Origin of the sequence: Xanthomonas sp. CFBP 7698 (genome assembly GCF_003600855.1) — a bacterium.
In the GTDB taxonomy this organism is placed as follows: Bacteria; Pseudomonadota; Gammaproteobacteria; order Xanthomonadales; family Xanthomonadaceae; genus Xanthomonas; species Xanthomonas cannabis.
On the sequence record NZ_PRDN01000001.1, the window covers coordinates 1,616,274 to 1,673,944 of the forward strand.

Sequence of the window (57,671 nt, forward strand, 5' to 3'; positions counted from 1 at the left end):
GTTAATCCGCCATGCAGACTTGAATGCCTTCCTGCATGCAAACGCACGCCCCGTCTCCGCTGCACCAACGGCGGCGGCCCCTGCGGCAGCGTCGGATGGGCATGCCTATTCCATAGTCTATCTGGACACCGCCGGATCGGCGGTCACCGGCGCAGGTGCCGATCTCAATCTATGGGCGCCAGCCTTACGCAGTGCCGATGAAACGCAGACCATCAGCCAGATATGGATCGCTGGAGAAAGCGCGAGCAAGCAGACGCAAACACTTGAAGTAGGCTGGGAAGCACAGCCAGCAGGCTGGGGTGACAAGCCGATCATCTTCATCTACTCCACGCAGGATGGGTACGTCAGAACCGGCTGCCACAATCTGGACTGCAGCGATTTCGTGCAGACCAGCACCAAACACGTGCTGGGCGCTCAGCCGGCAGCCGGATTCAGTACTGCGGGCGGCAAGCAGACCATGCTGAGCGTGGAATTCCAGCGCAACACGGACGGCAACTGGTGGCTGCGCCTGGACGGAGAATGGATCGGCTACTACAAGGCGGCCCTGTATTCGGGCGATTTTGCCAACGGACGTGTTGCGTATCTGAGTGCCGGCGGCGAAGTTTCGACCGACAGCGGCGCGGTCAGTCCGCGCATGGGCAGCGGCCAGTTCGCAAGCGCAGGCTACCGCCAGGCCGCGTTTCAGGCCAATCACTTCTATCGCGACGCGGCGATGGCAACCCATCCCGTGCAGCGCCTGTCCTCGCTGCGCGTGGAGCACCCTTCCTGCTACACGCTGGCGCTTGCCGGCTACACCTATCCGTACGCACTGGGCATTGGTGTGTCGCGCACCAGTTTGTCGCCAGAGATGCAGAATGGTGGCTTCTACTTCGGCGGACCGGGCTGCGCACCTTGAGTCGAGCCGAGCGCGCGCACTGTTACCGTGCGCGCGCTTTATTCGTGAAAACAACCACGCAGGCGACGCAACGCAGTGCCGCGTAGTGAGCGGCGGACAGCTTCAGTCGTACGCTCGATACCGCTGCAGCACCTGCGGCCTGGCAGCCGCGCAAGGCGGCATTCAATCCATCGCGTGTGCCGCCGGAATGCACAGACGGCTGCACCAGTACTTCGGATGTTTGACTGTCATGGCAAGCGCTGCGGCTTGCCGTGACTCAACGCGTGGTCGTCGCGGCGACGGCAGCCGGCATTACGGCAAATCCACCCCTGCACACACGGCCGGGCGCGCATCCTTGATGGGCTGCACGCCACGTGCATCGAACTGCAATGCTGCATGCTTGGGCGCAAACGCCGGCCAGGCAGGCAAGCCCTTGGCATTCGGGTTACCGCGCTGCACGAACGCAGCCCAGTAGCGCTGCAGCGACACCGGCGGCTGGCCGACCGGCAGATTCTTGAACAGGAACGGCAACTCGGCGCTGTGCGTGACCTGCGCGCCGGGTGCAGCCGTGTCGAACACGTAATGCCACACCGGCACCCCAAGAGAGGCCTGGTGCTGGGCCACCGTTACTGCCGGGCAACGGAAGGTGAGATCGGTGGACAGCTGCATCGCCGCATTGCCCTGACGTGCGGCACGCTGCTGCGCATGCGCGCGTTGCGCCTGCAGCACCGCATCGGCACGCTCGGGATAGTCGCGCCGCAGACGCGCCTGCGCGCCCTGCTCGCCACCGTAGGTGAGCTCCTGCACCACATAGCCGATCAGCAGCGGCACCTTGGCCTGTGCGCCACTTGCCAGCAGCTCGGCCGGTGCACGCGGCAGCACGCGGCCATCGACCACAGCCTGCAGCCAGATGTAGCCGTCGTCGTCCAGCGTCGGCACGTCCACGCCCTGCCCGGCCTTGAGCAACTGTTCCACCGGCAGCGCGCGCAGTTGATCCAGGCGCGTTGCCGGATCCTCGATGCCTGCGCGTTTGGCGATGGCAACGCCCACCGCGCGATTGTCTTCCAGGCTGCGTGCCGGCAAGCCGAACCCGGCGGTGCCGCTCTGTTCGATCGCCGCAGAAAACAGGCCGCGTGCCAGCGGGCTGAGCATCAGCAGGCCCACGTCCTGGCCACCGGCCGATTGCCCGGCGATGGTCACCCGCGCCGGGTCGCCGCCAAACTGCGCGATGTTGTCGCGCACCCAGCGCAGCGCGGCGATCTGATCGAGCAGGGCGTAATTGCCGGCGGCCTCGTTGTCGCCATCGCGCAATTCCGGCAGCGACAGGAAGCCCAGCGCGCCCAGCCGGTATTGCAGCGTCACCACCAGCATGTCTTGCGCGACGAGGTTGGTGGGCAGATGCCCATCGGCCCCGCCAGCCACGTTGGCGCCGCCGTGGATCCACACGAACACCGGCAAGGGCTTGGCCGGATGCAACGCAGGGGTCTGCACTTCCACGTACAGGCAGTCTTCGCTGCCGCGCCTGGCCATCGCGTCGTTCCAGCCGAGCGCCGGCTGCACGCACGGCGTGGCCGCCTGGGTGGCGTCGCGTACCTGTGTCCAGGCGGCCGCCGGTTGCGGCGGCCGCCAGCGCAATGCGCCCAGCGGCGGTGCGGCGAACGGGATCTTGCGGAACACCGCGCTGCCGTCGTCCTGCCACTGGCCGCGCACCACACCGTGATCGGTGCGCACGTCCGGTGGTGCGGCAGGCGTAGGCGCCGTGGCAGCAGCAGCGCTGCCGGTGATAACGCAGGTAGCAGCCAGTAGCCAGGCAGACACACGCATCAGAGATCTCCGGTGATCACACGGGCACGCCAGGCGGCCTGGAAGACGGCGGTGGCCGAGGCCACGTTGAGACTTTCGACCTTGCCGCTGCCGCCGATGGACAGCTGCAGATCGCAGTCGCGCGCGAACTGGCGGTCCATGCCCTCGCTTTCCGCTCCCATCACGTACACCAGGCGCTGCGGCAGGCTGGCAGCGAACACGTCCTGGCCACCATCAACGAGTGTGGCGGCCACCGCAAACCCGGCGTGCCGCAACTGGGTCAGCGCCTGCGCGGTGTCGGGCAACTGCACCAGCGGCACCGCTTCGGCACCGCCTTCGGCCACGCGTGCCGCAGCGCCGGACAACCCCAGCGTGGAACCGGCCGGCAGCAGCAAGCCGCCGACACCGAAATGCGCGGACGAGCGCAGGATCGCGCCGAAGTTGTGCGGGTTGCCCACGCCATCCAGCCACAGCGCCAGCACCGGGCCCTGCGGCAACGCGGCCAGCCACTCCTGCAGCGGTTGCGGCGCCACGCGCAGCACCTCGGCCACCACGCCTTCATGGTGCGCACTGGCGGCCAGCTTGCTGAGGTCGGCGTCTTCCACCACGCGATAGCCGATACGCTCGGCCACGCACCAGGCCAGCAAGGCCTTGAACTGCGGAATCCGCGCCTCGCTCAGATAGAGCTTGCGGATGGCCTGCGGGCGCGCCTTGAACACGGCCTGCACGGCGTTGATGCCGTATAGCCGCACCTCGCGCGCGCTGCCGCTTGCCGCAGCGGCAGGTGGCGCGGTGGCGGGCGTATGCTGAGCCGGCGCGCGGGGTGCGGGACTGCGCGGTGCAGATGTGCGCGGCGCGGCGCGGCCCCACGGGTTGTGCGAGGCGCCGGAGCCGCCATCGCGTGGCGGCCGTGGGCCGCGTCCATCGTGCTGTGTCATCGTCGTATCCAGAAGTTGGTGTTGCTTGCAGCGCGAAAAAGGTTTTTCGGCCCCTTCCGCAGTGTGGTGTTGGTCGTGCTGCAGCACCGGCAGGGCCGCAACCGCAGGAACAGTGACGACGATGGTAAGCCACCGACGCGATGGGGCGTATACGGTGGCCGGGCTGAGCCACTGCGGACGTCTTGCCGTCCTGTCGAGGAACGCTGCCGAGGAGACGAAACGCACGCAGCTTCTGCGTGCCCCTGGTGGAGCGGCTAATACACCTGGCGAGCAGTCGTCAGGTGGTGTGGACGGCGCGCAGCAACCGCAATCTACGCAGTGCAACATGCCGCACCAGCACCAGCCGCGCCCGCCTGGTGGCGAGCGCGGTCGCTTTTGGCAGCTGTACCGTATCTGCCTGCTGCAGACCGCAATCACGCGCGTGCAACGATGCCCGGCAAGACAATACGAACAGGCATTCAGGCTAAAGCGGGCGGGTTCACCCGTGCGAACACACGTAAGTCGTGTAGCCCGTCCGGCTTCATCAGCGCACAGCGGCTGACACCCTCTTCGACGAAGCCGTTACGCAACAACACCGTAGCCGATGCGGGATTGGTGTCGAGAACGGTGGCCTGCACGCGGTAGAGCGGCAGGGTCTGCATCGCCCAGGCGACATAGGTGCCCACGATGCGTGTCATCCAGCCGCGGCCCCAGTGCGTGCGACCGATCCAATAGCCCAACTCGGCCGAGAAGCGGCGCTCGCCCTGCCCTGGACGTACCCCAATCGTGCCGCAGGCCTGGCCGTCGATCTCGATGGCCAGCACCGGATGTTGCAGGTTGACTACCCGCCCAGCTAGAAAGGCGTCCCCATCGGCACGCGTATACGGGTGAGGGAATCGTTCGCTCAATCCGCGCGGTACCAGCGGGTCGTTGGCATGCCGCAGCAAGGCAGCCAGGTCGTCCTGACGCCAGCGGCGGAGCACGAAGCCATCTCCCTGCAGCGTCAGCAATTCATGCATCTGGTGGGTCCTGGCTTGCGCAGTATCGACACCGCCGATACTGCGCACACCAGACGCACGCCGCAACTCAGCGCTTGGCGGTCTGCGCCTGCTGGAGCGCGGCGCAGAGGCGGATGGTTTCGCCAGTCTGGGCCAGGCCGCGGTCGGCGCCGCTGAGGGTGGCCAGCCGCGGCTTGAAGAAGGCCTCCAGGCGGTCGGCTTCCTCGCTGCTGCAGCCGCCGCTGGCAGCCAGTGCCGGCAAGCCGCCGCCGTCGAACGAACCGCTGCGCTGCACGATACGGTCGAAGTTGGCGGTGAACCAGGGCCACATCGATGCATGCGAGGCCTGCTCGGCGTGGCCACGCCGCAGCAGGCTCTTCATCTCGCCGACCTTGATCGCATCGGTGAGCGCGAAATCCCGTACCTGCTTGAGCAGCGCCGGGTCCTGCACCGCGCCCAGCCCATCGATCATCGCGTTGCGCTGCGCCGGGTCGGCATGCGTGCGCAGCGCGGCGATCAAGGCATTCACCGCGGCCGCGCCACGTTCCTGCACAGTCACCGACAGTGCGCTGCCGAGCAGGTCGGGATTGGCCGCGGAGAACTCCAGCGCCCCGTTGCCGCCGCCCAGCACGGCGTCGCCCTGGGCGAGCAAGGCCTTGCGCACCTCCGGCGTCTGCAGGCGCAACCCGAACAGGCTGGTCAACGCGCTCCGCAACGCGACGTCGTCGACCGACTCACCACTGCGCCGCGTGTAACCCAACTGACGCAGACGCGGCAGGTAGGCCTGCTCGGCCACCTTGCGCAAGGCGCTGCGCTGCGCCTCGGTGCTGGCCTGGTACTGCCAGATCCACACCAAGCGGTCCACCAGCGCAGTGGACACATCGGCCGATGCGGACGGCGCCAGCTGCTTGATCGCTGCCAGCACTGCATCGCTGTCGGCATCGCCATGGCGGTACGCCGCGTCGATCGCATCGGCATAGGCAAGCTGCTCGCTGTCGTCGAGCTGGCCGATCTGCTTGCCCAGCGCGGCCAGCTGCTTCTTCGGCAGACTGAAACGGTAATAGCCGGCGCCACGCGCGTTCGGGAAGACCCAGGTGTTCTTGCCGGCGCCTTCCAGCACGATGCTGCCGCTGGCGCTGTCCAGCAGCTGGCAGGCAGTGCCGACCTGGTTCTTCTCCTTGCCGTACTTCACGCACACCGGTACGCCCCACTGCTGCGCGGTGGAGCCGGCCGAGCCCAGCGGCAGAAAGCGCTGCTGCTGCAGCTTCACCACGGTCTTGCCGCCCTCGCGGGCCAGCTGGGTTTGCAGGTACGGCACGCCCGGCTGATTGAGGAAACTGCGGAAGGCGGCCTTGAAATCGGCGCCCTTGCCGGCCGCTTCGGCGATCGCATCGACCAGATCGTCGGCGGTGGCGTTGGCAAACTTGTGCTTGGCGATATAGGCGCGCATGCCTTCGCGAAAGACGTCCTCGCCGACGAAGGCTTCGAACATCGCCAGCACTGCCGCACCCTTCTGGTAGGTGATGCCGTCGAAGGCGGTTTCGATATCGCCATTGCCGGTGATCGGCTGGCGGATCTTGCGCGCGCTGACCAGGCTGTCGTTGTTCATCGCATATTGCGCACCGCCGATCCGGTCCAGGTTGGCGTGGTATTCCGGATGCAGCTGCATGGTGATCTTCTGCTGCATCCAGGTGGCGAAGGCCTCGTTGAGCCACAGGTCGTCCCACCACGCCATGGTCACGGCATCGCCGGTCCATTGATGCGCCAGCTCATGTGCGTTGGTGTTGAAGGAACGCTGCACGTTCACCGCCGGCGAGTCCTTGTCCAACAGCAACAGCCAATCGCGGAAGGTGACAAACCCCGGGTTCTCCATCGCGCCGGCACTGAAATCCGGGGCGGCGACCAGATCGAGCTTGTCGAACGGATACCCAAACGCGTAATAGTCCTCCAGCGCAGCGATGATGGCCGGGGTCTGGTCCAGTGCGGGCGTGATGCGCGGGCCCTGCCCCTTGGCGGCGATACCGCGCAACGGCGTGGCCGTGGGGCGCTGCGGGGTGGCCGGCATGGCCGGCACATCCACCACATCCCAGGGACCGGCCGCGTAGGCCACCAGATAGGTGGGCAGCGGCACGGTGGGCGCAAAGGTCACCGTCTTCCAGCCCTTGCCGGCCGGCTTGGTCGAGGTGGCGATGGTGTTGGCCAGCGCCTGGTCGTCGCTGGGCACGGTCAGGCTCAGGTCGAACGGCGTCTTGAACGCCGGCTCGTCGAAGCCGGGGAACGCGTAGCGCGCACTGATCGGCTCCATCTGCGTCATCGCATAGGCGTTGCCCTGGTACTTCACCTGATACAGGCCCTGCAGCTGCTGATTGAGCGGCGCGCTATAGCTGATGTCCACGGTGAGCGTCTGCGGCTGCAGCGTGCGACCGAAGTCCAGGCGCACTACGCCGGTTTGTGCATCGGCCTGCACGTAGCGCGCGGTCAGCGGCTTGCCCTTGCCGGGCTTGACCGTGGCCTTGCTGACCACCAATTCCTTGCCATGCAGCCACAGGTGATCGGACGCCTGCTTGAGCTGCACGCGAATGGTGGTGCGGCCACTGAACTGCGTCTGCTCCGGATCGATCTTGAACGACAGGCTGTAGCGCTCTGGCACCGCCCAGGTCGGCAGGCGCCCATTGGGCACTGCCTCACCGGACGTTTGCGCCAGCGCACTACCGCAGCACAGCGCAAGAAGGGAAGGAGCGAGCAAACAGGCAAGACGACGCATTGGGCAATTCCGGTCAGGGTAACCGCCGAAGTCGATCACAGCCGGGCATGCGTGTCATGTGAACTTAGTCATTGGATGGGCGGGACGGCTGCTGCGGGTGGGCAGGCGCCGGCTGCCTGCCAGCAGTGGCAACGATGGCGGTCGCATCGTGCCGTGCGGCCGGCGGCATGTGCACCTGAAGATGCCGCTGCAACCGGTGCAGCACTGCACGCAACCAACGTACCGCCGCAAGAACGGCTCGTCTGCGCGGCCTTGACACCGTTGCGTGTCACGGCGTGATGCTGGCGCTGCGCACCAGCGCGCAGACCGGCATTCGCATGCAGGTGGCATGACCGCCCTGCACAACCGCACCCAACGTGCGGCCGTGCAGCGTGACAGGCACGCTACGCGTGCCCGCCCACCGATGGGGTGTCCGCTTCCAGGGTTTCCAGCTGGCGAGCCAGTGCTTCCGGCGACTTGGTGTACGGGGCGATCAGGCTGTAGAACGCCGGCACCACATACAGCGACAGCAGCGTGGACAGCGAGACGCCGAAGATCACCACCACACCGATGGTAGCGCGACTGGCCGAGCCGGGCCCGCCGGCCACCACCAGCGGGATGGCACCCACCACGGTGGCGATGGAGGTCATCAGGATCGGGCGCAGCCGCACCGAGGCGGATTCGACAATGGCCTGGTGCACGCTGCGGCCTTCGTCGCGCAACTGGTTGGCGAATTCCACGATCAGGATGCCGTTCTTCGCGGCCAGGCCGACCAGCATCACGATGCCGATCTGACTGAACAGATTGAGCGTGCCGCCGGTGACCCACAAGCCGACCAACGCACCCAGCACCGCCAGCGGCACGGTGAGCATGATCACCAGCGGATGCGCAAAACTTTCGAACTGCGCAGCCAGCACCAGGTACACCACCAGCAAGGCCATGCCAAAGGTCAGCAACACCGCACTGCCGGATTGCTGGTACTCGCGCGATTCGCCCTTCCAGTCCAGCTGCGCGTATTCCGGCAGTTCTTCCTGTGCGGCCTGTTGCGCCCAGGCGATGGCGTCGCCCAACGGGTAACCCGGCGCCAGACCGGCGGTGATGGTGATTGCACGCAGCCGGTTGAAGCGGTTCAAGGTGCCGGCCTCGGCCACTTCGCTGAGCGTGACCAGGTTGGACAACGGAATCAGTTCGCCGCGGCTGGAGCGTACGCGGATGGCGGTGAGGTCTTCCGGCGACATGCGGCCTTCGCGCCCGGCCTGCAGCATGACATCGTATTCCTCGCCGTTGTCGACGAAGGTGGTGACGCGCCGCGAGCCCATCATCGCTTCCAGCGCGCCACCAATGGCCGTCACCGGCACGCCCAGATCGGCCGCACGCAGGCGGTCGATATTCACGCGCATCTGCGGGCGGGTTTCCTTGTAATCCGAATCCGGCCCGACCAGGCCGGGATTGGCCTCCATGCGTTGCAGGATGCGATCGCGCCACTGCGCGATTTCCGCGTAATCCGGGCCACCGAGCACCAGCTGGAACGGCTGGCCGCGGCTGCGCACCAGCCCACCGCTGACCTGCGTGCGCGCACGCACGCCGCTGAGCACGTTGAGTTTTTGCTGCAGCTCATCGGCCACCTCGGTGGTCGGGCGGGTGCGTTTTTCCCAGTCCTGCAGGAACACGCTGACGCGGCCGGTGTGCATTTCCTCGCTGCTGCCAAAGCCGCCGGGCACGCGCGGGTTGGCACGCACGATGGGTTTGTCCGGGCCCAAGTAGGGGCGCAGGATGTCTTCGACCTGATGCATCTGCCCCACGGTGTAATCGAAACCGGCACCCTCGGGGCCATCGATCATGATCTGAAAGTTGCCGCGGTCTTCGGCCGGCGCCAGTTCGGAGGGAATGCGCCCCATCAACCATGCGCTTGCGCCCAGCGCCAGCAGCATCAGCAGCGCGAAGATCCAGGTGCGCTGCACGTGCCGCTCCAGCGAGCGCCCGTATGCGCCGGACACCGCCTGCATGCGCCCGTCGAACCAGTGATGGAAGCGATTGGGCTTGGCCACGCGATGCGAGCGCAGCAGCTTGGACGACATCATCGGCGTCAGCGTCAGCGCCACGAAAGCCGAGATCGCCACCGCCGCCGCCAGTGCCACCGCCAATTCACGGAACAGGCGCCCGGTGTTGCCTTCCAGAAAGCCGACCGGCAGGAATACCGCCACCAGCACCGCCGTGGTCGCAATCACCGCGAATGCCACCTGCCCGGTGCCGCGCTTGGCCGCCACCAGCGGCGGCTCGCCCAGGTCGATGCGGCGCTGGATGTTTTCCACCACCACGATGGCGTCGTCCACCACCAGCCCGATGCACAGCACCAGCGCCAGCAGGGTGAGCAGGTTGATAGAAAAATCGAACGCGTACAGCGCGATGAACGCGGCGATCAGACACACCGGCACCGTCACCGCCGGAATCAATGCCGCGCGTGCGCTACCCAGAAAGACCCAGATCACCACCAGCACCAGCACCACCGCTTCGACCAGCGTGTGGTACACGCGCTCCACGGCCGCATCGATGAAGGTGGTGGTGTCGAAGGCGACAAAGATGTTGGTGCCCTGCGGCAGCGATTTCTGCACTTCCTCCGCTTGCGCGCGCGCCTCGCGGGCGACGTCCAGCGCGTTGGCGGTGGAGTTGCGCACGATGCCCAGGCCCACGTTGGGCACACCGTTGCTCTGGAAATACGCGCGGCGTTCGGCCGAGGTCAGCTCGACCCTGGCCACGTCACCCAGCCGCACCACATAGCCGCCCTCGCCCTTGCTGAGCGGCAGCTTGGCAAAGTCTTCCGGCTTGAGATAACTGCGCTCCACCCGCAGGGTGAAATCGCGCTGCGCCGATTCGATGCTGCCGGCCGGCAGCTCGACGTTTTCGTTTTCCAGCGCGGCCTCGACATCGGCGAAAGTGAGCGCACGTGCGGCCAGCTGGTCGCGGTCGAGCCAGATGCGCATGGCATAGCGCTGGCGTCCGCCGATCCGCACCTGCGCCACGCCATCCAGGCTGGAGAAGCGGTCCACCACGTAGCGCTCGGCGTAGTCGGACAGCTGCAGCGTGTCCATCGTGCTGGAGCTCATGTTGAGCCACAGGATGGGGTCGGCGTCGGCTTCGACCTTGGAAATCTCCGGCGGGCGCGCCTGGTCGGGCATGCGGTCGGACACGCGGCTCACCGCATCGCGCACGTCGTTGGCAGCGGCTTCGACATCGCGCGATTGCACGAACTCGATGCTAATGTCGGAGGAGCCATTGCGGCTCCGCGCCTCGATGGTCTCGATGCCCTCGATGCCGGCTAGCGCGTCTTCCAGCACCTGGGTGATGCGGCTTTCCACCACCGCCGCCGAGGCGCCGGTGTATTCCACGTCCACCGACACGATGGGCGGGTCGATCGCCGGCAGCTCGCGCAAGGTGAGCCGAGTGAACGACATCACCCCCAGCACGATCAGCAGGAGGCTCATCACCACCGCCATCACCGGGCGGGTAATGGACAGGTCGGAGAGTTTCATTGTGCGGCGGCCTGCGGGCGCACCGAGGCGGGCGCGGCCTGGTCGACCACCTTCAGCCCGGGACGCAGCTTGCCGGTGCCATCCACCACGATGCGCTCGCCGGCCTTGACGCCCTCCAGGATCTCCACCTTGCCATCGCGGCGCTCGCCCAGGCGCACATCGGCGCGCTCCACGCTGCTGTCGGGCTTGACCCGGAACACGTACGACTCGCGCCCCACCTGCACCACCGCAATTTCCGGAATCACCACCGCCTGCCGCGCCGGCTGGAACAGCCGCACATCCAGCAGCATGCCCGGGCGCAGGCGCCGGTCGTCATTGGGAAAATCCGCACGCACCGTCACCGAGCGGGTGGTTTCGTCGATACGTGAATCGATCGCCGCCACCTCACCGTCGAAGCGCGCGCCCGGGTAAGCGGCCGCCGTGCCGTTCACCACGTTGCCGAGCTGCACCAGACCGAACTGCGATTCCGGCACCTGGAAGTCCACGTACATGCGCGCCACATCGTCCAGCATGGCGATCACCGTGCTGGAGGTGATCAACGACCCCGGACTGATCTGGCGGATGCCAAGCACGCCCGCGAACGGCGCGCGAACCTCGCGGTCGGTGATCTCCGCACGCATCTGCTGCACGCGCGCCTGCGCCGCATCGCGCAGCGCGCGTTGCGTATCGACGGTGGACTTGGCGACCAGCTGCTGGCCAACCAGGCTCAACTGACGCCTGTACAGCTGGTCGGTTTCTTCGAAGGTGGCCTGCGCGGCGGTCAACGCCGCCTGCTGCGAATTGCCGCGTAGCCGCAGCAGCAATTGCCCGGCCTTGACCTCATCGCCGCTCTCGAAATACACCTGCTCCACCACATCGCTCACTGCAGCAGTGAGCGCCACCGATTCGCGCGCACGCACGGTGGCGATCGATTGCACGGTGGAATTCCACGGCTGCACCGCAACCGGCTGCACCACCACCGGAATCGGCTTGGCCACCGCCGGCGCACTCGCCTGACGGGCGCAACCGGACAGCCACACGGCCAACAAGAGCGCGACGCAGTGGCGCGCGCTGGGCAGAACAAGCATCAGAACATCCTGGCGGGGTACCTCGAAAGTTTACCGACCTGGCCGCCATGCGTTGACAGAAAGGGCGCGCTTTGCACCATGACCAACGACCCTTGCCGTCGCCGCCACGATGCGCTGGCCAGCGCCGTCATCGATGCCGCGTGCGCCCCCCATGCGCGCCAGGCCGGCGCAGAACCGGGCGGCAACGTGCTGCCGGTTCCTGCCAATCCCGTGACGCGCCGGGGGCCGCTTGCAGCGCCCTGATGCCCGCGCTCAGCGCTCCAGCCCCAGAAACTCGAGCACGTGGCGCGCCAGCGCCTCTACATTCTCACCATCGGCGTGAAGATGGATCTCCGGCGTTTCGGGCGCCTCGTAGGGCGAGTCGATCCCGGTGAAATTGGGGATCTGCCCGGCACGGGCCTTGCGGTACAGCCCCTTCACGTCGCGCGCCTCGGCAACGGCCAGCGGCACGTCCACGAACACCTCGACGAACTCGCCCGCATCGAAGCGCTCGCGCGCCAGTTGCCGCTCGGCGCGGAATGGCGAGATGAAGCTCACCAGCACGATCAGCCCCGCGTCGGCCATCAGCCGCGCCACCTCGGCCACCCGGCGGATATTTTCCACGCGGTCTTCGTCGGTGAAACCCAGATCGCGGTTGAGCCCGTGGCGCACGTTGTCGCCGTCCAGGATGAAGGTGTGATAGCCCAGGGCGTGCAGGCGCTTGTCGACCAGATTGGCAACGGTGGATTTGCCCGCACCCGACAGGCCGGTGAACCACAGCACGCGCGGCGCCTGCCCCTTGATGCGCGCCCGTGCGCTGCGATCCACATCCAGATGCTGCCAATGCACGTTGCCGGCGCGGCGCAACGCAAATTCCAGCGTGCCGGCCGCCACCGTGGCATTGCTTTGCCGGTCGATCAGGATGAAGCCACCGAGCACCCGGTTGCGCGCATACGGCGAGAACGCGATGGGTTCGTCCAGCGCCAGGTTGCAGTAGCCCACTTCGTTGAGCTCCAGCCGCTTGGCGGCCAGCCGCTCTTGCGTATTCACATCGACCTTGTGCTTGATCTCGCTGATGCTCACCGTGACAGTGCGGGTGCCGATCTTGAGCCAGTACGGGCGGCCCGGCAGCAGCGCGGCATCGTCCATCCACAGCAGATGCGCAGCGAACTGGTCGGCCACTTCGGGCGGGTCGTCGATGGCGGCGATGATGTCGCCGCGGCTGATGTCGATCTCGTCGCGCAGGGTCAACGTCACCGCCTGCCCGGCGCGTGCGCTGTCCACCTCCCCGTTGGCATCGAGCACGCTCGCCACCTGCGTGCGGCGCCCGGACGGCACCACCACCACCGCATCGCCCACACGCACCTGACCGGCAGCAATCGTGCCCGCATAGCCGCGGAACTGCGAGTTGGCGCGATTGACCCACTGCACCGGCAGCCGCAGGCCGCTGCCGGCTTCCGGCGGCTCCAGCTGCACGGTTTCAAGATGCTGCAACAGCGGCGGGCCCTGGTACCACGGCATCCGCGTCGAGGCGCTGGACAGATTTTCGCCAGCCAGCGCCGATAGCGGGATGCACTGCACATCGGCGATGCCCAGCTGCGCGGCCAGCGCGCGATAGCCTTCGGCAATGCCAGCAAACACCTGCGCGTCGTAGTCCACCAGATCCATCTTGTTGACCGCCAGCACCACGTGCCGGATGCCCAGCAACGACACGATATAGCTGTGGCGGCGCGTCTGCGCCAGCAGGCCCTTGCGCGCATCCACCAGCACCACCGCCACATCGGCGGTGGATGCGCCGGTGGCCATATTGCGCGTGTACTGCTCATGGCCGGGGCAATCGGCCACGATGAACTTGCGCCGGTCGGTATCGAAATAGCGGTACGCCACATCGATGGTGATGCCCTGTTCGCGCTCGGCCGCCAGCCCGTCCATCAGCAGCGCGTAATCGATACCCTCGCCCTGCGTGCCATGCCGCCGGCTGTCGCTTTCCAGCGCCGCCAGCTGATCGTCGAACAAACGCTTGCTGTCGTACAGCAACCGCCCGATCAGCGTGCTCTTGCCGTCATCCACGCTGCCGCAGGTGATGAAGCGCAGCAGCGGCTTGGATTCGTGCTGCTGGAGGTAGGCAGCGATGCTGCCGGGAATCGGGAGTCGGGAATCGGGAATCGCAAAGGCGTCCTCTTCCATGGTGACGTTTGCCGGCAACCGCTGTTGCGATTCCCCATTCCCGATTCCCCATTCACTGCCCATCAAAAATACCCCTCAAGCTTCTTCTGTTCCATCGATGCACCCGGTGCGTGGTCGATCATGCGGCCCTGGCGCTCGGAGCTGGTGCTGACCAGCATTTCGGCGATCACCGCTTCCAGGGTGTCGGCGCTGGACTCGATCGCACCGGTGAGCGGGTAGCAGCCCAGCGTGCGAAAGCGCACCGAACGCAGCTGCGGGGTTTCGCCCGGGTGCAACGGCAGGCGCGCGTCGTCGACCAGGATCAGCGCGCCGTCGCGCTCCACCACCGGGCGCGGCGCGGCGAAATACAGCGGCACCACCGGGATCTTTTCGCGGTAGATGTAGAGCCAGATATCCAGCTCGGTCCAGTTGGACAGCGGAAACACGCGCACACTCTCACCGGGCCTGGTGCGCGCGTTGTACAGATTCCATAGCTCGGGGCGCTGGTTCTTCGGGTCCCAGCGATGGCGCGCATTGCGGAACGAGAACACCCGCTCCTTGGCCCGCGATTTCTCCTCATCGCGCCGCGCCCCGCCGATCGCCGCATCGAAGCCGCCCTGCTCCAGCGCCTGCTTCAGGCCCTGGGTCTTCATGATGTCGGTGTGTACCGCCGCGCCATGGCTGATCGGGCCGATGTCCTGGGCGATGCCGTCGGGGTTGATGTGCACGCGCAGGTCCACACCGGTTTCGGCGGCGCGGCGGTCGCGGAAGGCGATCATCTCGCGGAACTTCCAGCGCGTGTCCACGTGCAGCAGCGGGATCGGCGGCGGCGACGGCGCGAACGCCTTGAGCAGCAGATGCAGCAGCACCGAGCTGTCCTTGCCGACCGAATACAGCATCACAGGGACCCGGAATTCGGCGGCGACTTCGCGCAGGATGTGGATGCTTTCGGCTTCGAGCCGGTCGAGATGGGACAGCGGCAGCAGGGTCATCGGGGTGTCGTCGGGATCGGCAGGCTCGCCAATCGATGGTAGGCCAAGGCGCCGCAGTGTGTCCCGGCCTTATGCCAGCCCGAAATAAGCGGCTGGCATAACACGATAACGGCTGCTCCTTTCTGGTCCCCGCAACGCTTCTCTAACATCGTCGGTCTCATCAAAGCCCCCGGACCCGAATGACTGCCGCCAGCTCCGCGCTACCGCCCAGCCCCTTGCCCGACGAGCGCAAGGCGCTGCTGGACCGGTTGGTCGACGGCCTGGATGCCGCGGCACTGTGGTGGTTGTCCGGCTATGCCGCCGGGCTGGCGCAGGGCCACCCGCCGCGTTCGCTGGCGGTGCTGCCGGGCGGGCAAGCCCAAGCAATCGCCCAGGAAGGCCAACGCCTGACCGTGATCTACGGCAGCCAGACCGGCAACGCCCGCCGCCAGGCCGAGCAACTGGCCGCCGACGCCGAGGCCGCCGGGCTCAGCGTGCGCCTGCTGCGCGCAGACGCCTACCCCACCCGCGAGCTGGCCAACGAGCGCCTGCTGTATGTGGTGATCAGCACCCAGGGCGAAGGCGACCCGCCGGACGATGCGATCGGCCTGGTGGAGTTTGTGACCAGCCGCCGCGCGCCGAAGCTGCCCGAGCTGAAATACGCCGTGCTGGGCCTGGGCGATTCCAGCTATGCAGACTTCTGCGGCATTGCGCGGCGCATCGATGAGCGCCTGGCCGAGCTCGGCGCCAGCCGCGTGCAGCCGCGTGGCGAGGCCGACCTGGACATCGACAGCATTGCCGCCCCCTGGCGCGTGCAGGCGCTCAAGCATGCACGCGAGCAGCTCAAGAGCGCCCCGCACACGGCCACGATCACCCCGCTGCGCAGCAGCCCCGCTGCCCCGGCGTGGTCGCACCAGCATCCGTTTGCCGCCGAGGTACTGGCCAACCAGATCATCAGCGGGCGCGACTTCAAGGGCCCGGGCTTTCGCGTCTATGCGCAGCCCGGCAAGCGCGTGCGGCATCTGGAGTTCTCGCTGGACGGCAGCGGCCTGAGTTACGAGCCCGGCGATGCCCTGGGCATCGTCCACCGCAATCCGCCGGCGCTGGTGGATGCGCTACTGCACAGCCTGCAGCTGGACGGTGGTGCCGCCGTCACCGTCGGCGACGAGACGCTGTCCTTGCACGAGTGGCTGACCACCCGACGCGAACTGACCAAGCTGTCGCGGCCATTCCTCACTGCCCACGCCGAGCGCGCCGCTGCAGCCGATCTGCAGGCGCTGCTGGCCCCCACCCAGACTGCCGGCCTGGCGTCGTTGCTCTCCGATCATCAAGTGATCGACGTGCTGCGGCGCTGGCCGGCGGATTGGGACCACGCCGGCCTGCTGGCCGCGTTGCGTCCACTCGCCCCGCGCCTGTATTCCATCGCATCCAGCCGCAAGCGCGTGGGCGATGAAGTGCATCTGGCCGTGGACGAACTCAACTACCAGGCCCATGGGCATGCGCATCTGGGATCGGCCAGCGGCTTTCTCGCCGCGCTCGCCGAGGGTGAGACCGCGCCGGTCTACATCGAACCCAACGAACGCTTCCGCGTGCCGGCCGACACCGATCGCGACATCCTGATGATCGGCCCGGGCACCGGCGTGGCGCCCTTCCGCGCCTTTGTGCAGGAACGCGCCGAAACCGGCGCCCGGGGCCGTAACTGGTTGTTCTTCGGCGCCCAGCATTTCAATACCGATTTCCTGTATCAGGCCGAGTGGCAGCAGGCGCTGCAACGCGGTGAGCTGCACGCCCTGGACCTGGCGTTCTCGCGCGACCAAGCCGAAAAGGTCTATGTGCAGCACCGCCTGCGCGCGCGCGGCGCCGAGGTCTATGCCTGGCTGCAAGGCGGCGCACATCTGTATGTCTGCGGCGCCATCGGCATGGGCAAGGACGTCCACGCCACGCTGCTGGACATCGTCACCACCCACGGCGCACGCAGCGCCGAGGACGCCGCCGCGTACCTCACGCAACTACAGGTGGAGGGGCGCTATGCGCGCGATGTCTATTAATGCCGGGAATCGGGATTGCGGAATCGGGATTCGGTACTGCCCGCAACTGAGTTCTCCTGGCAGACCGACCCGCTTTCTACGATTCCCCATTCCCGACTCCCGATTCCCGATTCCCATGACTCACTCCGTCGAAGACATCAAATCCGAAAGCCGTCGCCTGCGTGGGTCGCTGGAGCAGAGCCTGGCCGATGCGGTGACCGGGGCGTTGCGTGAGGACGATCAGACCCTGATCAAGTATCACGGCAGCTACCAGCAGGACGACCGCGATATCCGTGACGAGCGACGTCGGCAGAAGCTCGAGCCGGCGTATCAGTTCATGATCCGCACCCGCACGCCGGGCGGGGTGATTTCGCCCACGCAGTGGCTGGCACTGGACGGCATCGCCACCCGGTATGCCAATCATTCGCTGCGCATCACCACGCGCCAGGCGTTCCAGTTCCATGGCGTGATCAAGCGCGAGCTCAAGGCCACCATGCAGGCCATCAATGCCACCTTGATCGATACGCTGGCGGCTTGCGGCGATGTCAATCGCAATGTGCAGGTGGCGGCCAACCCGCTGCTCTCAAAGGCGCACGCCACGCTGTACGCAGATGCCGCGCGCGTATCCGAGCATCTGTTGCCCAATACACGGGCGTATTACGAAATCTGGCTGGACGAAGAGCGCGTGTCCGGGTCGGGCAGTGAGGACGAGCCGATCTATGGCGACCGTTACCTGCCGCGCAAATTCAAGATCGGCTTCGCCGCGCCGCCGCTCAACGATGTGGACGTGTTCGCCAACGATCTGGGCTTTATCGCCATCCTGCGCGATGGGCAGTTGCTAGGCTATAACGTGAGCATCGGCGGCGGCATGGGCGCCTCGCACGGCGATACCGAGACCTGGCCGCGCGTGGCTAACGTGATTGGCTTTGTGACCCGCGATCAATTGCTCGATATCGCCACCGCAGTGGTCACCACACAACGGGACCTCGGCAACCGCGCAGTGCGCAAGCGCGCACGCTTCAAGTACACCATCGACGATCATGGCCTGGACACCATCGTGGCCGAGATCGAACGCCGCGCCGGCTTTGCACTGCAGCCGGCGCAGCCGTTCGCGTTCGACCACAACGGCGACCGCTATGGATGGGTCGAGGGCGAAGACGGGCTGTGGCACCTGACCCTGTCGCTGCCGGCCGGCCGCATTGCCGATACCGACACGGCAGCGCATCTGAGCGGGCTGCGTGCGATTGCGCAATTGAACGTTGGCGAGTTCCGCATGACGCCCAACCAGAACCTGGTGATCGCCGGCGTGCTGGCGAGCGAGCGCGCACGCGTCGATGCGCTGGTGGCGCAGTACGCGCTGGATGCCGGCAACCAGGCCGCCAGCGCCCTGGCGCGCGGCGCGATGGCCTGCGTGGCGCTGCCCACCTGTGGCCTGGCGATGGCCGAGGCCGAGCGCTATCTGCCCGATTTCAGCGCTGCATTGCTGCCGCTGCTGCAACAACACGGACTGACCCAGACACCGATCGTGTTGCGTCTCTCCGGTTGCCCCAACGGCTGCTCGCGCCCGTATCTGGCCGAGATCGCGCTGGTGGGCAAGGCACCCGGCCGCTACAACCTGATGCTGGGTGGCGACCGCCGCGGCCAGCGCCTCAACACCTTGTACCGCGAAAACATCACCGAAGCAGACATCCTGACCGCCTTGGACCCGTTGCTGGCGCGCTACGCCGCCGAACGCGACCAACCCAACGATGAAGGCTTCGGCGATTTCCTGCACCGCAGCGGCCTGATCGCGCTGCCGCCCTACCCCACGCACCGTCACCTCGACCTGGAATTGCTCGCATGACTGCGCTGCCTGCCGCATCGAACACGTCTTCCGCGTTGGACGACCTGGACACGCTCAACGTGCAACTGGAAGGCCTGCATGCCGACGAGCGCGTGGCCTGGGCGCTGCAGCACGGCCCGCAGGAGGCGGCGCTGTCGTCGAGCTTTGGCGCGCAGTCGGCGGTCACGCTGCATCTGCTGACCCAGCAGCGCCCGGACATCCCGGTAATCCTGATCGATACCGGTTACCTGTTCCCGGAGACCTACCGTTTTGCCGATGCCCTGACCGACCGGCTCAAGCTCAACCTCAAGGTATATCGCCCGCTGGTCAGCCGCGCCTGGATGGAAGCCCGTCATGGCCGGCTGTGGGAACAGGGCATGGTCGGCATCGACCAATACAACAATCTGCGCAAGGTCGAACCGATGCGCCGCGCCTTGGACGAACTCAACGTGGGCACCTGGTTCACCGGCCTGCGCCGCAGCCAGTCTGGCGGCCGCGCGCAGACGCCGATCGTGCAGAAGCGCGGCGAGCGCTACAAGGTCAGCCCGATCGCCGACTGGACCGACCGCGACGTGTGGCAATACCTGCAGGCGCACGACCTGCCGTATCACCCTTTGTGGGAACAGGGTTACGTGTCGATCGGCGACTTCCACACTACCCGGCGCTGGGAACCGGGCATGCGCGAGGAAGACACCCGCTTCTTCGGACTCAAGCGCGAGTGCGGCATCCACGAGGATATCTGAGCTCCGCGCAATCACGCCTCGTTCTGCAGGGTGCAGGCGCTACGCCGCCTGCACTCTTTCGGTGGACACGTCATGGAGTGCGTTTGCGCGTGAGCCAATACGCAGCACCATGACAGTGGCGCGGGATTCCTCATGGCGCCGTAAACCGTGTGTGATCGCGCTGCCTCCAGTAACGGTCGAACAGCCACATCAACAGCAACGATAGCCCGACCAACGGGAAGATCAGCCCGCACACCACCAGCAGCACCATCAAGCCGCGCAGTGTGCGGGGATCGGCCGGCAACGGTGGCACGCCCAACCCGCCGCTCGGGCGACGCTTCCACCACATCACCGCCGCGCTGACGCATAACAACACGATCGCGATGCAGGCAGCCAACAGGATCAGCTGGTTGGCAGTGCCGTACTGGTGCCCCAGGTGCACATTGATGCCCCATTCCAGCAGCTTGGCCAACGGCCCGTAGTTGCGATAGCGCATGTCCAGCAGTACCGCACCGCTGTACTGATCCAGGTGAATTACCCGCTGCCGCTGCAGATCAGCCGGATATACCGAGGCGGTGTACACGCCGGTGGCACCCCGCGGAGGCGCCACGCTGTAACCCGGCGCGATGCCGCGTGCGTCGAAGCGCGCCATTGCCGCGTCCAACCCGATCGCCCTGTGCCCGGGCGCAGCCACACTGCCCGCGCCGCCGTGAGCTGCGTGCTCGCTATCAGCCGAGTGCGCGTGTTGCACCCCCTTGTCCAGTCCGGCGGAGCGTTGCTCGGGCAACACCGATTCCGGCACACGCGCCTGCCGCAGCGACCACGCAGTGTCGCCACTGTCGGTGAGCCGCTGCTGCGACATCGGTTGCTGCACGCGCAGCCCGGCCGGATAGCCGAAATCATGCCCATTGGCCCAGCGATTGACCTGCGCGCCCCATAGCCACGACCACGGCATGCCGGTCAGCGCCAGAAACAACAGCACTGCGCCAACGCCCGCACCGGTCACCGCATGCAGGTCGCGCCAGAACAGCCGTTGCCTGGGCTTGCCACGCACACTGATCACGCCACCGCGGCGCCCACGCGGCCACCACAGATAGACGCCGGTGAGCACCAGCACGATCGCCCAACCGGCGGCCATTTCGATCAACCCACGCGCAAACGGCCCGACCAACGCAAGGCTGTGCAACCGGCGGATCGTCCAACTCAGCGTGCCATGCTCGGGCAGCATGCCCAACACCCGTGCACGATACGGATCGACATACACCACCTGCCGCACGCCGCGCGCATCCACCAAGCCGACCTCGGCACTGCCATCCGCCCGCCTGGGCGTGGTGTACACGAACAACCTGCCGCCGTAGCGGTCTTGTGCAGCAGCAACCAACTGCCGTGCAGGCATGCGCGCAGCGCCCACCGCAACCACCTTCAGATCATGGTGCACGCTGCGATCGATCGCCTCCTGATACAAAAACGCAGCGCCAGTCAGCGCCAGCCAGATGATGAAGGGCAGCACCAGCAGTCCGGCATAGAAATGCCAGCGCCACACCGCGCGATAGAAGCGCCAGCGGCGGTCCTTGCGCGCCTCGATCACGTCGCCACCAGCCGTGGGTGCATGCATCAGAAGCTCCAGTCCCATGACAGCGACAGCACACGACCATCGCCCGGCGAATAGCCGGAGCTGCCGCTGTCGTACCACGCATACACATACGCGCGATCGGTGGCATTGCGCAGCTGCAGACTGAGCGCATTGCGCGCATCCACGGTCCAGCGCGCGCCCAGATTGAGCAAGGCGTAGCCACCGGTGCGGCCCAGGGTATTGCTGCGCTCCAGGTAGTAGTCGCCCTGCGCGTTGCCCCAGGCGCTCAACTGCACAGCCGCACTGACCTGCCACTCTAGTCCAGCAGTGGCCAACCAGTGCGGCACGTTCTCAATCTCCTTGCCGCGCGTGGCAGGCGCGCTCGGATCGGGCGTGGCGATGCTGGCCTTCTGGCGCGAATACGACACCCACGCGCGCCAGTGTTCGGCCGGCTGCAGGTTGAGCTGGGCATCCCAACCGCGCCGCAGCGTGCGACCGACATTGGCCACATCGCCGACACCCGCCACGCCATTCACACCCAGAATGGTCGCAACCTCACCGGAGGCGCGCTGCTCCCAATAGGCCAGGCGCCCGTCCAGGATCGCCGACGGTGCGAACTTGAAGCCAGTCTCCCAGCCGTCGTTGATCGACGGTCCCAGATTGCCGGGCTGGCGACGGTAAGCGCCATCGCCACTGCCGATCTGGAAGGTGCGCCCCCAGTTCGCATACACACTGCTCCGCTCGCCCACGCGGTAACTCGCACTGAACTTGGGTTGCTTGATGGTGCCGTAGTCGTAGGTGGGCGCGACGACTCCGGCAAGCACGTCGTGCAACTGGCCATCGACGCGATCGATGCGATACCCCGGCACCAGCTGCAAGCGCGCCACCGGCGTCAGCACCGCCTGCACATACGCACCATGTGTGCGCAGGTCGTAATCCCAGTTGCGCAACTGCGCGCCGCGTACGCGGGCCACGGTGCGATACCGCTGCGACTGATTGTCCTGCCACTGCGCGTCCGCCCCGGCTTCCAGTGCCGCGTTCCACACGCCTCCCTCAGGCTGCCAGTTGCCCCGCAGCAGCAGGCCGCGATGGGTTTCATCGGTATCGCGCTCCTGTTGCAGACCGGCAGCAGAAAACCGCACCCAGCGCTGGTTGCGGTAGTCGTTCTGGTAGGCCTTGGCGCTCCACTGCGCCTGCGCGCCGAGCTCACCGTCGGCGTGCAACGCGGTCTGACGAACGCGACGCTCGCTACGGTCGTCCTGCGCATAGCCCGGCGAACTGCGCGGCGCCGCACGTGCGGTGGCGGCGTCCAGGTAGCCGGCTTCCAGCGCCTGGTTGTCGTAGTAGCGCGTGGTGAGCCCGGCACGGAATGCGCCGTCCGGGTCGGTGTAGAACCACTTGCCGGCCACGCTGCGTTTGCGCGCATCGGCATGATCGCGATACCCGTCGGAGTCGCGCCAGGCCAGCACGTAGTTCTGGCTCCAGGCACCACGCTCGATGCCTTTGCCCAGCTGGACCTCACGCGCACCGAAGCCGCCGCCGGTGATGCTCAGACGGCCATCGTTGCCACCGGTGCGGGTCAGCACGTCCACGCTGCCGGCAATCGCGTTCAACCCGTAGCGCGCGTCGTTGGTGCCGCGCACGATCTCGATGGCGCTGATGTCCTGCGGAAACACTGCATCCAGATACGGCATGCCACCGGCGTTGTCGTTGCTGGGAATGCCGTCGATCAGCAGCTTGACCGCATTGATCCGCCCTTCGCCATTGAAGCCCCGGAACGAAAACCGCCCCGCATCGGTGCCCATGCGGAACTGGGTGACCTGCACACCGGGCGCGCGCATCAGCAGCTCCCAGCTGTAATCCACGTGTTGATCGTGCAGCAGCTCACCGCCGATCACATCCACCGAACTCAGCACGCGCGCCGTACCCGGGGTGCGCTGGGCGTGTTCGCGCACCTGCACCTGGCCCAGCGTCAACGCCGCATCCTGCGCTTGCGCATCGCAGGCAGGCGCCCACACCAGCGCCAATGACGGCACATACCAGAACGTCTTCAACAATCGCAATTGCATGACCAACCCTTCGCCGTGACACCACGGCACTGCAGCCGCGCGCCGCCGCAAGGCGGCGGGCACCGGCTTCATTCAATGAGGACGCGTGCTCCGTTGGGTGCGCGTGGGCGCACAACGCTGCCTGCAAGACACAGCACAACGAAGACCCGCAATGGGTGGGGAGCAACCCGACGACACGCCTGCGTTTGATGCTGGCTGGCGCGCGAACCGGACACGCCTCGAGCGGGCAACCCGGCATCGTTGACGCACTCGACGCCTAGACCTGACGGTGACCCGTTAGGCGGCGTCAGTTGCTCCCGGGCTCATGCGGACAGCGGCGGCCCGCGTGCCCCGAGCGCTGTCCAGCGCCATGCCGACCATGCCGACAGGCGGGTGTGCCCCGGCGTGGGCGATGGCAGAACCCGCAGCAGGCAGAGCACCAGCAGCGCCAGCCAGGGCAGCAGGCGTGCCGCCAGCACGCAGTAATCGCAGGCTTCGCCATGCAGGCTGGCATCCTGGTCTCCCACCCGATGGCTGGCTGCAGAGCCGTGCTGTGAGTGGCCGGCATGCTGGGCCGGCAGGTGGCCGGCATGCTGCGCGGCGACAGTATCGAGCGCCGGTCCGCTGGTGCACATCGGCTCGGAGGTGCGCACCTGGTTCCAGCGGCTGACCAGCGGAGCCACCAGCATCAGTGCCACCGCCAGGCAGGCAAGCAGGTGCAACAGGCGATGGCGACGGACGGTATGCAGCATCGCCGCAGTGTAAGCCGCCCTCTCTCCGGGAGCGATGGTGGCGGCCGGTGCGCGACCGGATGTCGCACCCCTTGTTGTGGCGGTGCCGCCAGGACATGCATCGCGCGATCCTGGGCCCCAGCCGCTGCACGGACCCGCAGGGGGCACGTCGGAAACCAGCACGCGAATGCCGGCCCAGCCGGCGCGGCCCTCACCCAATGCTCACACGCGCCGCCTTGTCCAGGCCGGCAGTCACAGTTTTGCTGGTACAACGCGCCGGCGATGCGTGCTGCGCACGGCCATGCCCTATGCTTGCGTGTCATCCCATTCATCCTGCGCGCGCATGAGTACCGTCCTGTCCGAACCAGCGGCTGAGCCACTCCCCTGCGCGCCCAAGCCGCCGAGCGAAGCGCTTCGGCTCCAGGCGCTACGCAGCTACGGCATTCTCGATACGCCACGCGAAGCGGCTTTCGAGGACATCACCCGGCTGGCGTCGATCATCTGCCAGACCCCGATCGCGCTGATCAGTCTGGTCGACGCCGACCGCCAGTGGTTCAAGAGCGAGCTTGGCATGGGCGAGCGCGAGACCCCCTTGTTCAAGTCGATGTGCGCGCATGCGCTGCTCGACAACGACGTGCTGGTGGTGCCCGACACGCGTCAGGACACGCGCTTTGCACGCAACCCGCTGGTTACCGGCGACGCCCCGCTGTACTTCTATGCGGGCGCCTTGTTGAAGACGCCCGATGGCCTGCCGCTGGGCACGGTCTGCGTGCTCGACCGGCAACCGCGCGAGCTCACCGACGAACAGGTCGAAGCGCTGCGTGCGCTCGCGCGTCAGACCATGGCGCAGCTGGAACTGCGCCGTGCGCTGCTGATCGCCGAAGAATCCGACCGCTACCGCAGCCGGCTGATGGCCATTGCCGGGCACGATCTGAAAACCCCGCTGCGCACCGCCGCCTACGCCATCGACAAGATGCGCCGGCACGCCAACGTCGATTCCATCCCCACCCTGGTGACCGCGCGCGATGCGATCAGCCTGGTCGGGCGCAGCCTGGACGAACTGGCCACGCTGGCCGCCGCCAGCAAGGCGGCAATGCCGGATCTGCAAGCGCTGCAGCTGGAAGACGTGCTGCACTCGGTACTGGGCGTGTGGCGCCAGCAGGCCAGCGACAAGTGCCTGGCGCTGCGTCACGTGCCGACCTCGCTGCGCGTGCGCAGCCACCCGACCCTGCTGACCACCCTGATCGGCAACCTGGTCGGCAATGCCATCAAGTACACCGAACGCGGACGCGTGCTGGTCGGCGCCCGTCGCCGCCCCGGTTACGCGGTGGTGGAAATCATCGACAGCGGCATCGGCCTGAATCTGGAGCAGCCAGAGCAGGTGTTTCAGGCGTTCCGCCAGGCCGACCCGCGTAGCGACGGTCTGGGCATCGGGCTGTGGATCGTGCATCGCACCGCCGAGACGCTGGGCTGCGAGGTGACGGTGCGCCCGCGCTCGGAAGGCGGCACCTGTTTCTCGGTGCGCATTCCGCTGGCCTGACGCATTACGCGCCGAGTGATGCGCGTTCCGCTGGCCTGGCAAAAAAAAGGCGGACCCGAGCTCCCGACCCGGATCCGCCGCCAAACACGCCAGGTCTCTCCCCAGGGACCCGGGTGCGCCAGCCGCTGTGTGCGCAGCCTCGCGCAACAGTGATGCGACAGCGCTAGCAACCCATCGACGACACCGCTGAGTCGGACCGGTGAGGCGATGTCTGCATCGCCGGTCCTGCGCCGTCCACCCCTAGACGTTCGGAGGTGTCGTGACATGGTTGCTATCACTGTTTACGACAGCGCCACGCCCAACTTGATGGAAGCCAGCGACGCCGGCCAGACGGCCCTGACACGTGTAGGGAGAATCACCGACAGCGCGCGTGGCACCGCGTTGAGTCGCTCGCGTATCGCCCTGATTCGATTGAATAAATTGGTTCGGGCCCACGCTGCAATGCAGCAGGCGTTCGCATGTGGCGAGCACAACAACAACGGGACATAACACGTCCGCAAACGAGCGGATGCGGCACGGGCTCCATCAGTCCGGACTGCCTGGCTACGCCTTCACACCCCGAACGGATCCACATCGTCCTGATCGGCAAACCACTGCGCCGAGTGCACTTCGTCTGCCGCCACTTCCAGCACCTGACGCAGCACCGTCAGCGGGATCTGCACGAGCCTGCCGTCAACCTGCAGCGCCACCCACAGCGATTCGTCCTGGGGGTCGGCCAGCACCGTCAACGCCGCATGCTCGCGGCCGTCGATGTTGGCCGAGACCTGCAGCGACATGCCGCCGTCCGGGTCGGGCGACCACAGTCTGCTGAGCGGGGGGCGCACGGGCTCGCTCATCGCGCGCGGCTCAACTGGTGATGGTCTGGGTCAGCGATTCCCAGGTTGGCGGCAGCGGCCAGTTGGGGGCCTGGTTGCCGTCCAGCACGCGGCGCAAATCGCGCTTGTCGATCTGCGGCGCCAACACGTGCACCAGGTCCAGCGCGTAGTCGCGCAGCACCCGGTCGCGCGGCAAGACCGCCCAGGCGATGCATTCGGCGATCGGCGCAGGCGCCGGCCAGGCGCGCAAATCTTCGTCGAAGGCGTTGACTGCCATTTCCGCCACCAGGCCCACACCCAGCCCGGCGCGCACGTAGGTCTTGATCAGGTCCGCATCCAGCGCAGTCAGCGCGATGCTCGGTTCCAGCCCCACCTGCGCAAACGCCCGCTGCAGCGACGAGCCCGGCCGGGTGGAAGATTCGTAACTGATCAACGGATGTTCGGACAGCGCCTGCATGTCCGGCGCAGTACGCGGGTTGTCCAGTGCATGCCCGCGCGGCACCACCACCAGCCGCCGCCAGCGGTACAGCGGCACCGCAATGCCGGCACTGGGCTCGCCGCCGGCGGTGCTGACCACCGCGATATCCGCATCGCCCTGGCTGAGCAAGTCCAGCGCCGCGCTCTCGGCGGCCTGCTGCAGGTGCACGCTCACCTGCGGATAGGCGTGCTTGATCTGCGCCACCGCCGGCGGCAGCACGAAGCGCGCCTGGGTGTGGGTGGTGGTCAAGGTCAGCTGGCCCTGGCTCTCCCGGCGCTGGTTGGCGGCATAGGTGCGGATGTTGTTGGCCTCCGACAGCACCGCGCGCGCGCGCTCGATCACTTCCACCCCGGCCGGCGTGACCGCGTCCAGGCTGCGCCCCTTGCGCACGAACAACAAAAAACCGAGCTCGTCTTCCAGCTGCTTGAGTTGCTTGGACAGACCGGGCTGGGTCGCGTGCACCCGCGCAGCGGCCAGCGTGATGTTCAGCTCGGCATCGGCAATGGCGACCAGATAGCGAAGTTGGGTCAGCGTCATGGGCTTATATCCAAAAAAGCGCGAGGCGCTACAAGGACTTCGACTGTAGAGGAGTTCCAGTGGCCAGCTTATAACCGAACGCTATTTTCAGGGTGTATGAAGTCATTTCCGACGGCTATATGCCGGCGTTACGGTCTGGCCCTCCCCTTCGATACCCCGGCCGTGACCTCTGCGTTTCCGTTCCTTGCCGACCTGCATGGCCGTGCCGTCCTGGTGGTTGGCGGCGGCGTCGATGCCGAACGTACCACCGCCCAGCTGTTGCAGGCCGGCGCCTTGCCGCTGGTGGGCGCGCCGCAACTGACCCCGCAGTTGCAGCAGTGGACGCGCGCCGGCCGGATCCGCTGGCTGCCCGGCCCGTTCGACCCGGTGTGGCTGCTGCAGCCCGACACCGCCCCGCTGTGGCTCACCATTGCCGCCAGCGACCTGCCGGAGCTCAACGCGGCATTGTGCGCAGCGGCCAGCAGCCACCGCCTGCTGACCCATCGCGTGGTGCCCGCCGCGTCGGCGTCCCCTCCGGCACCGTCCCCGGTGCAGCCCACCCGCCCTGCCACGCCGTCCCCCGGCAGCGTGACGCTGGTAGGTGCCGGCCCTGGCGACCCCGGCCTGCTCACCCGCAATGCCCTGCGCGCGCTCCGGCAGGCCGAGGTGGTGCTGTACGACCGTCTGGTCAGCCCGCAGATCCTGCGCCTGGCCCGTCGGGATGCGCTGCGCGTGGAGGTCGGCAAGGCCGCGCAAGGCCATAGCACCCGGCAGGAGCAGATCCACGCGCTGATGCTGGAGCACGCCCGTGCGGGGCGGCGGGTGGTCCGCCTGAAGGGCGGCGACCCGTTCGTGTTCGGCCGTGGCGGCGAAGAGCTGGAATTCCTGCGCGACCACGGCATCGGCTTCCAGGTGGTGCCTGGCATCACCGCCGCGCTCGCCTGCGCCGCCTACGCGGGCATTCCGCTCACCCACCGCGACCATGCGCAGTCCCTGCGCCTGATCACCGCCCACTGCAAGGATTCGCTGGACACCCTGGACTGGCAGGCGCTGGGCCAGGAGCGCCAGACCCTGGCCTTCTACATGGGCGTGGCCGGCCTGGAAGGCATCCAGCAGCGCCTGCTGCAGGCCGGCCGCGCACCAGGCACGCCATTTGCCCTGGTCGAGAACGGCTCGCGCCCGCAGCAGCGGGTGATCACCGGGTCGCTCGCCACCCTGGCCGCCACCGCACGGCAGTACACCGTGCAGGCTCCGGCCCTGCTGATCCTGGGCGAGGTCACCGCGCTGGCGCAGTCCCTGCACTGGTACGGCGCCGCCCCGCTGCACGCCGCGCCGCCGCACTCACCCATCGCAACGCCCGACACGCCCACACTGGCCCACGCAGCCTGATTCCGACGGAGACCCCATGGCCCTGTACGACAACATCCTCGACACCATCGGCCGCACCCCGGTGGTCAAACTCAACCGCCTCGCTCCGGACAACGTCACCCTCTACGTCAAGGTGGAATCGTTCAATCCGGGCGGCTCGGTCAAGGACCGCCTGGCACTGGCCATCATCCTGGACGCCGAGCAGCGCGGCCTGCTCAAGCCCGGCGACACCATCGTCGAAGCCACCTCCGGTAACACCGGCGTGGCATTGGCCATGGTCGCCGCCGCACGCGGCTACAAGTTCGTGGCCACCATGGTGGAAACCTTCTCCATCGAACGCCGCAAACTGATGCGCGCCTATGGCGCCAAGGTGATCCTGACCCCCGCCGCCGAGCGCGGCAGCGGCATGGTGCGTAAAGCGAAGGAACTGGCCGAACAGCACGGCTGGTTCCTGGCCAGCCAGTTCGCCAATCCGGCCAACCCGGCCTACCACCGCAACACCACCGCCGCCGAAATCCTGCGCGACTTCGCCGGCCACCGGCTCGACCATTTCGTCACCGGCTGGGGCACCGGCGGAACGCTGACCGGCGTGGGCGAAGTGCTGCGCGTGGCCCGCCCGGAAGTGCGCATCACCGCCACCGAGCCGGCCGGCGCGGCGCTGCTGCAGGGCCAGGACTGGAAGCCGCACAAGATCCAGGGCTGGACGCCCGACTTCGTGCCCGAGGTGCTCAACCGCGAGGTCGCCCATGAGGTGCTCAGCGTGGAAGACACCGACGCCATCACCGTGGCGCGCCGCCTGGCCGCCGAAGAAGGCATCTTCACCGGCATCTCCGGCGGCGCCACCGTCGCCACTGCACTACGCGTGGCAGAAGGCGCGGTACCGGGCGCGGTGATCCTGGCCATGCTGCCCGACACCGGCGAGCGCTATTTCTCCACGCCGCTGTTCGCCGACATCAACGAAGGCTCCGACGACGACTGGCTGGCTGGCCTGCCCTGATCGGTCATGAGAGGGCTGCGAAGTGGAGGCCGCGCGGATGCGCGGCCTTCTTTTTTCGGGACCCGGGCTTTTTTCGGGACCCGGGACCCGGGACCGGGGACCGGGGACCGGGGAACCAAGAACTGGGAACCGGGACCGGGACCGGGGAACCGGGAAAGCGTAAAGGCGTCGTGGTGTGCGATCTGTCCGTTGGATCGACTGCCTGGCTTGCGTTGGGGCAAGGTTGCCGCGCCGATGCTGAGGGTCGTATCGATTGCAGCGCGCACACTGGCGGGTGGACGGGGTGCTCTGTAGCGCTACACACGTGCGCTCGCATTTTGCAGTTCACGGCAGGCACGCGCTGCTCGCCATTTGCGTGCCGGCTTTCCGGGTCACAGCCTGGCTTTCTAGGTCACAGCTGCGACTTCCCGCACTCCCGCCCATGTCAAGGAAACGTTAGGATGACGGCCGTGATGTAGGGAGAGATGCGTGAGCAACCAGCCGTATGGACACAGCGACACCCGCGCCTCGCGGGCGCCATGGCTGGTGAAGATGACCTCGCCGGTGCACTTCGCGCTCGCCCTGGGTCTGGGCGCGTGGCTGCAGGACGCGCTGGAGCTCCCCCTGCCCGCTCCCACGCCACTGGCATGGATCGAACTGGCCGGCGGCGTCATCGCCTGCCTCGGCCTGGCGCTGGCGGTGAGCTGCTTCATCCTGTTCGCACGTCGGCGCACCACCATCATGCCGAGCGGCCATCCATCGCGCCTGGTGCTGGACGGCCCATATCGCTTCACCCGCAACCCGATGTACCTGGCGCTGGTGCTGAGCTACGTCGGCCTGTGCCTGCAGCTTGGGCTGCTGTGGGCGGTCGCGCTGGTGCCACTGCCGTGGCTCGCGCTGCGGCTGTATGTCATTCCCTTCGAAGAGGCGCGTCTACGCGCAGAATTCGGCCGCCATTACACCGACTACTGCACGCGCGTCCGCCGCTGGCTCTGAACGGCGGCACGCAGGCTTGCGTGGAGCCGCGCCATCCCCTCGTCGGGCGACCGTGCAGATCCCGGACCGTCGCGCATCGGCGATAAATTGTTCCAATCGGCGGTAGCGCAAAGCCGCCTGGATCGCCCGATTTCGCGTGCGCCTGCCGCAGGGTTCGCGAGGTCCGGCGTGGTCGCAGCCGATGAGATGAATGGCCGCTAGCGTGGGGCTCCGCAACGCCTGATCCCCATCACGCGTTCATCATTCAAATCCCATAACTATCTCGCCATGAAAATCGAAGTCTGGCAAGGCGACATCACCGAACTCGACGTTGACGTCATCGTCAACGCCGCCAACGAATCACTGCTGGGCGGTGGTGGCGTGGATGGCGCCATCCATCGCGCTGCCGGCCCGGGTTTGCTGCAGGCCTGCGAAGCCCTGCCGCAGGTACGCCCGGGCGTGCGCTGCCCCACCGGCGAAATCCGCGTCACCGACGGTTTCAACCTGAAGGCGCGTCACGTGTTTCATACCGTGGGCCCGGTGTGGCGCGACGGCAAGCACAACGAACCGGAACAGCTGGCCAACTGCTATTGGCAGTCGCTCAAGCTTGCCGAGCAGATGCTGCTGCACTCGATCGCATTCCCGGCGATCAGCTGCGGCATCTACGGCTATCCGCTGCATCAGGCCGCACGCATCGCAGTCACCGAGACACGCGACTGGCAGCGCTCGCACAAGGTGCCAAAGCACATCGTGCTGGTGGCCTATAACGACGCCACCTACAAGGCGTATCAGCAGGCATTGGCAACGCAGGAGACCGCAGCGGCCTGACGCCACGAGACGCGCATTGCACTGACGGGCGCCGCAAGGCGCTCGTTGCGTTTGAGCCTATGCATCAGGCTGCAAGCCCGGCCGGCGGCGGATGCTCGGCACGCCAATGCTTCGCGCCGGTCACCGCCGCATTTGAAGCACCGCCGCTGCGCGGCCTGCTCACCCGACCAGCCGATGCATTGCCATCGGCTCATGCATTGCCATCGACGCCCAATAAAAAACGCCGGCATCGCTGCCGGCGTCTTCATGCCTGAGTTTGGCCCGGCCTTGCAGCCGCGATCAGCCCCGATCAGCCCTTCCACTTACCCAGTGCAGCCAGGCCGTTTTCCTTGGCGCGCTCGTAAATGATCTGCTGCGCCTTGGCGAAGTTGCCGGTCATGTCCTTGGCCCACAGCTTCAGTGCCGCCTGCTGCATGGCGCGACCGTAGGAGAAGCTCAGCGGCCACGGCAGGTTGCCGAGCTGGTGCATCTCATTGAGGTGCGCGGTGGACTGCTCGTCGGTCTGGCCGCCGGACAGGAACACGATGCCCGGCAGGATCGCCGGCACGGTCGACTTCAGGCACATCACGGTGGACTCGGCCACTTCCTCGACACTGGCCTGCTCTTCGCAGCCCTTGCCGGAGATGACCATCGAGGCCTTCAGGATGGTGCCTTCGAGCACGACGTTCTGCTCGTACAGCGCGCCAAACAGCGAGCGCAGCGTGGCTTCGGTCACTTCGTAGCAGGTCTCGATGTCGTGGTCGCCGTCCATGATCACTTCCGGCTCGACCATCGGCACCAGGCCCTGTTCCTGACACAGCGCCGCATAACGCGCCAACGCATGCGAGTTGGCCTCGATGCAGGTGCCGGAGGGAATGTCTTCGCCGATGTTGATGACCGCACGCCACTTGGCGAACCGTGCACCCAGCGTGTAGTACTCCTCAAGACGTGCGCGCAGGCCATCCAGACCTTCGGTGACCAGCTCGCCCGGCATGCCGGCCAGCGGCTGGGCGCCCTTGTCGACCTTGATGCCCGGGATGATGCCGTGCTCGGCCATGTACTTGGCGAACGGCACGCCGTCCTTGGTCTTCTGACGGATGGTCTCGTCGAACAGGATGGCGCCGGAGATGTAATCGCTCAGCTTGGGCGTGGTCAGCAGCAGTTCGCGGTAGGCGCGACGGTTTTCTTCGATGTTCTCGATGCCGACGCTGGCAAAACGCTTTGCGATCGTGCTGGTCGACTCGTCGATGGCGATGATGCCCTTGCCCGGGGCGACCATGGCCTGGGCGGTTTCGGCAAGCTGTTCGATGCTCATGTAGTTCCTGTGGCAGCTGCGGGGGAGAACGAAAGTATAGCGACGAAAGTCGTACACATTCCTTCACGGAATGCCTGCAACCGATTACACCGTGCGCGCATGACGGGATGTGTGGCGCCGCTCGCATGCGGGAATCGGGAATCGGGAATCGGGAATCGTTATAGCTGAGCATGCCGTGCAGCTTGTTGCTTGCTTTGCTGCGATGCGTGGCACCAACAACGTGCGGCGGCGCGGCGAACCTGCACCACGCATGCGTTGATTGCGTTATGGGTGTTGGCCCGTTGCATGGAGCTGCCTGCGGCATGGGCTACTCACGTCACGACGAGCCTCTCCCTCTTCGTCACCTATCCGGTCACCCCGCGCGGCGCTCACCTTCGCTCCGTTGCGTCGACGAGCGGGAAAGCGGAATCGCCTTCGTAAGCATGCATCGCCTTGTGAAACTTATGGCGCGCGGTATCAACACCGTGACGCAGCGCGGCGGCGATCGTGCGCTGGCCGGGCAGTCGCCGGATCCGGCCGTTGAGCAACCCGCCGACCCAGGCCAAGCATTTACCCGCGCCCGGCATATCCACACAGCACAACGGCGGCCCTGGGGCCGCCGTTGTGTGTCGCGTCTTCCGGCTCAGGTCATGCGCCGGGTACCGTCAAGGGAGATTACAGCTCGCCCAGGCCAGTGGCGCGGCCGTCTTCGCCCACTTCCAGCAGGCGCAGCGTGTTGGTGGCGCCGTGCATTTCCATGTGCTCGCCGCTGGTGAACACCACGCGGTCGCCAGGACCCATGCGCTCGTTCTCCACCAGCAGGCGGATCGCCGCCCGCGCGGCTTCGCGCGGGGTCAGGCCGCGGCTGTCGAAGCTGATCGGGAACACGCCGCGCATCATCGCCATCTGGCGACGCGCGCCGTCGTGACGGGTGAAGGCGTAGATCGGCATGTTGGAACGGAAGCGCGACAGGAAGCGCGGCGTGCCGCCGGATTCGGTCAACGCCACCACGCCGCCCAGGCCGATGTGCTCGGACAGGAACATGGTCGCCATGGCGATGGCTTGGTCGGCACGCTGCAGGTTGCGTTGCGCCGCTTCGAAATCGGTATCGAACTCGAACTGATGCTCGGCACCCAGACAGATGCGCGCCATCGCTTCCACCGCGCGCACCGGGTAGGCACCGGCGGCGGTTTCGGCCGAGAGCATCACCGCATCGGTGCCGTCGATGACTGCATTGGCCACGTCCAGCACTTCGGCGCGGGTCGGGATCGGGCTTTCGACCATCGACTGCAGCATCTGGGTGGCAGTGATCACCACCTTGTTCTGCGCCAGCGACTCGCGAATGATCTTCTTCTGCAGGCCCGGCAATTCGGCATCGCCGATTTCCACGCCCAGATCGCCGCGCGCCACCATCACCACGTCGGAGGCTTCGACGATTTCGACCAGGTTTTCGATCGCTTCGGTGCGCTCGATCTTGGACACCAGCTGCGCATCGCAGCCGTGCTGCTGGGCGATCTGCCGCGCGTCGTGCATGTCCTGCGCGTTACGGCAGAACGACACCGCGATGAAGTCCACGCCGATCTTGGCAACGATGCCGATCAGCTCCTTGTCGCGCTCGGTCAACGCGCCCAGCGACAAGCCGCCGCCCTGCTTGTTCAGGCCCTTGCGATCTGACAGCACGCCGTCGTTGAGCACGGTGGTGACGATGCGCGCGCCCTGCACGTCGGTGACCTGCAACTGCACCAGGCCATCGTCCAGCAGCAGCACGTCGCCTGCAGTCACGTCCTGCGGCAGGCCCAGGTAGCTGACGCCCACCTGCTGCTGATCGCCGGCCGGTGCATTGGCGTCGGCCACCAGGTCGAAGCGATCGCCCATGGTCAGCTTGATCTTGCCTTCGGCAAAGCGCTCGATGCGGATCTTCGGGCCCGGCAGGTCGGCCAGGATGCCGACCTCGGCACCGGCACGCGCCGCGGCGGCACGCACTTCGGCAGCACGCTTGGCCTGGCCGGACGGATCGCCATGACTGAAGTTGAGGCGCACCACGTTGACGCCCGCCTTGAACAGCTTATCCAGCACCCCGGGCGCATCCGTTGCCGGTCCGAGGGTGGCGAGGATCTTGGTGCGGCGTTGACGTTCTTTCATGATGGCCTCCCTGTAAAAGCCGCGAAACTTAACACACACGTCACGCACCAAGGATGGCATTGCGGCATAGCCACCCTTCTATTCCGGCATGTCTTACAGACAGTGCGGGACAGTACGTACGTCTACGCACACGTTGCGCCTGGCAACGTGTGCGGTCGCCACCCTAACCCGGTGGCGGTGAAGAGCTGCGTGCCGGGTCGCGCCGTGCAAGGCGCCGGCGACGACCAAGCGAACGCGACGGCCGATGCGCACGGATCACGCGTCGATCAACTGCCGCAGTTGCGCCGGTGTCTGCGCGATCGCGCCGGCACCTGCAGTACGCAGTTCGGCCTCGTCACCGAAGCCCCACAACACGCCGATGCTGTGAATGCCGTGGTGGTTGGCGCCCTCGATATCCATCCGGCGGTCGCCGATCATCACGCAGCCGGTCTTGTCGATCTGCAGGCGGCGCAGCGCTTCGGCGATGAGGTCGGGCTTGAAGCGGCGCTCGCCATCCTCGCTGGCACCGATCACGTTGTCGAAGCACGCACCGAACGGCAGATGCTCGACGATGCGCCGCGCGTAGCGTTCGTTCTTGGAGGTCACCACGGCCAGCCGATGACCGGCGCGATGCAGGCCGGTGACCACATCGCCGATGTCGTCGAACACGCTGAGTTCGGTCCAGCCCACCGCGTCGTAGCGCGCGCGGTAGAGGCCAAGCGCGCGCTGCACCAGCGCCGGGTCATCCGGAAAGCACTCGGTGAAACTGTCGCGCAGCGGTGGGCCGATCCAGGCGCGCAAGGTCTGCGCAGAGGGACGCGGCTGCCCGATCTCATCGAAGGCATGCACGATGCTGGCGACGATGCCCGGCTCCGAATCGACCAGGGTCCCGTCCAGATCGAAGAACAGCGTGGCTGCGCTCACTTGCCGCGGGCCTCGAGCGCGGCCACGGCCGGCAGGGTCTTGCCTTCGAGGAACTCCAGGAACGCGCCGCCACCGGTGGAGATGTAGGTGACGTCCCGGGCGATGTCGTATTTGTCCACTGCCGCCAGGGTGTCGCCGCCGCCGGCGATCGAGAACGCCTTGGAGCTGGCGATCGCACGTGCCAGCGTTTCGGTGCCGTGGCTGAAGGGCTCGAATTCGAACACGCCCACCGGCCCGTTCCACACCACCGTGCCGGCATTGGCGATCAGCTCGGCGTAGCGCTGCGCGGTTTGCGGGCCGATGTCCAGGATCAGATCGTCCGCATCCACCGCATCGAGCGACTTCACGCTGGCCTCGGCATCGGGGAGGAACTGCTTGGCAACGACTACATCGGTGGGCAGCGGAATCTCTGCGCCACGTGTCTTGGCATCGGCCACAATCTGGTTGGCGGTCGGGATCAGATCAGGCTCGTTCAACGACTTGCCCACGTCGTGACCGGCGGCGGCGATGAAGGTGTTGGCGATGCCGCCGCCGACGATCAACTGGTCGACCTTGTTGACCAGGTTGGACAACAACTCCAGCTTGGTGGAGACCTTGCTGCCGGCCACGATCGCCAGCAGCGGCTTGGCCGGGTTGTCCAGCGCCTTGGCCAGCGCGTCCAGTTCGGCCATCAGCAACGGGCCACCGGCGGCGACCGGCGCGAAGCGGATCACGCCATGGGTGGAGGCCTGCGCGCGATGCGCGGTGCCGAAGGCATCCATCACGAACACATCGCACAGCGCGGCGTACTTGCGCGCCAGCGTCTCGTCGTCCTTGCCTTCGCCGACGTTCATGCGGCAGTTTTCCAGCAACACCACCTGGCCCGGCGCCACCTCCACCCCGTCGACCCAGTCGCGCACCAGCGGCACGTCCACGCCGAGCAGCGCGGTCAGGCGCGCGGCCACCGGCGCGAGCGAATCGTCTTCGGTCCAGCTGCCTTCCTTGGGCCGGCCCAGATGCGAGGTGACCATGACCGCGGCGCCCTTTTCCAGCGCCAGCTTGATGGTGGGCACCGAGGCGGTGATGCGCTGTTCGGAGGTGATCTGGCCGTTATCGATCGGCACGTTGAGATCCTGGCGGATCAGCACGCGCTTGCCGGAGAGATCGAGGTCGGTCATACGGACGATGGACATGGGCTTGGCTCGCTAAGTCTGGGGATTAGGGAATCGGGATCGGGGATTGGTACACGGCGCCGCGCGTGGGTACATGCTCTGCGCGCGGAGGAATGGCGCTACTGCGCCAGCTTGGCGTGGCGCCGTCGTTCACAACGCTGCCGCCATTGCACCTGCAGCAGACGCCGACGGCAGTGGCTTGGAGACCACGGTCAAGGCGACTGCCTTGGCGGCGGGGATCGGGCAATCAGGGCTCGGAATCGGCCCGCCGCACCGCAACCCGGCGGTGCGCTGGGCGGGCGCCACCGCAACTGAGGAGGGCGCAAACTCTGGTCGGTCGAACACGACGGGCAATGCGGCTGCCTTGGCGACGGGGGATGCCCATTGTCCGGCCTTCGCCCCAATGCGGCAAACCCGCATCCCGGACGCGGCCGGCAACCGCATCCGGCCAAAGGATCAGGCCGGCCTATCGGTGCCGGATGTGCGCAGCAGGCTCAACGCCAGGCCGCCCACCAGCAATGCGCCGCCGATCAACAGCGCCCACAGCAGCCAGCGCTTCCAGTCGCGCGGGGTGGTGGCGGGCTGCAGCGCTGCGTCGCCCGCCAATGGCTGCGCCTCTGCAGCCAGGCGCACCGTGGCCGGCTGCCACTGTGCGCCGCGTTCACGTCGTAGCGCCTGCAACATGGACGCCAACGGTGCGTCGCCGCGTCGCACGCGTGCGCTGCCGGCCACCAGCGCATACGGGGGCTGGCCCTGGGCGAGAAACATCAGCCGCTCCGGCTGATAGCCCACCCGCAAGCTCGGAACCGCCGGGCTGCGCCCCTGTGCCGCCACCAGGCGCCATTGACGATCGCGTACCGGCGCGGACAACCGCTGCGGCGGCGACGCGCCAGTGCCAAGCCGATACGCCAGCCACGGCCCTGCCCGCCGCAGCCAGGCGGCGTCGTCGGCATCGCGGCTGTCCGCCGTCCATTCCACGGCCTCGGCCTGACCCGCGCCGACATCCAGCTGCGTGACGGGAAAGCGGCCGGGCAGGCGGTAGGTCACGCCCGTGTCCTGTGCGGCGCCCGGCAGCTCCAGCCACGACAGCGGGGTGGGTGCGGTACGCCCGTCCAGTTCTGCCTCGACATTGCGAAGTGTCGGCAATGCGCCGGACACGGGCACCAGACGCAGGTAGCGTGCGCCCTCCTCCAGCGCGATACGGCGTTGCTGCAGCCGCTGCGCCTGGTTGTCCAGCGCCATGACGGTGGCATCGGAGGCCAGCACGCGCCAAGTGCGCAGATCGTCGCTGCCCTCCACGCGCAGACGGGCCTGCACCGGTGTCTCGCCCGCCCAGTCCAGCCAGAGCGCGCGTGGCTGGTCGCGCAGTGCGCTGGCATCGAGCAACCAACTGCCGCCACTGCCGGGTGCCGCGGGCGCACCGGTGGCGAAGCGGCCTTCCAGCCGCCGCACCGCACCGCTGGCATCGCGCTCGGCGATGAGCTGCAGGTCGCCGTTGGCCGCCGCTGCACCTTCGGGCAACGCGAACAACGGCAACCCCTGCCGACGTGGCGCTGCGGCCGGCGCAGCGTCGGCGGCCAGCGGCGCGGTGGGCATTTCTTCGCCACGTGCATCGATCACTGCGACATCGCGCAGCCCGGCGTCGACGGCACTGCGATACACCGCCTCGTTCAAACTCACCTGGTACAGCCCGGCGTCGGAGCCGGCCACCTGCAACGGCCATTGCTGCCGATAGTCCTGCCGCACATCGGCCGCCTGCGCCACCAGCGGCACCAGCAACACCCATCCCCACCGTTTGGTACTCATGCCTGATCCCTTGCCGCGTCAGCGTTGTCGACGGCGCGTTCCTCGACCACCGGACGAGGTGGCGCCGGCGCCAGATACCCCACCACCGTGCACAACAGGCCATAGGCCATGAACGAGCCGATGCCGAGCAGATTGCCCAGATGCTGGCGATCGACCAGCACCAGCTTGGCCAGCACCAGCCCCATCAACAACGCACCGCCCAGCCACAACCCGCGCTGCCCGCGACGCGAGCCGATCACCCAGCCCAGCACACCCAGTACGCTCCACACGATGGTGAGGCTGGTCTGCGACACCGTCGCACCCAGCAGCGCGGCATCCCACGGCACCGCGCCCCAGTGATGCACGCTGTGCAGCGTGCTGCCGGTGATCAACGCCCAGCCCAATACACTGAGCGCAGTGACGCGCCGTGCCTGCAGCATCGACGGCGCAGCGGCCGACCATGCCCAGCGCGCAACCAGCGCGAGCACCGCCAGCTGTGCAAGTTCGGCCGGGTTGAGCAACGGCACCCATGGCAGCGGCGCAGCGCTCACCGGATCGACCAATGCGAGCAACCAGCCGACCCCCAGCACCGCAAGGACGCAGCCCAGCAGGGCAGTGCGGGCCGCATCGAAGCGCACACCTTGTGGCCATGCCAGCCAGCGCCAGCGCAGCAGAGCGGTCGCCGCCATCGCCAGCCATGGTGCTGCCAGCAACGCGCACCGCCAGCCATTGGCGAGCGCGAAGGCATCGGCCAGCCAGGCAATCCCCAACGACGCCACCATCGGCCACAGCAACCACCAGATGAACTGCGCGAGCATCGCGCCGGCGCCCGGCTGCATGCGCAGGCACCACAACGCGCGCGTGCCGGCCAGGGCAAACCCCAGCCAGGCAAGTGCACCCCAGTGCGCAAACGGCTGCATGTGTGCATGCTCCTGCCACAGCGCCAACGGCGCGGCCAGCGCCAGGCCGGCCATGACCGTCCACACCAGCGCCGCTGCCGGACGACGGCGGTGCACCTCGGCCGCCAGCCACACGCTGAGCGCGACAAAGCCGAGCAGCAGGTCCGGCTCGCTGCGCAGGTCGCCGGCAAAGCGCAGGATCTCGTGCACGCCGCACAGCACCCACCATCCCAGGCCCCACAGATACGCCACCAGCGCACGCCGCGGATGTCCTGCGTCGCGCAGGAACCAGGCACTGGCCCAACCGGCAACCGCCAGCAGCACGGTGCTCATGCAGGTGGCGTTGGCCACCGCCATGGCGTCGTTACGCCACGCGTCCACGCCGAAGGCCACGCCAACGGCGGCCAGCAGTTGCAACGCCACGCCACTGACCTGCGAGATACGCCGCCGCTGACGCAGGCCCAGCCACAACAGCCCGGCGCCTTCCAGCGCAAACACGCTGGCGGTGACGCGCGCAGACAACGCCAACGGCACGGCCAATGTCGCAAAACCGACCGCCAGCATCGCGTGCGCCTCGCCAAGCAGGCGCGTGGATGCACGACGCAGCAGCCACGTTGCCAGACCGGCGTACATGCCGGCCACCGCCACCGCGCACAACGCCAGTGTCAGACGCTCGCCGTCCAGCAGGCGTGCCTGCATCGCGAAGGCGACCAACGGCGTTCCGAACAACAGGCTGCCATCGATGAGCCTGCCCGCACTGCCATCGCCACGCCGCGCATGCAGCACCGGAATGGCCACATAGATGGCAAAAAACAGCAGCAGGAACGGCTCGGTGCTGGCGAACTTTGCCGGGGTGTACTGCAGCGCGCCCCACAACGTCGCGATGCCGAAGGTGAAGGCAAATCCGAGCAGGTTGAGCACCCGCCACGGCCGCGCCCATGCAATCGCCACGATGCCGGCGTTGAGCACGGCGTAATACGAAAACAGCGCGACATGATTGCCGCTGCCGGTGGACAACCAGATCGGCGCGAGGAAGCCGGCCAGCACACCCAGCACGGCCAGCGTGCGCGACTCCTGCAGCACCGCCAGCACGCACATGCCGGCAATCAGCACCACGCTGATGCCCATCGCCAGGCCTGCGCCGAGCAATCCATACAATTTGAACGCGGCGAACACGGTCAACAACAAACCGCCGATCGACCCGCCCTGCAATGCCAGTGCAAAACCCGGCCGCTGCCCGCGCTGCTTCCAGCCGAAGACCAGGCCGGCCAAGGCAAGCACGCTGATACCGGCCAAGCGCAGTTCGATCGGCATGCGCATCCAGCCCTGATCGCTGGCGTACTTCAGCAGCGACGCCACCCCGGCCAGCAACACCAGCATGCCGACCTTGACCGGCACATTGCCCTCGGTGAACCAGCGCTTCAACGCACTGGCCGCGCGCGCGACTGCGCCCGGCTCGGCCGGGATGGGGGGTGACTGCGGCGATTGCGGTTGCGATTGCGCAGGTTGAGACCGGGTTGCCTGAGCGTGCTGGTCTGGCAATGCCGACGCCGCGTGCGCACCGCGTGCCGTCGCATCTGCAGGGGCCTGCGCAGGCAACGGGGGCGGCACCGCCCTGGAAGCCGCATCAATCACGCCCAGATCCGCAGGCGGATGTGCAACGGCAGGCGCGCTCCCGCCGTGGCCCTGTCGAACAGCGCCAGACCTACCGAACCCAGGTGCATCCGTGTAGGCACCAGCACTCAGAGTGGAATCGAGATCGGGCGCTGCACCAGGCTGCTCCCACGCCCTGCCCTGCGCGTCCACGGACGCATCCGTTCGCGCATCCGCGCCCTCGCCAGTTCCGGCTTGCCACTGCGCCAGCCGCTGCTCCAGCGTCTCCACCCGGCGCCGCAGCCCGGCAATCCACACCAGCGCGACCACCACACCCACCGGCACGGCAAGCAGCACCAGGGCCACCAACACGATCATCGTTTCCAACGCAGCAATCCCCGAGCCGGCGTCCAGCCGAATGCGCGAACCATACAGCCTCGGGCCGCGGCTGGGCAGCAATCTGCAGATCATGCCGCTGGTTGGAGAGTGGACAAGCAGCGGCGTTACGCGTGGCTGCAGTGGCACCTTGCATAAGAAAACGCCCGGAGAACCGGGCGCTTTGAACACTTATTCGCGGTAGCCGCTGTCGTTCTTGTTATGGATGATCCAGATCAGGTTGCCGCCGGTATCCATCGACTTGCCAGCGAAGACCAGACGCCCCTGACCCTTGTAGGCCATCTCATGGCGATAGCGGTCGCCACCATAGAAAAACGGGATAAAGGCCTTGCCGGTGACATACGAGCCCTGGTCGGTTGGCTGCCCGATCAGATCGGTCACCTGCTTCATCGGCATCCCGATCTTCAACTGGGTGAACTTGCTGTCCGGTGCCGGCTTGCCGGTGATCTCGCCTTCGTAATCGTTGACGCCCTTGACCGTCTCGCCGTAGCCGGCTTCGACATCGGACGATTTGATCACCTCACCATCGGCATTCATCCAGGCCGGCGTACCGGTCTGCTTCTTGGCCGCCCAGCTGTCCAGCGGAGCTGAAACCGCAATGACCACACCGAACGCCAGTGCGCCCGCAAGAAATTTATTCATCGTCATTCTCTCGATCCATGGAGTTCCCCGATCCTTCGTACACGACACGGGAACGGCCGCCGTGCGGGTGAATTAGCGCACGTGAGTCGGTCAAAGTCCACTTCTGAGCCGCCAGGCAAGGGGCAACAATGCAGGACACACGAAAATTCGTGGCCAAAAAAAGCCCCGGCATGCCGGGGCCCTTTTATTTCAAGCCAAAAACTTACTTGGCAACCACCCGCACCATTTCCAGGCACTTGTTGGAATAGCCCCACTCGTTGTCGTACCAGGACACCAGCTTGACGAAGGTGGAGTCCAGCGCGATGCCGGCGTCGGCGTCGAACACCGAGGTGCAGGTTTCGCCGCGGAAATCGGTCGCCACGACCTTGTCTTCGGTATACCCCAGCACGCCCTTCAGCGCGCCTTCGCTCTGTGCCTTCACTTCCGCGCAGATCTCGGCGTAGGTGGCCGGCTTTTCCAGTTCGACGGTGAGGTCGACCACCGAGACGTCGGAGGTCGGCACGCGGAAGCTCATGCCGGTGAGCTTCTTGTTGAGCTCGGGAATCACCACGCCCACGGCCTTGGCCGCGCCGGTGGAGGACGGAATGATGTTCTCCAGGATGCCGCGGCCGCCGCGCCAATCCTTGTTGGACGGGCCGTCCACGGTCTTCTGGGTTGCGGTCGCCGCATGCACGGTGGTCATCAGGCCGCGCTTGATGCCCCACTTGTCGTTGATGACCTTGGCCAACGGCGCCAGGCAGTTGGTGGTGCACGAGGCGTTGGAGACGATGGCTTCGCCGTTGTAGGTCTTGTCGTTGACGCCGTAGACGAACATCGGGGTGTCGTCCTTGGACGGCGCCGACAGGATCACCTTCTTGGCGCCGGCATCGATGTGCTTCTGCGCGGTGTCCTTGGTCAGGAACAGGCCGGTGGATTCGATCACCACGTCGGCGCCGACAGCGTCCCACTTGAGGTTGGCCGGGTCGCGTTCCTGGGTCAGGCGGATCTTCTTGCCGTTGACGATGAGCGTGTTGCCATCGACCGAGACCTCGGCCTTGAAGCGGCCGTGCACCGAGTCGTACTGCAGCATGTAGGCCAGGTAGTCGGGCTCGAGCAGGTCATTGATGGCCACGATCTCGATGTCATTGGCGAAGTTCTGCACCGCAGAGCGCAGCACGTTGCGTCCGATGCGACCGAATCCGTTGATGCCAACCTTGATTGCCATGTTCACAAGCTCCTGCGGCCGCGACAGCGCGGCGGATGGAAAGGGGCTGCCATTCTAGCAGCGTCCTTCTGGTACGGCCGTGCAGCCGCGTCAGCGCTGGCAGTGCGAAGGGGGAGACGGAAGGAGAGCCGCAGAAGAGGTGGCAACGCCTGCTCTGGTTCAGTAGAGATCGGCACGGTCCGGCGCGGGATGCGGTTGGTGACGGGCCACCTGCCTGCCAAGCGGGCCTGACGATGCCCGCTTGCATGACCAACGCAGGCGCGGGCGCACCACGCCATGCACCGGTCTACTTTGTTTTCCAATAACTTACCTTTCAACCAACTATGCCGAGAAGCGTATTCAGGCATATGCCGACCAGCAGCATTTCGGCACTCCGTGGATTTCGATACTGGCCCTGCCTGCTGAGGCACCCACTCACTCACACGGAGATTCCCCATGCGTCGCACCCTGTTCTCTGTCGCTTTGGCATTGGCCGCCACCCCGGCGCTGGCCGCTGGCGTGATGCATTACACCGAAAAGGCTTCGCTGCCTGCCGACGGTGAAGCGCGCGAAGTCGCTGCGCTGTTCGACACCTGGAACGCGGCCCTGGCCTCGGGCAACCCGCACAAGGTGGCCGATCTGTATGCACCCGATGGCGTATTGCTGCCGACGGTCTCCAACGAAGTCCGCGCGTCACGCTCGCAGATCGAAAAGTACTTCGAGATGTTCCTGGCCAAAAAGCCCAAGGGCGTGGTCAATTACCGCACCGTGCGCGTGCTCGATGACGACAGCGCCGTGGACGCCGGTGTCTACACCTTCACGCTCACCGACAAGGACGGCAAGAAGAGCGACGTGCAGGCGCGCTACACCTTCGTGTACGAAAAGCGCGACGGCAAGTGGCTGATCATCAACCACCACAGCTCGGCGATGCCGGAAGTGGATACACCGAAGGTCGCCAGGGCCAAGTGAGTGCGGTCGCATCGCGACACGCCACCCGCTGACTGCGCCCTGGCGCGCGTCACCGTCAGCACACCTCCCCTGCCGACGGTGGCGCGGCCCGCGGCGCACGCCGCAACCGATGCGCCGCGCGCGCTTGATCTGCTCCACGGCGAGCGCTGCTGCCACACCTGCGACGCAGCGCAGCAGCCGGTGCCTGACCGCCGGCAACGCGCGCATCCATCGCACGCAACCGGCCCTGGTTTGATCAGGATCAAGGCGTCGCCGGGCCAAACCCACAAGACTTCGTCCATCCCCTGCACACAACGAGAGTTTCCATGCGCATGCGCTCTACCCTCCTGCTCGCCAGTCTGGCCGCCACGTTCGCCAGCGTCCCCGCACTGGCTCAATCCAAAGGCGACTGGACCGTTGCCGTCGGCGCCCACCAGGTCGCTCCCAAATCCGATAATGGCCGCCTGGTTGGCGGCACGCTGGAAGCAGACGTAGGCAAGGACATCAAGCCGACCTTCACCGCCGAATACTTCATCGCCGACAACCTCGGCATCGAGGTCCTGGCCGCGCTGCCGTTCGAGCACGACATCGCGCTGCGTGGACTGGGCCGCGTCGGCAGCACCAAGCACCTGCCGCCGGTGGTGTCGCTGCAGTACCACTTCAACAGCCAGGGCAAGGTGTCGCCCTTCCTCGGCGCGGGCATCAACTACACCCGTTTCTTCAGCACCGACACCCGCGGCGCGCTGGCTGGCAGCGAGTTGGAGCTGGACGATTCGTGGGGCCTGGCCCTGCACGCGGGCCTGGACGTCAAACTCAGCGAACGCGGGTCCCTGCGCGTGAATGTGCGCTGGATCGACATCGACAGCGAGGCCCGCCTCAATGGCACCCGGATCGGCACGGTCAACATCGATCCGCTGGTCTATGGCGCGGCGTACGTGCACCGCTTCTGAGTCACAGCGGCAAGCGCGGTGCATCTCTGGCACACTGGCGATCCAGGGACGTGCATCCACCGCCGGAGTTGCGGACAGGTCGGTCACGTCGAATGCCTGTCCGACCTACCGGGGATTCCATGAGCACGTTCATCCGCACCGCCCTCGCCATCGCACTGGCCGCTTCGGCCGCTCCCGCTCTTGCACAGTCGGCCGGCCATTGGACGACCGGCTACGGCGCCGGCTATGTCTCGCCCAAGTCAGACAGCGGCACCTTCGGCGGTGCACACGGGGAGATCAAGGGCGCGCCAGCGCTGTCGTTCACCTACGAATACTTCCTGCGCAACAATCTGGGAATCGAAGTGCATGCGGCGGTGGCAGGCAAGCACGACATCGAGCTGGAAGGTGCCGGCAAGGTGGGCAGTTATTGGTCGGTGCCGCCCAGCGTGCTGTTGCAGTACCACATCAACGGCTATGGCACGGTGTCCCCGTTCGTGGGCGTCGGCATCAACTACACCGCCTTCGTGGGCGAAGACACCGCGCAAGGCATCGGCAACGGCGAGTTGCGCTTCGGTGATTCGGTGGGCGCGACCGCGCACGTCGGTGTGGACTTCATCTTCGATGATCGCAGCGGCCTGCGCATCGACGCACGCTGGACCGACTCGCGCAGCAATGTCGATTTCAACGGCGCACGGCTGGGCAAGGCCCGGGTCGATCCACTGACATACGGCATCTCCTACCTGCTCTATTACTGATCGTGCAGGTGGTCGCCATTGCGCGGCGGCGACATGACTGCAACCGCCATCAAACCGTCCCGGGTGGTTGCGTACAATCGGGGGATGAAGACCTTCTCCCCCGCTTTCGTTGTTCTTGCCGTGGCGCTGACCACGGCGATCCAGCCCATCACCGCGTTCGCCTGGGGCCCGCAGGGGCACCGCCTGGTGGCACGCGTGGCCGAGACCGAACTGAGCCCGCAGGCACGCGCGCAGGTGGCGCAGTTGCTTGCCGGCGAGCCCGATGCGACCTTGCATGGCGTCGCGACCTGGGCCGATGAATTGCGCGAGCACGACCCGGACCTGGGCAAGCGTTCCGGGCCGTGGCATTACGTCAACCTGGGCGAACAGGACTGCAGCTATGCGCCGCCGCGCGACTGCCCGGATGGCAACTGCGTGATCGCCGCACTCGATCGGCAGACCGCCCTGCTGGCCGACCGCAGCCAGCCGCTGGAGGTGCGTCGTCAGGCATTGAAGTTCGTGGTGCATTTTGTCGGCGACATCCATCAGCCCATGCACGCCGGCTACGCGCACGACAAGGGCGGCAACGACTTCCAGCTGCAGGTCGATGGCAAGGGCAGCAACCTGCACGCGCTGTGGGACAGCGGCATGCTCAACGACCGTCACCTCAGTGACGCGGACTACCTGCAACGGCTGCTAGCCCTGCCGGCGGCCTCCGCCGTGTCGCCGGTCCTGCCGCCGCCCGCCGCCGCGTGGGCGCAGGCCTCGTGCAGGATCGCCGTGACCCCTGGCGTCTATCCGGCCACGCACGTCCTGCCGGCCAGCTACATCGCCACCTATCGACCGATGGCCGAGACACAGCTGCGCCTGGCCGGCGACCGATTGGCCGCCGTGCTCAACGCAGCACTGGCCACCCCCTGACCTGGAGACACCGATGCAGCCCGAGGTGCTTGCGTTCTTCCATGCCGAGAGCAACACCTTCACCTACGTGGTCGCCGATCTGGCGTCCGGCGCGGCCGCGGTGATCGATCCGGCACTGGACTATGCAGCCGACAGCGGCCTCATCGAAACCCGTGCCGCGCAGGCCATCGCCGATGCCATCCGGCAGCGCGGCTGGCACCTGCACTGGCTGCTGGAAACCCATGCGCACGCCGATCACCTGTCGGCAGCGCAGTGGCTGAAGCAGCACTGGCCGCAGGCGCGCATCGCGATCGGCGAAGGCATCCGCCAGGTGCAGCAGACGCTTGCACTACGCTATGCGCTGCCGCAGCACTTCCGTGCCGATGGCTCGCAGTTCGATCATCTGTTTGCCGATGACGAGCGTTTCATGCTCGGCGGCATCGCCGCACGCGTCATTGCCGTGCCCGGGCACACCAGCGACAGCATCGCGTACCTGATCGGCGATGCGTTGTTTCCTGGCGACTCGCTGTTCATGCCCGACGCGGGAACCGCACGCTGCGACTTCCCCGGCGGCGATGCACGGCAACTGTATGCATCGATCCAGCGGCTGTACGCGCTGGCGGACGACACGCGGGTGTTCGTCTGCCACGACTATGGCCCCGGTGGTCGGGCCGTGGCGCATGAAACCAGCATCGGCGTGCAGCGGCGCAGCAACATCCATGTGCGCGAGGGCGTGGACATCGAGAGTTTCGTGGCCCAGCGCCAGGCCCGCGATGCCACCCTGCCGGAGCCCAGGCTGATCCGCCCGGCCTTGCAGGCCAACCTGCAGGCCGGCCGCTGCGACGACCTGGCTCGGTAGCATTCGCTGGCGTTCGCCACGCCGGTCACGGCGCAGCCGCTATGATCGGTGTCTGCCCCTGCTGGAGTTGCCCATGCGCACGATCGGTTTCTGGCAGCGCGCGTTGTGCGTGCTGATGCTTGCCCTGCCCGTATTGGCCGTTGCGCAAGCTGCGCCGGTGACGGTGTTTGCGGCGGCCAGTCTGAAGGAATCGATGGACGAGGCTGCGGCCGCGTTCGAGAAGGCCACAGGCACGCCGGTGCGCGTGTCGTACGCGGCGAGCTCGGCGTTGGCACGCCAGATCGAACAAGGCGCGCCCGCGGATGTGTTTTTTTCGGCCGATCTGGAATGGATGGACTATCTGCAACAGCACGGCCTGGTCGCGCCGGCGCAACGCCCCGATCTGCTCGGCAACACGCTGGTACTGATCGCGCCGGCCGCCAGCAAGCTGCAGCTGGATCTGGGTACGCCGGGCAGCATTGCCAAGGCGTTGGGCAAGGACGGGCGCATGGCGGTCGGCCAGACCACCAGCGTGCCGGCCGGTAAATACGCGGCCGCCGCGCTGCGCACGCTCGGCCAGTGGGACGCGCTGCGCGCGCACCTGGCCGAGTCGGAGAGTGTGCGGGCAGCACTGATGCTGGTCTCGCGCGGCGAGGCGCCGCTGGGCATCGTCTATGGCTCGGACGCGCGCGCCGACCCCAAGGTGCGCGTGGTGGCCACCTTTCCCGCTGCCAGCCATGCGCCGATCGTGTATCCGGTGGCCGCGCTGAAGAACAGCCGCAACCCGCAGACGGCAGCGTTCGTGCAGTGGCTGCGCAGCGCACCTGCCCGGGCGATCTTCACCCGTCGCGGCTTCTTGCCGAAGGATTGAGGCGCACCGTTTGTCGATGTTCACCCCGGAAGAGCTGACCGCCATTGCCCTGAGTCTGAAGGTGGCCGGCGTGGCCGCGCTGGCCAGCCTGCCGGCAGGGATTGCCTGTGGCTGGCTGCTGGCACGGCGGCGTTTCCCGGGCAAGGCAGTGCTGGACGCGGTGTTGCATCTGCCGTTGGTGATGCCACCGGTGGTGACCGGGTATGCGCTGCTGGTCCTGCTGGGCACGCAGGGTCCGGTCGGCAGCTGGTTGCTGGAACACTTCGGCGTGCAGTTCGCGTTCCGCTGGACCGGTGCGGCGCTGGCCTGCGCGGTGATGGGATTTCCGTTGATGGTGCGCGCGATCCGGCTGTCGATCGAAGCCACCGATCGCCGCCTGGAAGCGGCCGCCGCCACGCTGGGCGCCGGCCCGTGGCGGGTGTTCTTCAGCATCACCTTGCCGCTGGCCTGGCCCGGCCTGGTGGCCGGCATGGTGCTGGCCTTTGCCAAGGCGCTGGGTGAGTTCGGTGCCACCATCACCTTCGTTTCCAATATTCCGGGCCAGACGCAGACGCTGTCGTCGGCCATCTACGGCCTGATGCAGGTGCCGGGCATGGAATCGGGCGTGTGGCGTCTTGCCGGCGTGGCGCTGGCGATTTCGCTGGCGGCGTTGCTGCTGTCCGAATGGCTGGTGCGGCGGCCGCACCCGCGTGAGGAAGACTGATGCTGGAGATCGATCTGCAGCTGCAGCGCGGCCAGTTCCGGCGGCACATCCTCATCCAGGATGCGGCGCGGGTGGTGGCACTGGTGGGGCCGTCCGGCGCCGGCAAGACCACCGTGCTCAATGCGATCGCAGGCTTGGTGCGCCCGCATGCCGGGCATATCCGCATCGATGGACGCTGCCTGTTCGACGACCGGCACGGCGTGGACCTGCCCACGCACAAACGCCGGATCGGCTACGTATTCCAGGATGCGCGGCTGTTCCCGCACCTGGATGTGCGGCGCAACCTGCGCTACGGCCGGCATGCGCGGGGGGCGGCGCCATTCGGGTTCGACGATGTGGTGGCCCTGCTCGGCATCGCGCCGCTGCTGCAGCGCCGGCCGCGCAACCTGTCCGGCGGCGAGGCGCAACGGGTGGCGATCGGGCGTGCGTTGCTGTCGCAACCGGCCATCCTGTTGTTCGACGAACCGTTGTCGGCGCTGGACCAGGCACGTCGCGAAGAGCTGATCCCTTATCTGCAGCGCGTGCGCGATGAAATCCGCCTGCCGATGCTCTACGTCAGCCACAACCCGGACGAAGTGCAGCGCATTGCCGACAGCGTGCACGTGCTGGCGTGAGCGCCCCCGGCTGGAGACCCACCCGTTGCAGGACGGCGTAACGCCGAAGACCGACGCAACACAGGCTGACGCAGGCCTGCGAGAGGTTGCCGTCACCGCGCAACCTTGCCGGTACGCACGCTCACCTTGCCCTGCCGCACCTCGAAGGTGAACGCAAACGACAGCGTGACCGGCACCGGTTCCTGCCGCGTCGCCCCGGTGCAGTCATCCAGGGCGGACGGTTGCGCCGCGCCGGGCGCGTACGTACACAGGGCCGCCGGGACGAACTGCCAGTGCAGCACCGTGCTGCGTACGGCCTGCATCAGATCCGCATTGCTCGGCAACAGCCCGGCGGCGCACTCGTCGCGATCGGACATCGGGTCCACGCGTTGCACGGCGCCGTCGGCGGACAGGATCACATGCGCACACACGGTGGTTGGCGGCAGGGTCTGGCGTGGCGAGTCCGGCGGCAGCGCCGGCGTTTCGCTGCGCAGCGCGCGTGGCATGCGAAAGCGCTGCGTTTGCGACAGCGTGTAGGAGGCAGTGGAAGCGCTCCCCGCACCCGACTGCGACGGCAACATGCGCTGATCCACCGAATCCTCGCGCTGGTGGCGCTGCGGCTCCGCCACGCGCTGGCTGGCGCATCCGCTGATCAACAGCACACCCACAATCCACCACCCACGCCGGTCGTTCATTGCAGCATCTCCTGCGGTACGCATCCGGTTGTCGCGCAGGCGGCAAGGCGCCCGGACGCTGGAGCATGCCGACCCTCACCGCCGGCATCGGCGTCAGTGGCCGGCGGTTCCGGCGGTTCCGGCGATTCCGGCGGGTCCGGATCGAACCGCACCGGCACGCGTATCTGCGCGGCCACTGGCTGCCCATCCACCAGCGCGGGCTGGAAGCGCCAGTGACGCGCGGCCTCCAGCACCACCTGATCGAATACGCCGGCGGGCCGGCTGTGCACGATGGCGATGTGGTCGGGCGCGCCACGCGGGCTCACCGCAATCTGCAGTTCGACAACGCCACCGAGATTGGCGGCGATCGCGTTCGCCGGGTACCGCGGCGCCTGCATCGTCCTGTAGTCGAAGGCAGCCGCCGAGTCGCGCGTGGCCTGCACAGGCGCAGGCTGGAGCAACCAGCCGCCGACGCTGACCAGAAGCGTCAGCGCCACCACGCTACGCAGGTTCCGGCGTGCACGCCGCGCATCCGGCGCCGGCGCATGCACGGCCGCCAGCCGCTGCAACAACGCAGGCCTCGCCGCCCAGTGGCAGGCCAGCGGCGAGGTGCTGCCGGCGAGCTGACATTTGAGCATCGCACCGGCATAGCGGCGGCGCTGGCCCGGATGGCGTGCCAGAACCGCTGCATCGCAGGCCAGCTCCTGATCCAGGCGAAACGCGCGCCATGCCAGATGCACTAACGGGTGGAACCAGCCAAGGCAGAGCAGCACGCTGGCCAGCAGATTGGCATGCAGATCGCCGCGGCGCAGATGCAGGCGCTCATGCGCCAGGATCAACGCACGCTCCCCGGCGCTGTAACGCGTGGTGAAATCCCCCGGCAGCACGATCCGCGGGCGCCAGATGCCCAGCGACGCCGGAAGGCCGCCGTCGTGCGTGGCCACCCACACGGTGCTGTCCAGCGCACGCAATGGCCCTAGGCTGCGCACGAAACGCCGCTGTCCACGCCAGAGGGAAAGGCCCGTCAGCAGCGCACCGGCCAGCCACACGTTGAGCAACATGCGCTGCCAGCCGGCGCCCTGCCCGTCCGGATGCGCCGCAACCGGCACGGGCACCGGCGCCGGCATCTTCAACAGCGCGATCTCCATCGAGGGACCTGGCAGCAACGCCGCCACCAGGGCCAGCGGCACCGTGCCCCAGAGTGCATAGGCGGCCCCTGCCCCGAGCCGGCCACGCAGCGGCCGGCGCAGCAGCAGGCAGGCCAGCAGCGCTGCGGTGGTGTAGAGCGCGGCGCGCAGCCACAGCACGGGATCAAGACTCATCGTCCAACTCCTTGAGCAGCCGCCTCAATTCGGCAATGTCGGACGCGCTGAGCTTTCCACGCTCGCTGAAGTGCGCCACGAGCGGCGCCACCCGTCCACCGAACAACCGCTGCAGCAATCCTTCGCTTTGCTGCTGCACCCAGTGCTCGCGCTGCAACACCGGGGTGTAACGGTATCTGCGTCCGTCCTTCTGCGCCGCGATGGCGCCCTTGGTGAGCAGGCGGTTAAGCAAGGTCTTGATGGTCGGCTCGGCCCAGTCGGTGCTTGCCAGTGCCGCCACCACTTCCTCTGCGGTCCGAGGTGCCCGGTCCCACAGCACCTGCATCACCACTGCCTCTGCGTCGCTGATCGCCATGCAATGACACCCGTCATTTTTTTCGATTACGCGCGTAAACGAAACTCATGTCAAGCGCTGACCTAGGCCCATCGCGTGCGGCTGTCGCGCCGGTTCTGCAACACGCGCTCTCCCATCGGCTCGGCTACCCTGCACCGATGACCGAACACCTCACCAGCCTGTCCGCCGCCGTGGAGCGGATCCTGCAACGCATCGATGGCCCGCTCCGGGTGGGCGCGCCACTGGGCATCGGCAAACCGCACCGGTTGTTGAACGCGCTGTACGCGCAACTCAAGGACACCCCGTCACGGCCGCTGGCGCTGTACACCGCGCTCTCGCTCAACCCGCCCAGGCCGGGCGCGGGGCTGGAAGGGCGTTTTGCCGCACCGTTCATTGCGCGTCACTTCGGCGAGGAGTTCCCGCGTCTGGCGTACGTGGACGCCATGCTGCGCGACGCCTTGCCCGCGCATGTGCAGGTGGAAGAGTTCTACATGCAGTCCGGCGGGTTGCTGCATTCCAGTCAGGCCCAGGCCGACTACACCAGCCTCAATTACACCCACGCCGCCGCGGCAGTGGCACAGCGTGCGCCGAACCTGATCGTGCAGAAGGTCGCACGCGAACCCGGCGGCGCGCGGCTGTCGTTGTCGTGCAACAACGACATCACCCAGGACACCTTGGACGCGGTGCAGGCGCTGGGCCTGCCGCGTCCATTGCTGGTGGCCGAAGTGGACCCGCAGCTGCCGTGGATCGGCGGCACGGCGGCGGTGGATGCGGCGTTCTTCGACCTGGTCATCGACCTGCCCGGCCCGTCGCCGCGGCTGTTCGGGCTGCCGCGGCAGCCGGTCACCAGCGTCGATTACGCCATCGGCCTGTATGCGAGCACGCTGGTACGCGATGGCGGCACGCTGCAGATCGGCATCGGCACCCTGGCCGACGCGCTGAGCCATGCGCTGGTCCTGCGGCATACCGACAACGCCACCTATCGGCGTGTGCTGCAGGCGCTGGACCCGGATCTGGAACAGCACCCTGCCGTACGCGCCAGCGGTGGCCTGGCGCCGTTTGAGGTCGGCCTGTACGGCTGCAGCGAAATGCTCAACGAAGGCTTCAAGCAACTGGTGGACAGTGGCGTGATCCGCCGCAAGGTGCACGACGATCTACCGCTGATGCAGCGCATGGCCGACGGCCGCGCCGACGCTGCCGACCACGCGCGGCTGGCGCAGGAGGGCGAGTTCCTGCATGGCGCGTTCTATCTTGGCTCGCCGGACTTCTATCAATGGCTGCGCGACCTTCCGCCCGCCACGCGCGCTGCCATCGGCATGCGCCGCATCAGCCAGATCAACCAGCTCTACGGCGGCAATGAAGCGCTGGAGCGCTTGCAGCGCCACGATGCGCGCTTCTTCAATTCCTGCATGATGGCCACCGCGCTGGGCGCGGCGGTGTCCGACGGCCTGGACGATGGCCGCGTGGTCTCCGGCGTGGGCGGGCAGTACAACTTCGTAGCGATGGCGCATGCCTTGCCGCAGGCACGCAGCACGTTGATGCTGCGCTCCACCCGCGAGACCGGCACACATGCGGCCAGCAATGTGCGCTGGAATTACGGCCACACCACCATCCCGCGCCACCTGCGCGACGTCTACATCACCGAATACGGCATCGCCGATCTGCGCCACAAGACCGATCAGGACTGCGTGGTGGAAATGGCCGCCATCTGCGATGCGCGCTTCCAGGACGAGCTGCTTGCCCAGGCGAAACAGTCGCGCAAGCTGCGCACCGACCCGGTGCTGCCGGCGCGTGCGCAACGCAACACGCCACAGGCACTGGAACAGGCGCTGGCGCCATTTCGACGCGACGGCAGCCTGCCCGATTACCCGCTCGGCAGCGACTTCACCGAGATCGAGCAACGTCTGCTGCGTGCATTGAGCTGGCTCAAATACGCAACAGCTGGCACCGGCGGAAAAATCGCCACGGTGTGCCGCGCACTGCTCGCACGCAAAGCGTCGGATGCGAATGATGTTGCCTGCCTGCAACGCATGGCGCTGCATGCGCCACGCAGCCTGGGCGACCGCGTGCAGGCGCGGTTGCTGACCTATGCGCTGCAACAGACCGCCCCGTCATGAAAAACAGTGTCACGATGTTGCAAACGACACGAACCGATTGCAGCAAGACCTGACGCATCACGGACACACTGCGGAAAGATCTGCGTCAAGCTGGGCCGCGATGATGGCGACCTCGTCGCTTTCCGGCTGTGCTGCATGCATCTTTCTGGCGCTTTTACTGCTGTCACGTCAGGCATCACCCGCAAACCGAAGCTGGTGCGCGCGAAGCGAAGAACCACCACGCGTATCGTCTTCTTCACCGCGCTGGTGCTGAGCAATGTTGCCGCGCAAGCTGCGCCGCGTCTCACCGATCTGCAGTACATCGGCAGCCACAACAGCTACCACGCCGGCTTTGCACCCAGCGAAGCGGCTGTGTTGAAGCAACTGGACCCGGCACTGTTTGCTGCACTGGATTACCGCCATCCCGCATTGACGCAACAACTCGACGCTGGCGTGCGCCAACTCGAGCTGGACGTCTTCGCCGATGCACAGGGCGGGCGCTATGCGCACCCGTCCATCGTCGCGCAGATCGCCAAAGCCGGACTATCGGCCGCACCGGCAAGCGCGCCGGCCGGGGTGATGGAGACGCCGGGCTTCAAGGTCATGCATGTGCAGGATCTTGACCAGCGCAGCAATTGCCAACCGTTGATTGCCTGCCTGCAGGACATCCGCACCTGGTCGAAGCAGCACCCGGGTCATGTGCCGATCTTCATCCTACTGGAAACCAAGCAGACGCCGATAGCGCTGGCATTCCCCACCACGCAACCCGAACCATTCGACACAAAAGCGATGGATGCGCTGGATGCCGAACTACGCTCGGTGTTCCAGCCCGGTGAGTACATCAGCCCCGATCAGGTGCGGGGCAGCGCGCGTACCCTCAATGCAGGCGTGCTCGCGCATGGCTGGCCGTCGCTGGAACAAGCGCGCGGCAAAGTGGTGTTTCTGCTCGACCAACGCGCTGCAGGCGCCAGCTACCTGCCCGGCCATCCATCGCTGCGCGGCCGCGTGTGTTTCACCAACGCGGTACCGGGCGAGGACGATGCGGCATTTGTCGAGCGCAACGATGGCCCCGTCGATGACATCGCGCAGTTGGTCAAGGCCGGTTATCTGGTGCGTACGCGTACCGATGCCGACCTGAAAGAAGCGCAGCGCAACGACACCTCCCGGCGCGATGCCATGCTGGCCAGCGGCGCGCAATTGCTCAGTACCGATTTCCCGGTCAATGAGCCGGCCGATAACGGCTACGTGGTGCGCTTCGATCACGCTGCGGTGGCGCGCTGTAATCCGCAGCGACCGCGCGTGCACTGCAGCGGCCTCGACCTGCGCCACTGAGCGCCGCGCCGCGCATACACACGCCAGCTGCCCCACGCATCAGACCTGTCGCAATGGAAGGCGTCGGCGATCTAAGCCCGTGCCCGTTCACCGGATGCGGGCACTCCTCCCCACTTCCGCGAGCCCTCAGCATGCAGTCTTTCCGTCCCTTCCATCGCCTGAGCTGTGCCATTGCCGTGGTGCTTTCCGCACCAGCGTTTGCACACGCTGCAGAGCTGACCACCACCACGTTGGATTCGGTCAACGTGCAAGCCACCCACGCCGCGGCGCCGGGATCGCTGAACGAGCAACGCGTGGCCAACAGCGTCAACAGCGTGATGAGCAAGCAGCAGATCGACGCGATTCCTTCCGGTGGCATCGCCGATGTGGTCTCGCACATGCCGGGCTTGTCGGCCTACAGCGACATGCATCTGGGCCAGGCCACCACCGGCGAAAATGCCTACGTCAGCATCCGCGGCATGGACGCCAGCTATAACGCGTACACGCTCAATGGCTTCGCCATGCCGGAAACCGACTCGTCCACGCGCGCGATCTCGTTGAACATGCTCGCGCCGTTCGGCATCCAGTCGGTACAGGTGTCCAAATCGCCCACGCCCGATATGCCGGGCGATTCCATCGGCGGCGCCATCGACATGCGCACGCCGAACGCCTTCGATTTCGCGCAGGATGTCTATGCCAGGACCACCGCGCGCGGCCAGCTCAATGCATTGGCCTCGCATCTGGGCGGTTCCGATGGCGGCGGCACCGTGCAGCAGGAGCTGGCCTGGATGTTCGGCGACGGGCACGCGTTCGGGCTGTATGCCTCGGCGTATTACGGCAAGAACAACAACATGGCACAGGCCCCGGCGCCCAACAGCAAATACGTTCCGGCCGACCCGGCGCTTGCCGACGCCACCGACCTGCGCAACGTCGGCCCGTTGATCGGCACCCGCTACAAATACAGCCTCTATACCAGCCAGATCGAGCGTTACGGCGGCAGCCTTTCGCTGGACTGGCAAGGCGACACCAGCGCCCTGTATGCGCGTGCCATCTATGGCAGCTACGGCGTCACCGGCCAGCAGGATCAGTCCAGCGCGCGCCTGGAGACCATTCGCACCCAGCCCACCGCCGTGCGCGGCGGCTACTTCAACACCCACGACATCGACGAAACCCTGGCGACGCTGCAGTTGGGTGGGCAGACCACCCTGGATCGTCTGCGCTTCGATTACGGCAGCTCGTTCGGCCGCGGCACCCGCAATCGACCGGACTATGTATCGGCCAGCCTGTATGGCTTTACTCCCGGCAGCTTCGCCTTCGACCTCAGCGACCCCACCTACCCGAGCATCGGCCCGAGCACGCCGGCCTTGAAGGACTTCTTCTACGACCTGGATTCGTCATTGCTGTGGAAGGTGCAGGGCCACGATGCCGGCAGCCACGATAACCGCGCCAATGCGCACACCGACATCACCTATCGCACCGACGGTGCGGTGCTGGACAGCGTCAAGCTGGGCCTGTCGGCCGATCGTTCGGCACGGGAGGCGTACGATCATCCGTTCTTCCACAAGGACGGCAACTTCGTCACCAACGGCCCCTATTTCGGCGGGCCCAATTACGCATTCCCCACCGCCGGCGGCCCGCCGCTGAGCGCGATCCCCGGGCGGCTGACCTACAACGCATTCGACGGCCACTATGCCGGACCGTTCAAGCTGCTGGATCGCCGCTGGATGCGCGCCCAGGCGGTGCCGTACAAATACATCGACGATCCGAACGGCGCCGGCCGCTACACCGCCAACGACTACAACGCCAACACCACCTCCAGCACGGAAGCGATCTACGCCGGTTATGCGATGGCCGCCTTGCACCTTGGTTCGGTGAGCATCCTGCCCGGCGTGCGTTACGAACTGACCCGCTACTCGGCCGATGCGTGGCAGTCCAGCGGCGACGGCGTCACCGGCCGCTTTGTCGGGACCGGCAGCACCTATGG

47 protein-coding genes (2 of these 47 cut by a window edge) are annotated in these 57,671 nt (G+C 66.8%); 22 read left to right on the top strand and 25 right to left on the bottom strand.

Annotation, left to right across the window (positions count from 1 at the left end; genetic code table 11):
- Positions 1–895 carry the 3' portion of a neprosin family prolyl endopeptidase gene (locus tag XnspCFBP7698_RS06815; RefSeq protein WP_158255453.1) on the top strand. 581 nt of this gene lie to the left of the window's left edge, so only the last 895 of its 1,476 coding nucleotides appear in the window; the start codon falls outside the window, past its left edge; the stop codon is at positions 893–895.
- A gap of 291 nt (positions 896–1,186) precedes the next feature.
- On the opposite strand, the gene XnspCFBP7698_RS06820 is transcribed toward XnspCFBP7698_RS06815, so the two are convergent.
- From XnspCFBP7698_RS06820 to XnspCFBP7698_RS06850, 6 genes are all read right to left on the bottom strand, one after another.
- A complete protein-coding gene (locus XnspCFBP7698_RS06820) occupies positions 1,187–2,701 on the bottom strand; it encodes a carboxylesterase family protein (protein ID WP_146093239.1) in 1,515 nt (504 codons plus the stop codon).
- Positions 2,698–3,615 carry a TrmH family RNA methyltransferase gene (locus XnspCFBP7698_RS06825; protein WP_104580769.1) on the bottom strand — a complete coding sequence of 306 codons (918 nt, stop codon included), beginning with the start codon at positions 3,613–3,615 and terminating at the stop codon, positions 2,698–2,700. The genes XnspCFBP7698_RS06820 and XnspCFBP7698_RS06825 overlap by 4 nt, the downstream gene beginning before the upstream one ends.
- Before the next feature lie 458 nt (positions 3,616–4,073).
- Entirely contained in the window at positions 4,074–4,613 is a 540-nt protein-coding gene (locus XnspCFBP7698_RS06835; protein ID WP_104580767.1) for a GNAT family N-acetyltransferase, read from the bottom strand.
- Between the two features lie 67 nt (positions 4,614–4,680).
- Complete coding sequence (locus XnspCFBP7698_RS06840) at positions 4,681–7,356, bottom strand: M1 family metallopeptidase (RefSeq protein ID WP_104580766.1); 2,676 nt, start codon at positions 7,354–7,356, stop codon at positions 4,681–4,683.
- A gap of 383 nt (positions 7,357–7,739) precedes the next feature.
- Positions 7,740–10,865: an efflux RND transporter permease subunit gene (locus XnspCFBP7698_RS06845; protein WP_104580765.1), complete on the bottom strand. Its 3,126-nt coding sequence runs from the start codon at positions 10,863–10,865 to the stop codon at positions 7,740–7,742.
- Positions 10,862–11,932 (bottom strand): efflux RND transporter periplasmic adaptor subunit, encoded by a 1,071-nt coding sequence (locus XnspCFBP7698_RS06850; RefSeq protein ID WP_104580764.1) that lies wholly within the window; start codon positions 11,930–11,932, stop codon positions 10,862–10,864. Before XnspCFBP7698_RS06850 ends, XnspCFBP7698_RS06845 begins: the two co-directional genes overlap by 4 nt.
- Before the next feature lie 78 nt (positions 11,933–12,010).
- Between XnspCFBP7698_RS06850 and XnspCFBP7698_RS21740 the strand changes: the two genes are divergently transcribed.
- Positions 12,011–12,175 (top strand): hypothetical protein, encoded by a 165-nt coding sequence (locus XnspCFBP7698_RS21740; protein WP_158255452.1) that lies wholly within the window; start codon positions 12,011–12,013, stop codon positions 12,173–12,175.
- Between the two features lie 9 nt (positions 12,176–12,184).
- Here the strand turns inward: XnspCFBP7698_RS21740 and cysN are convergent, their stop codons facing one another.
- Together cysN and cysD are read right to left on the bottom strand one after the other, a co-directional pair.
- Complete coding sequence (gene cysN, locus XnspCFBP7698_RS06855; protein ID WP_199680063.1) at positions 12,185–14,098, bottom strand: sulfate adenylyltransferase subunit CysN; 1,914 nt, start codon at positions 14,096–14,098, stop codon at positions 12,185–12,187.
- A 62-nt stretch (positions 14,099–14,160) separates the two neighbouring features.
- A complete protein-coding gene (cysD, locus tag XnspCFBP7698_RS06860; protein WP_104580762.1) occupies positions 14,161–15,069 on the bottom strand; it encodes a sulfate adenylyltransferase subunit CysD in 909 nt (302 codons plus the stop codon).
- Positions 15,070–15,248: 179 nt separating this feature from the next.
- Between cysD and XnspCFBP7698_RS06865 the strand changes: the two genes are divergently transcribed.
- From XnspCFBP7698_RS06865 to XnspCFBP7698_RS06875, 3 genes are all read left to right on the top strand, one after another.
- On the top strand, positions 15,249–17,096 hold the full coding sequence (locus XnspCFBP7698_RS06865; protein WP_104580761.1) for an assimilatory sulfite reductase (NADPH) flavoprotein subunit: 1,848 nt from the start codon (positions 15,249–15,251) through the stop codon (positions 17,094–17,096).
- Positions 17,097–17,211: 115 nt separating this feature from the next.
- On the top strand, positions 17,212–18,918 hold the full coding sequence (cysI, locus tag XnspCFBP7698_RS06870) for an assimilatory sulfite reductase (NADPH) hemoprotein subunit (protein WP_104580760.1): 1,707 nt from the start codon (positions 17,212–17,214) through the stop codon (positions 18,916–18,918).
- Positions 18,915–19,640, top strand: coding sequence for a phosphoadenylyl-sulfate reductase (locus tag XnspCFBP7698_RS06875; protein ID WP_104580759.1), 726 nt, complete (start codon positions 18,915–18,917; stop codon positions 19,638–19,640). The genes cysI and XnspCFBP7698_RS06875 overlap by 4 nt, the downstream gene beginning before the upstream one ends.
- Before the next feature lie 130 nt (positions 19,641–19,770).
- On the opposite strand, the gene XnspCFBP7698_RS06880 is transcribed toward XnspCFBP7698_RS06875, so the two are convergent.
- The 3 genes from XnspCFBP7698_RS06880 to XnspCFBP7698_RS06890 all read right to left on the bottom strand — a co-directional run bounded on the left by XnspCFBP7698_RS06880 (position 19,771) and on the right by XnspCFBP7698_RS06890 (position 23,992).
- Positions 19,771–21,234 (bottom strand): PepSY domain-containing protein, encoded by a 1,464-nt coding sequence (locus tag XnspCFBP7698_RS06880; RefSeq protein ID WP_104580855.1) that lies wholly within the window; start codon positions 21,232–21,234, stop codon positions 19,771–19,773.
- Complete coding sequence (locus XnspCFBP7698_RS06885; RefSeq protein ID WP_104580758.1) at positions 21,234–23,261, bottom strand: TonB-dependent receptor; 2,028 nt, start codon at positions 23,259–23,261, stop codon at positions 21,234–21,236. Before XnspCFBP7698_RS06885 ends, XnspCFBP7698_RS06880 begins: the two co-directional genes overlap by 1 nt.
- 302 nt (positions 23,262–23,563) lie before the next feature.
- Entirely contained in the window at positions 23,564–23,992 is a 429-nt protein-coding gene (locus XnspCFBP7698_RS06890) for a DUF2946 family protein (RefSeq protein WP_104580757.1), read from the bottom strand.
- Between the two features lie 322 nt (positions 23,993–24,314).
- On the opposite strand from XnspCFBP7698_RS06890, the gene XnspCFBP7698_RS06895 reads away from it, so the two are divergent.
- Entirely contained in the window at positions 24,315–25,511 is a 1,197-nt protein-coding gene (locus XnspCFBP7698_RS06895) for a GAF domain-containing sensor histidine kinase (RefSeq protein ID WP_104580756.1), read from the top strand.
- 264 nt (positions 25,512–25,775) lie between these two features.
- On the top strand, positions 25,776–26,000 hold the full coding sequence (locus tag XnspCFBP7698_RS06905) for a hypothetical protein (RefSeq protein ID WP_104580754.1): 225 nt from the start codon (positions 25,776–25,778) through the stop codon (positions 25,998–26,000).
- A 62-nt stretch (positions 26,001–26,062) separates the two neighbouring features.
- Here the strand turns inward: XnspCFBP7698_RS06905 and XnspCFBP7698_RS06910 are convergent, their stop codons facing one another.
- Together XnspCFBP7698_RS06910 and XnspCFBP7698_RS06915 are read right to left on the bottom strand one after the other, a co-directional pair.
- Positions 26,063–26,347: a hypothetical protein gene (locus XnspCFBP7698_RS06910; protein WP_104580753.1), complete on the bottom strand. Its 285-nt coding sequence runs from the start codon at positions 26,345–26,347 to the stop codon at positions 26,063–26,065.
- Between the two features lie 10 nt (positions 26,348–26,357).
- Positions 26,358–27,341 carry a LysR family transcriptional regulator gene (locus XnspCFBP7698_RS06915; protein ID WP_047693097.1) on the bottom strand — a complete coding sequence of 328 codons (984 nt, stop codon included), beginning with the start codon at positions 27,339–27,341 and terminating at the stop codon, positions 26,358–26,360.
- A 162-nt stretch (positions 27,342–27,503) separates the two neighbouring features.
- On the opposite strand from XnspCFBP7698_RS06915, the gene cobA reads away from it, so the two are divergent.
- From cobA to XnspCFBP7698_RS06935, 4 genes are all read left to right on the top strand, one after another.
- A complete protein-coding gene (cobA, locus tag XnspCFBP7698_RS06920; RefSeq protein ID WP_104580752.1) occupies positions 27,504–28,709 on the top strand; it encodes a uroporphyrinogen-III C-methyltransferase in 1,206 nt (401 codons plus the stop codon).
- Between the two features lie 16 nt (positions 28,710–28,725).
- Positions 28,726–29,685 carry a cysteine synthase A gene (cysK, locus tag XnspCFBP7698_RS06925; RefSeq protein WP_039415648.1) on the top strand — a complete coding sequence of 320 codons (960 nt, stop codon included), beginning with the start codon at positions 28,726–28,728 and terminating at the stop codon, positions 29,683–29,685.
- Between the two features lie 468 nt (positions 29,686–30,153).
- Positions 30,154–30,660 carry an isoprenylcysteine carboxylmethyltransferase family protein gene (locus tag XnspCFBP7698_RS06930; protein ID WP_104580751.1) on the top strand — a complete coding sequence of 169 codons (507 nt, stop codon included), beginning with the start codon at positions 30,154–30,156 and terminating at the stop codon, positions 30,658–30,660.
- Between the two features lie 267 nt (positions 30,661–30,927).
- Entirely contained in the window at positions 30,928–31,467 is a 540-nt protein-coding gene (locus XnspCFBP7698_RS06935; protein ID WP_039411044.1) for an O-acetyl-ADP-ribose deacetylase, read from the top strand.
- A 289-nt stretch (positions 31,468–31,756) separates the two neighbouring features.
- On the opposite strand, the gene XnspCFBP7698_RS06940 is transcribed toward XnspCFBP7698_RS06935, so the two are convergent.
- From XnspCFBP7698_RS06940 to gap, 9 genes are all read right to left on the bottom strand, one after another.
- Entirely contained in the window at positions 31,757–32,761 is a 1,005-nt protein-coding gene (locus XnspCFBP7698_RS06940; RefSeq protein ID WP_039411046.1) for a class I fructose-bisphosphate aldolase, read from the bottom strand.
- Positions 32,762–33,129: 368 nt separating this feature from the next.
- A complete protein-coding gene (locus XnspCFBP7698_RS21530) occupies positions 33,130–33,306 on the bottom strand; it encodes a hypothetical protein (protein ID WP_158255451.1) in 177 nt (58 codons plus the stop codon).
- Between the two features lie 109 nt (positions 33,307–33,415).
- Positions 33,416–34,882, bottom strand: coding sequence for a pyruvate kinase (pyk, locus tag XnspCFBP7698_RS06945; protein WP_039411049.1), 1,467 nt, complete (start codon positions 34,880–34,882; stop codon positions 33,416–33,418).
- Between the two features lie 255 nt (positions 34,883–35,137).
- Positions 35,138–35,785, bottom strand: a complete 648-nt coding sequence (locus XnspCFBP7698_RS06950; RefSeq protein ID WP_047695609.1) for an HAD family hydrolase — start codon at positions 35,783–35,785, stop codon at positions 35,138–35,140.
- Complete coding sequence (locus XnspCFBP7698_RS06955) at positions 35,782–36,957, bottom strand: phosphoglycerate kinase (RefSeq protein WP_104580750.1); 1,176 nt, start codon at positions 36,955–36,957, stop codon at positions 35,782–35,784. The genes XnspCFBP7698_RS06950 and XnspCFBP7698_RS06955 overlap by 4 nt, the downstream gene beginning before the upstream one ends.
- A 435-nt stretch (positions 36,958–37,392) precedes the next feature.
- Positions 37,393–38,742 carry a DUF3999 domain-containing protein gene (locus XnspCFBP7698_RS06960; RefSeq protein WP_104580749.1) on the bottom strand — a complete coding sequence of 450 codons (1,350 nt, stop codon included), beginning with the start codon at positions 38,740–38,742 and terminating at the stop codon, positions 37,393–37,395.
- The gene (locus tag XnspCFBP7698_RS06965) at positions 38,739–41,600 is read right to left on the bottom strand and encodes a DUF2339 domain-containing protein (protein WP_123137354.1); all 2,862 of its coding nucleotides are present in this window, start codon (positions 41,598–41,600) and stop codon (positions 38,739–38,741) included. The genes XnspCFBP7698_RS06960 and XnspCFBP7698_RS06965 overlap by 4 nt, the downstream gene beginning before the upstream one ends.
- Positions 41,601–41,780: 180 nt before the next feature.
- Positions 41,781–42,251, bottom strand: a complete 471-nt coding sequence (locus tag XnspCFBP7698_RS06970; RefSeq protein ID WP_052077063.1) for a hypothetical protein — start codon at positions 42,249–42,251, stop codon at positions 41,781–41,783.
- A 202-nt stretch (positions 42,252–42,453) separates the two neighbouring features.
- A complete protein-coding gene (gene gap, locus XnspCFBP7698_RS06975) occupies positions 42,454–43,455 on the bottom strand; it encodes a type I glyceraldehyde-3-phosphate dehydrogenase (protein ID WP_039411059.1) in 1,002 nt (333 codons plus the stop codon).
- A gap of 435 nt (positions 43,456–43,890) precedes the next feature.
- On the opposite strand from gap, the gene XnspCFBP7698_RS06980 reads away from it, so the two are divergent.
- The 8 genes from XnspCFBP7698_RS06980 to modC all read left to right on the top strand — a co-directional run bounded on the left by XnspCFBP7698_RS06980 (position 43,891) and on the right by modC (position 49,971).
- Positions 43,891–44,403: an SgcJ/EcaC family oxidoreductase gene (locus XnspCFBP7698_RS06980; RefSeq protein ID WP_104580748.1), complete on the top strand. Its 513-nt coding sequence runs from the start codon at positions 43,891–43,893 to the stop codon at positions 44,401–44,403.
- 305 nt (positions 44,404–44,708) lie between these two features.
- Entirely contained in the window at positions 44,709–45,332 is a 624-nt protein-coding gene (locus XnspCFBP7698_RS06985; protein ID WP_104580747.1) for an OmpW family outer membrane protein, read from the top strand.
- A 119-nt stretch (positions 45,333–45,451) separates the two neighbouring features.
- A complete protein-coding gene (locus XnspCFBP7698_RS06990) occupies positions 45,452–46,066 on the top strand; it encodes an OmpW family outer membrane protein (protein ID WP_104580746.1) in 615 nt (204 codons plus the stop codon).
- 84 nt (positions 46,067–46,150) lie between these two features.
- Positions 46,151–46,966, top strand: coding sequence for a S1/P1 nuclease (locus XnspCFBP7698_RS06995; RefSeq protein WP_104580745.1), 816 nt, complete (start codon positions 46,151–46,153; stop codon positions 46,964–46,966).
- Positions 46,967–46,979: 13 nt separating this feature from the next.
- On the top strand, positions 46,980–47,804 hold the full coding sequence (locus XnspCFBP7698_RS07000; RefSeq protein WP_104580744.1) for an MBL fold metallo-hydrolase: 825 nt from the start codon (positions 46,980–46,982) through the stop codon (positions 47,802–47,804).
- Positions 47,805–47,877: 73 nt separating this feature from the next.
- Positions 47,878–48,654, top strand: coding sequence for a molybdate ABC transporter substrate-binding protein (gene modA, locus XnspCFBP7698_RS07005; RefSeq protein WP_104580743.1), 777 nt, complete (start codon positions 47,878–47,880; stop codon positions 48,652–48,654).
- 16 nt (positions 48,655–48,670) lie between these two features.
- Positions 48,671–49,357: a molybdate ABC transporter permease subunit gene (modB, locus tag XnspCFBP7698_RS07010; protein ID WP_184368191.1), complete on the top strand. Its 687-nt coding sequence runs from the start codon at positions 48,671–48,673 to the stop codon at positions 49,355–49,357.
- Positions 49,357–49,971, top strand: a complete 615-nt coding sequence (gene modC / locus XnspCFBP7698_RS07015; RefSeq protein WP_039564329.1) for a molybdenum ABC transporter ATP-binding protein — start codon at positions 49,357–49,359, stop codon at positions 49,969–49,971. Before modB ends, modC begins: the two co-directional genes overlap by 1 nt.
- Before the next feature lie 92 nt (positions 49,972–50,063).
- Here the strand turns inward: modC and XnspCFBP7698_RS07020 are convergent, their stop codons facing one another.
- The 3 genes from XnspCFBP7698_RS07020 to XnspCFBP7698_RS07030 are packed head-to-tail and all read right to left on the bottom strand — an operon-like array spanning position 50,064 to position 52,301.
- Positions 50,064–50,645 carry a hypothetical protein gene (locus tag XnspCFBP7698_RS07020; protein ID WP_104580742.1) on the bottom strand — a complete coding sequence of 194 codons (582 nt, stop codon included), beginning with the start codon at positions 50,643–50,645 and terminating at the stop codon, positions 50,064–50,066.
- Positions 50,642–51,946: a TonB family protein gene (locus XnspCFBP7698_RS07025; RefSeq protein WP_104580741.1), complete on the bottom strand. Its 1,305-nt coding sequence runs from the start codon at positions 51,944–51,946 to the stop codon at positions 50,642–50,644. Before XnspCFBP7698_RS07025 ends, XnspCFBP7698_RS07020 begins: the two co-directional genes overlap by 4 nt.
- Positions 51,936–52,301: a BlaI/MecI/CopY family transcriptional regulator gene (locus XnspCFBP7698_RS07030; RefSeq protein WP_104580740.1), complete on the bottom strand. Its 366-nt coding sequence runs from the start codon at positions 52,299–52,301 to the stop codon at positions 51,936–51,938. Before XnspCFBP7698_RS07030 ends, XnspCFBP7698_RS07025 begins: the two co-directional genes overlap by 11 nt.
- Before the next feature lie 137 nt (positions 52,302–52,438).
- On the opposite strand from XnspCFBP7698_RS07030, the gene XnspCFBP7698_RS07035 reads away from it, so the two are divergent.
- The 3 genes from XnspCFBP7698_RS07035 to XnspCFBP7698_RS07045 form a co-directional block, all read left to right on the top strand.
- Entirely contained in the window at positions 52,439–54,397 is a 1,959-nt protein-coding gene (locus XnspCFBP7698_RS07035; protein WP_146093237.1) for an acetyl-CoA hydrolase/transferase C-terminal domain-containing protein, read from the top strand.
- Positions 54,398–54,532: 135 nt separating this feature from the next.
- Complete coding sequence (locus XnspCFBP7698_RS07040) at positions 54,533–55,708, top strand: phosphatidylinositol-specific phospholipase C1-like protein (RefSeq protein ID WP_104580739.1); 1,176 nt, start codon at positions 54,533–54,535, stop codon at positions 55,706–55,708.
- A 131-nt stretch (positions 55,709–55,839) separates the two neighbouring features.
- Positions 55,840–57,671: the 5' portion of a TonB-dependent receptor gene (locus tag XnspCFBP7698_RS07045; RefSeq protein ID WP_104580738.1), read on the top strand. It continues 883 nt past the right edge of the window; only the first 1,832 of its 2,715 coding nucleotides appear in the window; the start codon lies at positions 55,840–55,842; its stop codon lies beyond the right edge, outside the window.

What these genes read in the sequence shown, in the direction of transcription:
- XnspCFBP7698_RS07000 (WP_104580744.1), top strand. Translation starts at nt 46,980, where the DNA reads ATGCAGCCCGAGGTGCTTGCGTTCTTCCATGCCGAGAGCAACACCTTC.
- XnspCFBP7698_RS06850 (WP_104580764.1), bottom strand. Translation starts at nt 11,932, where the DNA reads ATGCTTGTTCTGCCCAGCGCGCGCCACTGCGTCGCGCTCTTGTTGGCC.
- XnspCFBP7698_RS06970 (WP_052077063.1), bottom strand. Translation starts at nt 42,251, where the DNA reads ATGAATAAATTTCTTGCGGGCGCACTGGCGTTCGGTGTGGTCATTGCG.
- XnspCFBP7698_RS06940 (WP_039411046.1), bottom strand. Translation starts at nt 32,761, where the DNA reads ATGAGCATCGAACAGCTTGCCGAAACCGCCCAGGCCATGGTCGCCCCG.
- XnspCFBP7698_RS06890 (WP_104580757.1), bottom strand. Translation starts at nt 23,992, where the DNA reads ATGCTGCATACCGTCCGTCGCCATCGCCTGTTGCACCTGCTTGCCTGC.
- XnspCFBP7698_RS06825 (WP_104580769.1), bottom strand. Translation starts at nt 3,615, where the DNA reads ATGACACAGCACGATGGACGCGGCCCACGGCCGCCACGCGATGGCGGC.
- XnspCFBP7698_RS06845 (WP_104580765.1), bottom strand. Translation starts at nt 10,865, where the DNA reads ATGAAACTCTCCGACCTGTCCATTACCCGCCCGGTGATGGCGGTGGTG.
- XnspCFBP7698_RS06880 (WP_104580855.1), bottom strand. Translation starts at nt 21,234, where the DNA reads ATGCATGCACCCACGGCTGGTGGCGACGTGATCGAGGCGCGCAAGGAC.
- XnspCFBP7698_RS06840 (WP_104580766.1), bottom strand. Translation starts at nt 7,356, where the DNA reads ATGCGTCGTCTTGCCTGTTTGCTCGCTCCTTCCCTTCTTGCGCTGTGC.
- XnspCFBP7698_RS07040 (WP_104580739.1), top strand. Translation starts at nt 54,533, where the DNA reads ATGCATCTTTCTGGCGCTTTTACTGCTGTCACGTCAGGCATCACCCGC.
- cysN (WP_199680063.1), bottom strand. Translation starts at nt 14,098, where the DNA reads ATGGAAGAGGACGCCTTTGCGATTCCCGATTCCCGACTCCCGATTCCC.
- gap (WP_039411059.1), bottom strand. Translation starts at nt 43,455, where the DNA reads ATGGCAATCAAGGTTGGCATCAACGGATTCGGTCGCATCGGACGCAAC.
- XnspCFBP7698_RS07030 (WP_104580740.1), bottom strand. Translation starts at nt 52,301, where the DNA reads ATGGCGATCAGCGACGCAGAGGCAGTGGTGATGCAGGTGCTGTGGGAC.
- XnspCFBP7698_RS06935 (WP_039411044.1), top strand. Translation starts at nt 30,928, where the DNA reads ATGAAAATCGAAGTCTGGCAAGGCGACATCACCGAACTCGACGTTGAC.
- XnspCFBP7698_RS06835 (WP_104580767.1), bottom strand. Translation starts at nt 4,613, where the DNA reads ATGCATGAATTGCTGACGCTGCAGGGAGATGGCTTCGTGCTCCGCCGC.
- XnspCFBP7698_RS06915 (WP_047693097.1), bottom strand. Translation starts at nt 27,341, where the DNA reads ATGACGCTGACCCAACTTCGCTATCTGGTCGCCATTGCCGATGCCGAG.
- modC (WP_039564329.1), top strand. Translation starts at nt 49,357, where the DNA reads ATGCTGGAGATCGATCTGCAGCTGCAGCGCGGCCAGTTCCGGCGGCAC.
- XnspCFBP7698_RS06905 (WP_104580754.1), top strand. Translation starts at nt 25,776, where the DNA reads ATGGTTGCTATCACTGTTTACGACAGCGCCACGCCCAACTTGATGGAA.
- XnspCFBP7698_RS06910 (WP_104580753.1), bottom strand. Translation starts at nt 26,347, where the DNA reads ATGAGCGAGCCCGTGCGCCCCCCGCTCAGCAGACTGTGGTCGCCCGAC.
- cysI (WP_104580760.1), top strand. Translation starts at nt 17,212, where the DNA reads ATGACTCACTCCGTCGAAGACATCAAATCCGAAAGCCGTCGCCTGCGT.
- XnspCFBP7698_RS07025 (WP_104580741.1), bottom strand. Translation starts at nt 51,946, where the DNA reads ATGAGTCTTGATCCCGTGCTGTGGCTGCGCGCCGCGCTCTACACCACC.
- XnspCFBP7698_RS06990 (WP_104580746.1), top strand. Translation starts at nt 45,452, where the DNA reads ATGAGCACGTTCATCCGCACCGCCCTCGCCATCGCACTGGCCGCTTCG.
- XnspCFBP7698_RS06895 (WP_104580756.1), top strand. Translation starts at nt 24,315, where the DNA reads ATGAGTACCGTCCTGTCCGAACCAGCGGCTGAGCCACTCCCCTGCGCG.
- XnspCFBP7698_RS06985 (WP_104580747.1), top strand. Translation starts at nt 44,709, where the DNA reads ATGCGCATGCGCTCTACCCTCCTGCTCGCCAGTCTGGCCGCCACGTTC.
- modA (WP_104580743.1), top strand. Translation starts at nt 47,878, where the DNA reads ATGCGCACGATCGGTTTCTGGCAGCGCGCGTTGTGCGTGCTGATGCTT.
- XnspCFBP7698_RS06980 (WP_104580748.1), top strand. Translation starts at nt 43,891, where the DNA reads ATGCGTCGCACCCTGTTCTCTGTCGCTTTGGCATTGGCCGCCACCCCG.
- XnspCFBP7698_RS06875 (WP_104580759.1), top strand. Translation starts at nt 18,915, where the DNA reads ATGACTGCGCTGCCTGCCGCATCGAACACGTCTTCCGCGTTGGACGAC.
- cysK (WP_039415648.1), top strand. Translation starts at nt 28,726, where the DNA reads ATGGCCCTGTACGACAACATCCTCGACACCATCGGCCGCACCCCGGTG.
- XnspCFBP7698_RS06885 (WP_104580758.1), bottom strand. Translation starts at nt 23,261, where the DNA reads ATGCAATTGCGATTGTTGAAGACGTTCTGGTATGTGCCGTCATTGGCG.
- XnspCFBP7698_RS07020 (WP_104580742.1), bottom strand. Translation starts at nt 50,645, where the DNA reads ATGAACGACCGGCGTGGGTGGTGGATTGTGGGTGTGCTGTTGATCAGC.
- XnspCFBP7698_RS06955 (WP_104580750.1), bottom strand. Translation starts at nt 36,957, where the DNA reads ATGTCCATCGTCCGTATGACCGACCTCGATCTCTCCGGCAAGCGCGTG.
- XnspCFBP7698_RS06995 (WP_104580745.1), top strand. Translation starts at nt 46,151, where the DNA reads ATGAAGACCTTCTCCCCCGCTTTCGTTGTTCTTGCCGTGGCGCTGACC.
- XnspCFBP7698_RS21740 (WP_158255452.1), top strand. Translation starts at nt 12,011, where the DNA reads ATGACCAACGACCCTTGCCGTCGCCGCCACGATGCGCTGGCCAGCGCC.
- XnspCFBP7698_RS06960 (WP_104580749.1), bottom strand. Translation starts at nt 38,742, where the DNA reads ATGAGTACCAAACGGTGGGGATGGGTGTTGCTGGTGCCGCTGGTGGCG.
- modB (WP_184368191.1), top strand. Translation starts at nt 48,671, where the DNA reads ATGTTCACCCCGGAAGAGCTGACCGCCATTGCCCTGAGTCTGAAGGTG.
- cysD (WP_104580762.1), bottom strand. Translation starts at nt 15,069, where the DNA reads ATGACCCTGCTGCCGCTGTCCCATCTCGACCGGCTCGAAGCCGAAAGC.
- XnspCFBP7698_RS06865 (WP_104580761.1), top strand. Translation starts at nt 15,249, where the DNA reads ATGACTGCCGCCAGCTCCGCGCTACCGCCCAGCCCCTTGCCCGACGAG.
- XnspCFBP7698_RS07035 (WP_146093237.1), top strand. Translation starts at nt 52,439, where the DNA reads ATGACCGAACACCTCACCAGCCTGTCCGCCGCCGTGGAGCGGATCCTG.
- pyk (WP_039411049.1), bottom strand. Translation starts at nt 34,882, where the DNA reads ATGAAAGAACGTCAACGCCGCACCAAGATCCTCGCCACCCTCGGACCG.